This is a genomic window from Advenella sp. FME57, assembly GCF_014897675.1.
Classification (GTDB): Bacteria; Pseudomonadota; Gammaproteobacteria; order Burkholderiales; family Burkholderiaceae_B; genus Advenella.
The window spans coordinates 1-45,329 of the sequence record NZ_JABUXU010000023.1; the positions used below are offsets into that span (position 1 = coordinate 1).

General features: G+C 54.7%; 44 protein-coding genes and 1 pseudogene. 18 read left to right on the forward strand and 27 right to left on the reverse strand.

Going from position 1 to position 45,329, the window contains the following annotated elements; genetic code table 11:
- From INT32_RS19890 to INT32_RS19910, 5 genes and pseudogenes are all read right to left on the reverse strand, one after another.
- Positions 1-177 (reverse strand): annotated as a pseudogene (locus INT32_RS19890) (phosphomannomutase/phosphoglucomutase); the annotation flags it as partial.
- A gap of 447 nt (positions 178-624) precedes the next feature.
- Positions 625-1,563 (reverse strand): hydroxyacid dehydrogenase, encoded by a 939-nt coding sequence (locus INT32_RS19895; protein WP_193090434.1) that lies wholly within the window; start codon positions 1,561-1,563, stop codon positions 625-627.
- Positions 1,564-1,589: 26 nt separating this feature from the next.
- The gene (locus INT32_RS19900) at positions 1,590-2,588 is read right to left on the reverse strand and encodes a tripartite tricarboxylate transporter substrate binding protein (RefSeq protein ID WP_193090435.1); all 999 of its coding nucleotides are present in this window, start codon (positions 2,586-2,588) and stop codon (positions 1,590-1,592) included.
- A gap of 63 nt (positions 2,589-2,651) precedes the next feature.
- A complete protein-coding gene (locus INT32_RS19905; protein ID WP_193090436.1) occupies positions 2,652-3,827 on the reverse strand; it encodes a UxaA family hydrolase in 1,176 nt (391 codons plus the stop codon).
- Between the two features lie 60 nt (positions 3,828-3,887).
- Positions 3,888-4,169: a UxaA family hydrolase gene (locus INT32_RS19910; RefSeq protein WP_193090437.1), complete on the reverse strand. Its 282-nt coding sequence runs from the start codon at positions 4,167-4,169 to the stop codon at positions 3,888-3,890.
- A gap of 195 nt (positions 4,170-4,364) precedes the next feature.
- Between INT32_RS19910 and INT32_RS19915 the strand changes: the two genes are divergently transcribed.
- Positions 4,365-5,096 (forward strand): GntR family transcriptional regulator, encoded by a 732-nt coding sequence (locus INT32_RS19915; protein WP_193090438.1) that lies wholly within the window; start codon positions 4,365-4,367, stop codon positions 5,094-5,096.
- A 699-nt stretch (positions 5,097-5,795) separates the two neighbouring features.
- Here INT32_RS19915 and INT32_RS19920 read toward each other — a convergent pair.
- The 6 genes from INT32_RS19920 to INT32_RS19945 are packed head-to-tail and all read right to left on the reverse strand — an operon-like array spanning position 5,796 to position 11,564.
- Complete coding sequence (locus tag INT32_RS19920) at positions 5,796-7,289, reverse strand: class I adenylate-forming enzyme family protein (protein WP_193090439.1); 1,494 nt, start codon at positions 7,287-7,289, stop codon at positions 5,796-5,798.
- A gap of 10 nt (positions 7,290-7,299) precedes the next feature.
- Positions 7,300-8,034 carry a CoA-transferase subunit beta gene (locus INT32_RS19925; protein ID WP_193090440.1) on the reverse strand — a complete coding sequence of 245 codons (735 nt, stop codon included), beginning with the start codon at positions 8,032-8,034 and terminating at the stop codon, positions 7,300-7,302.
- Positions 8,034-8,864, reverse strand: a complete 831-nt coding sequence (locus INT32_RS19930) for a CoA transferase subunit A (RefSeq protein WP_193090441.1) — start codon at positions 8,862-8,864, stop codon at positions 8,034-8,036. The genes INT32_RS19925 and INT32_RS19930 overlap by 1 nt, the downstream gene beginning before the upstream one ends.
- Positions 8,865-8,877: 13 nt before the next feature.
- Positions 8,878-9,606, reverse strand: coding sequence for an enoyl-CoA hydratase/isomerase family protein (locus INT32_RS19935; protein ID WP_193090442.1), 729 nt, complete (start codon positions 9,604-9,606; stop codon positions 8,878-8,880).
- On the reverse strand, positions 9,603-10,766 hold the full coding sequence (locus tag INT32_RS19940) for a CaiB/BaiF CoA-transferase family protein (protein ID WP_193090443.1): 1,164 nt from the start codon (positions 10,764-10,766) through the stop codon (positions 9,603-9,605). The genes INT32_RS19935 and INT32_RS19940 overlap by 4 nt, the downstream gene beginning before the upstream one ends.
- 27 nt (positions 10,767-10,793) lie before the next feature.
- Positions 10,794-11,564 (reverse strand): IclR family transcriptional regulator, encoded by a 771-nt coding sequence (locus INT32_RS19945; protein WP_193090444.1) that lies wholly within the window; start codon positions 11,562-11,564, stop codon positions 10,794-10,796.
- A gap of 162 nt (positions 11,565-11,726) precedes the next feature.
- Between INT32_RS19945 and INT32_RS19950 the strand changes: the two genes are divergently transcribed.
- The 3 genes from INT32_RS19950 (at position 11,727) to INT32_RS19960 (ending at position 15,532) form a co-directional block, all read left to right on the forward strand.
- Entirely contained in the window at positions 11,727-12,692 is a 966-nt protein-coding gene (locus INT32_RS19950; protein WP_193090445.1) for a tripartite tricarboxylate transporter substrate binding protein, read from the forward strand.
- A 4-nt stretch (positions 12,693-12,696) separates the two neighbouring features.
- Positions 12,697-14,328 carry an FAD/NAD(P)-binding protein gene (locus tag INT32_RS19955; protein ID WP_193090446.1) on the forward strand — a complete coding sequence of 544 codons (1,632 nt, stop codon included), beginning with the start codon at positions 12,697-12,699 and terminating at the stop codon, positions 14,326-14,328.
- 208 nt (positions 14,329-14,536) lie between these two features.
- Complete coding sequence (locus INT32_RS19960) at positions 14,537-15,532, forward strand: tripartite tricarboxylate transporter substrate binding protein (RefSeq protein ID WP_226817308.1); 996 nt, start codon at positions 14,537-14,539, stop codon at positions 15,530-15,532.
- Positions 15,533-15,643: 111 nt separating this feature from the next.
- Here INT32_RS19960 and INT32_RS19965 read toward each other — a convergent pair whose 3' ends face one another.
- The 5 genes from INT32_RS19965 to INT32_RS19985 all read right to left on the reverse strand — a co-directional run bounded on the left by INT32_RS19965 (position 15,644) and on the right by INT32_RS19985 (position 20,788).
- Positions 15,644-16,615: a tripartite tricarboxylate transporter substrate binding protein gene (locus tag INT32_RS19965; RefSeq protein WP_193090447.1), complete on the reverse strand. Its 972-nt coding sequence runs from the start codon at positions 16,613-16,615 to the stop codon at positions 15,644-15,646.
- 65 nt (positions 16,616-16,680) lie between these two features.
- A complete protein-coding gene (locus INT32_RS19970) occupies positions 16,681-17,697 on the reverse strand; it encodes a cyclase family protein (protein WP_193090448.1) in 1,017 nt (338 codons plus the stop codon).
- 12 nt (positions 17,698-17,709) lie between these two features.
- Complete coding sequence (locus tag INT32_RS19975) at positions 17,710-18,906, reverse strand: CaiB/BaiF CoA-transferase family protein (protein WP_193090449.1); 1,197 nt, start codon at positions 18,904-18,906, stop codon at positions 17,710-17,712.
- Between the two features lie 15 nt (positions 18,907-18,921).
- Entirely contained in the window at positions 18,922-19,929 is a 1,008-nt protein-coding gene (locus INT32_RS19980) for a tripartite tricarboxylate transporter substrate binding protein (RefSeq protein WP_193090450.1), read from the reverse strand.
- A gap of 22 nt (positions 19,930-19,951) precedes the next feature.
- Positions 19,952-20,788, reverse strand: coding sequence for a CoA ester lyase (locus INT32_RS19985; RefSeq protein WP_193090451.1), 837 nt, complete (start codon positions 20,786-20,788; stop codon positions 19,952-19,954).
- Positions 20,789-20,990: 202 nt separating this feature from the next.
- Between INT32_RS19985 and INT32_RS19990 the strand changes: the two genes are divergently transcribed.
- The 4 genes from INT32_RS19990 to INT32_RS20005 all read left to right on the forward strand — a co-directional run bounded on the left by INT32_RS19990 (position 20,991) and on the right by INT32_RS20005 (position 23,318).
- Entirely contained in the window at positions 20,991-21,188 is a 198-nt protein-coding gene (locus INT32_RS19990; RefSeq protein ID WP_193090452.1) for a heavy-metal-associated domain-containing protein, read from the forward strand.
- A 134-nt stretch (positions 21,189-21,322) separates the two neighbouring features.
- Positions 21,323-21,739 carry a DUF411 domain-containing protein gene (locus INT32_RS19995; RefSeq protein ID WP_193090453.1) on the forward strand — a complete coding sequence of 139 codons (417 nt, stop codon included), beginning with the start codon at positions 21,323-21,325 and terminating at the stop codon, positions 21,737-21,739.
- Positions 21,740-21,826: 87 nt separating this feature from the next.
- Positions 21,827-22,231, forward strand: a complete 405-nt coding sequence (locus INT32_RS20000) for a DUF305 domain-containing protein (protein WP_226817309.1) — start codon at positions 21,827-21,829, stop codon at positions 22,229-22,231.
- Between the two features lie 199 nt (positions 22,232-22,430).
- Positions 22,431-23,318: a LysR family transcriptional regulator gene (locus INT32_RS20005; protein WP_193090454.1), complete on the forward strand. Its 888-nt coding sequence runs from the start codon at positions 22,431-22,433 to the stop codon at positions 23,316-23,318.
- A gap of 66 nt (positions 23,319-23,384) precedes the next feature.
- Here INT32_RS20005 and INT32_RS20010 read toward each other — a convergent pair whose 3' ends face one another.
- The 7 genes from INT32_RS20010 to INT32_RS20040 form a co-directional block, all read right to left on the reverse strand.
- A complete protein-coding gene (locus INT32_RS20010; RefSeq protein ID WP_193090455.1) occupies positions 23,385-24,110 on the reverse strand; it encodes an amino acid ABC transporter ATP-binding protein in 726 nt (241 codons plus the stop codon).
- A gap of 21 nt (positions 24,111-24,131) precedes the next feature.
- The gene (locus tag INT32_RS20015) at positions 24,132-24,827 is read right to left on the reverse strand and encodes an amino acid ABC transporter permease (protein WP_193090456.1); all 696 of its coding nucleotides are present in this window, start codon (positions 24,825-24,827) and stop codon (positions 24,132-24,134) included.
- Between the two features lie 12 nt (positions 24,828-24,839).
- On the reverse strand, positions 24,840-25,535 hold the full coding sequence (locus tag INT32_RS20020) for an amino acid ABC transporter permease (RefSeq protein WP_193090457.1): 696 nt from the start codon (positions 25,533-25,535) through the stop codon (positions 24,840-24,842).
- A 99-nt stretch (positions 25,536-25,634) separates the two neighbouring features.
- On the reverse strand, positions 25,635-26,516 hold the full coding sequence (locus INT32_RS20025; protein ID WP_193090458.1) for an ABC transporter substrate-binding protein: 882 nt from the start codon (positions 26,514-26,516) through the stop codon (positions 25,635-25,637).
- A gap of 19 nt (positions 26,517-26,535) precedes the next feature.
- Positions 26,536-28,122 carry a rhodanese-like domain-containing protein gene (locus INT32_RS20030; protein ID WP_193090459.1) on the reverse strand — a complete coding sequence of 529 codons (1,587 nt, stop codon included), beginning with the start codon at positions 28,120-28,122 and terminating at the stop codon, positions 26,536-26,538.
- A gap of 68 nt (positions 28,123-28,190) precedes the next feature.
- Entirely contained in the window at positions 28,191-29,351 is a 1,161-nt protein-coding gene (gene metC, locus INT32_RS20035) for a cystathionine beta-lyase (protein WP_193090460.1), read from the reverse strand.
- Complete coding sequence (locus INT32_RS20040; protein WP_193090461.1) at positions 29,351-29,941, reverse strand: cysteine dioxygenase family protein; 591 nt, start codon at positions 29,939-29,941, stop codon at positions 29,351-29,353. Before INT32_RS20040 ends, metC begins: the two co-directional genes overlap by 1 nt.
- A gap of 142 nt (positions 29,942-30,083) precedes the next feature.
- On the opposite strand from INT32_RS20040, the gene INT32_RS20045 reads away from it, so the two are divergent.
- The 3 genes from INT32_RS20045 (at position 30,084) to INT32_RS20055 (ending at position 32,977) form a co-directional block, all read left to right on the forward strand.
- Positions 30,084-30,944, forward strand: a complete 861-nt coding sequence (locus tag INT32_RS20045) for a LysR substrate-binding domain-containing protein (RefSeq protein ID WP_193090462.1) — start codon at positions 30,084-30,086, stop codon at positions 30,942-30,944.
- A gap of 114 nt (positions 30,945-31,058) precedes the next feature.
- The gene (locus INT32_RS20050) at positions 31,059-32,444 is read left to right on the forward strand and encodes an MATE family efflux transporter (RefSeq protein WP_193090463.1); all 1,386 of its coding nucleotides are present in this window, start codon (positions 31,059-31,061) and stop codon (positions 32,442-32,444) included.
- A gap of 83 nt (positions 32,445-32,527) precedes the next feature.
- Entirely contained in the window at positions 32,528-32,977 is a 450-nt protein-coding gene (locus INT32_RS20055; protein WP_193090464.1) for a PaaI family thioesterase, read from the forward strand.
- An 18-nt stretch (positions 32,978-32,995) separates the two neighbouring features.
- Here INT32_RS20055 and INT32_RS20060 read toward each other — a convergent pair whose 3' ends face one another.
- From INT32_RS20060 to INT32_RS20070, 3 genes are all read right to left on the reverse strand, one after another.
- Positions 32,996-33,391 carry a VOC family protein gene (locus INT32_RS20060; protein WP_193090465.1) on the reverse strand — a complete coding sequence of 132 codons (396 nt, stop codon included), beginning with the start codon at positions 33,389-33,391 and terminating at the stop codon, positions 32,996-32,998.
- 116 nt (positions 33,392-33,507) lie between these two features.
- Positions 33,508-34,251: an AraC family transcriptional regulator gene (locus tag INT32_RS20065; protein ID WP_193090466.1), complete on the reverse strand. Its 744-nt coding sequence runs from the start codon at positions 34,249-34,251 to the stop codon at positions 33,508-33,510.
- Between the two features lie 49 nt (positions 34,252-34,300).
- The gene (locus INT32_RS20070) at positions 34,301-35,827 is read right to left on the reverse strand and encodes a CoA-acylating methylmalonate-semialdehyde dehydrogenase (RefSeq protein WP_193090467.1); all 1,527 of its coding nucleotides are present in this window, start codon (positions 35,825-35,827) and stop codon (positions 34,301-34,303) included.
- A gap of 103 nt (positions 35,828-35,930) precedes the next feature.
- Between INT32_RS20070 and INT32_RS20075 the strand changes: the two genes are divergently transcribed.
- The 3 genes from INT32_RS20075 to INT32_RS20085 all read left to right on the forward strand — a co-directional run bounded on the left by INT32_RS20075 (position 35,931) and on the right by INT32_RS20085 (position 38,247).
- Complete coding sequence (locus INT32_RS20075; RefSeq protein WP_193090468.1) at positions 35,931-36,863, forward strand: LysR family transcriptional regulator; 933 nt, start codon at positions 35,931-35,933, stop codon at positions 36,861-36,863.
- 104 nt (positions 36,864-36,967) lie between these two features.
- Positions 36,968-37,918 (forward strand): DnaJ C-terminal domain-containing protein, encoded by a 951-nt coding sequence (locus tag INT32_RS20080; protein ID WP_193090469.1) that lies wholly within the window; start codon positions 36,968-36,970, stop codon positions 37,916-37,918.
- The gene (locus INT32_RS20085) at positions 37,915-38,247 is read left to right on the forward strand and encodes a chaperone modulator CbpM (RefSeq protein WP_193090470.1); all 333 of its coding nucleotides are present in this window, start codon (positions 37,915-37,917) and stop codon (positions 38,245-38,247) included. The genes INT32_RS20080 and INT32_RS20085 overlap by 4 nt, the downstream gene beginning before the upstream one ends.
- A 60-nt stretch (positions 38,248-38,307) precedes the next feature.
- Here INT32_RS20085 and INT32_RS20090 read toward each other — a convergent pair whose 3' ends face one another.
- A complete protein-coding gene (locus tag INT32_RS20090) occupies positions 38,308-39,240 on the reverse strand; it encodes a LysR family transcriptional regulator (RefSeq protein WP_193090477.1) in 933 nt (310 codons plus the stop codon).
- 165 nt (positions 39,241-39,405) lie between these two features.
- Between INT32_RS20090 and INT32_RS20095 the strand changes: the two genes are divergently transcribed.
- The 4 genes from INT32_RS20095 to INT32_RS20110 form a co-directional block, all read left to right on the forward strand.
- Positions 39,406-41,697, forward strand: a complete 2,292-nt coding sequence (locus INT32_RS20095; RefSeq protein ID WP_193090471.1) for an NADP-dependent malic enzyme — start codon at positions 39,406-39,408, stop codon at positions 41,695-41,697.
- 64 nt (positions 41,698-41,761) lie between these two features.
- On the forward strand, positions 41,762-42,136 hold the full coding sequence (locus INT32_RS20100; protein WP_193090472.1) for a tripartite tricarboxylate transporter substrate binding protein: 375 nt from the start codon (positions 41,762-41,764) through the stop codon (positions 42,134-42,136).
- 316 nt (positions 42,137-42,452) lie between these two features.
- Complete coding sequence (locus INT32_RS20105) at positions 42,453-42,881, forward strand: VOC family protein (protein WP_193090473.1); 429 nt, start codon at positions 42,453-42,455, stop codon at positions 42,879-42,881.
- 142 nt (positions 42,882-43,023) lie between these two features.
- Positions 43,024-45,329, forward strand: a 2,306-nt coding sequence (locus tag INT32_RS20110) for a toll/interleukin-1 receptor domain-containing protein (protein WP_193090474.1), incomplete at its 3' end; no start/stop codon positions are given.

A 45,329-nucleotide genomic window follows, 5' to 3' on the forward strand; every position in this document is an offset into this window, starting at 1 on the left:
ATCCGGGCTGGACAGGCGACCGTCGAAGCCGACCACGATCCGATCCGTGCCGCAGGCGCGGGCACGCCGGGCCAGCGCGCGACCCAGCAGGTAGGCAAACGAAGCATTGAGCTGTTCAGGCACAACACCACGAATGTCATAAGCCTTGAATACGGATTGGGGAAGCGCTGGGGTCATGGATTGTCCTTGTAAAGGCTGTTGCAGCCGTCGCTTCATGCAAGCGGCGGGCAACAGCCACGAATTTCGGTAAAATGTGGGTTGTATTATACGTTTCTTGCAAGATGGATCGTTGATATTGTGTCCGTCGGTCCCATGTTATGGATCACGTGAGAACGGAGCAGAAGTATGCAAGTAACGGTGGCATTGCGGTATGTCATGCGCGCAGAATAAGGGCGACCAAAGAGCCGACCTTATTCGTTATAGACAAAAGCTGTCGGATATTTGCCAACAAGTACCAAGTTGCGTGCTCATGCTATCGGGGAACGGTGGCGCGCAGTGCTTTGGCTATCCTGGTACTGGCCAGGAAAGAGTGCTCCTGTGAAACTCGTCCGAAGGAGCATGGGGTTAACACTTTGATCAAACAGGCTCAGCGATGGGTCTGATGAACCCAAGGCGTTGGACACATCAAGTAAGTCCGTTCAAATACCCCATTACCTTCTCCGCAATCACCCCCGATACCCGCTCGTTGGCTTCTTGCGTCAGGCCGGCAATATGCGGCGTCAATATCAGGTTGGGCATATCAGGCAGGCGGTTTTCCGCCTTCACCGGTTCGTCCTCAAAGACATCCAGCGCTGCGCCGCGCAGTTTACCGGTCTGCAGGGCGGCTACCAACGCCTGTTCATCTACAATCCCGCCGCGCGAGGTATTGATCAGAATGGCTTGCGCTTTCATTTTCGCAATGCGGCTGGCATTGATCAGATGGCGGGTATCCTTTGTCAAAGGGGTGTGCAGGCTTACAACATCGCTGTGTTGCAGCAGTTCGTCCAATGACATTTGCATTGCACCAGTTTCCGCCCAGATGGGGCTGTCTGAGCTGATCATGGGATCGTATGCTGCAATCTTCATGCCCAGTGCGCTTGCCAGCCTGGCAGTGAGCCTGCCTATGCCGCCGAATCCCACCAGGCCCAGTGTACGGCCTGCTACCTCCAGGCCATTACTGAGCTGCGGGCGTGGCCATTTCCCTTCTAGAACCTGGGTGCTGGCCAGGTAAGCGCCCCGTAGCAACACGAATGTAGTCGCAATCACGTATTCGGCAACCGCCTGAGCGTTGGCGCCGACGGCTGGGTAAACGATAATGCCTTTGTTTTCGCACAGGTCCATATCGATATTGTCCAGGCCGACGCCCAGCCGGCCCACGACCCGCAGGTTGGGGGCGTGCGCCAGCAATTGGGCATTAACCTGTGTGCGATTGCGCACGATCAGGGCATTGGCATTGGCCAGGCCCTGAAACAGTGCTTCCTGGTTATCGACAAGTTCCGGTCGATAGTCCACTTGCGCAATCTGGCGCAGGCGATCTACTGCCGGTTCATCCATAAATTCAGAGATGACAATGGTGTTGGTCATGTTAAATGTCAGATTCCAGGTATGATTCAGTTGACTTTGATGTTGGCGTCTTTGATGGTTTTGGCCAGTTTCTCGATCTGGTCATGTAGATAGGTTTTGAACTGGTCTGGTCCCATCGGGTCGGGAACGAATCCGAGCTTGATCAGTTGCTCACCCATGGCCTTTTCTCCAACGGCGGCGGTGACCTTGTCGCTGATCTCCTTGACCAGGGCCGGATCGGTGCCTTTGGGCGCCATCAGGCCAGTGAAGTTGTCGACCATCAGCTTGGGCAAACCGGCTTCTGCCGTTGTGGGCACATCCGGCACGGCGACTGCACGTTTTTCAGATGTAATGGCCAGCGCCCGCAACTTGCCTTGTTGTACATAGGCCAGCGATTCCGGATAATTGGAGAAGACCACATCAATCTGTCCACCGATCAGATCCACCATGGACGGCGCACCTCCCTTATATGGGATATGCGTCATTTTGGTTTTGGTCAGTTCCTGGAATAGGGCAGCAGCAATATGAGGTGGTGTACCGGTGCCGCTGCTGCCCACGTTCAGCGTTTTCTTCTTGGCGGCGTCGATCAGGTCCTGCAGGGATTTGATGGGGCTGTTCTGTGGCACGACAACCATGATGGCCGAAGAGGCGATTTTGGCGACCGGAACAAAGTCTTTTTCTATGTCGTAGCCGGCCTTTTGTCCGAACAGCGTTTTATTGACTGCATGGGTCATGGTAATGGCCAGCCAGGTGTTGCCATCCGGTTTGGCACGGGCTGCTTCCGCGGGTCCCAGGTTGCCGTTGGCGCCGGCCTTGTTGTTGACCACGATATTCCACCCGGTTTTATCGCCTACGCCCTTGGCAACCATGCGTGCGGCCACGTCGGTTAGCCCGCCGGGGGCGAATGGAACTATATAGGTAATATATTGCTCGGGCTTGAACTCAGCCTGCGCCGCCGGGGCCACAATCGTGGTGCCTGCACAGAACAATGACAACAGTCCGAATTTGAGTATGCTGCGTTTTGTTGCGGTGTGACGATGTTTCATGGGGTGTCTCCTCCACGATTGTGAGTGGCGGCCGGCCTGGTTTTTTATACCGGCCGCCAGGGTTCAGGCGCTCTCGAACAGTCGGGTCAGGACAAATTCGCGATGGCCCAGTGCTTCGGCAGATGTCCAGCGACCGTTGGCGGTGGCCAGCATGCATTCAAGCAGTTTGTCTCCTGCCTGGTCCAGATTGATTTCACGCTGCAGCAGGCCGGACGTATCCACATCGACGTGTTCCGACATGGTTCTGACAGTACGAGGATTGGCGCAGATCTTGATAACCGGCAGGATCGGATTGCCGATCACATTGCCCTGGCCGGTGGGGAAAAAGTGCACGGCATAGCCAGAGGCAGCGCAAAGCGTGACCATTTCGGCAGCGGCCGAAGACGAATCCATGAACCAAAGTCCTTTGCCTGTGGGCACTTCTGCCTTGTCGAGCACGCCGTCCACCATGCATTTTTTGCCGATCTTCTGGATATTGCCCAGCGCTTTTTCTTCAATCGTCGTCAGGCCACCGGCAATATTGCCTTTGGTGGGCTGCGATTCGGACAGATCAGACGTTTTCCAGCGATTGATCATGTCCTGATAGCGATTGAACATGAACATGAAGTCTTCGCGCACTTTGTCGTTGGCGCAGCGGGCCGCCACAATCTGTTCACCACCGGTCAGCTCAGAGGTTTCGCCAAACACAAGTGTATTGCCCGTGGCATACAGTTTATCAAAGGCATCGCCCACGGTTGGGTTGGCGCCGCAGCCCGATGTGGTATCGGATTCGCCACATTTGGTCGAGACCCACAGATCGGAAATGGGGCATTCAACACGCTCAATCGCCGTTGCGTAATGCACGAATTCCTTGGCTTTTTTAGACGCGCGCATAATGGTGTCGTGATCGCCGTGCAGTTCGATGGAAAAGCCCGCTACCGGTTTGCCGGTTTGGGCGATGGCGTCGACTACTTTTTTGGTCCAGCCTTCTTCAATACCGATCACGACTACGGCGGCGACGTTGGGATTGCATCCCGTGCCGATCAGCGTGCGAAAGTGCAGGTCAAGGTCGGCGCCAAATTGCAGGCGTCCGTAAGGGTGGGGAATGCCGATAGTGCCCTTGATGTTGTTGGCAACAGCTTCAACTGCTGCATTTGAAATATCGTCTACAGGCAGAATCACAACGTGATTGCGTATGCCTACGCGCCCGTTGTCTCTTCTGTAGCCGCGGAATGTGGTGTTTGAATCAATAATGGCCATGAGGAAAATCCTTGCTCTGAATGTCTGTCGATAGCGGTTGTGGCAGTGTGTTCGCAGTGCTTACCAGCGCTTGGTTTTGATGTTGTGCACATGGGCGTGGTCGCCGGCGCTGATGGGCGCAACCACTTTGCCGATATCGACACTGTATTTGAAGACGGTGTCGCCATCTTTCATGTTCACCAGGGCGACCTTGTGGCCAATGGGAATGTCCTGGGTGGCTTTGACAGTAATGATTTTGTCTTCTTCCATATTCCAACAGCTTAGCTCCATTCCGGCCGTAATTCCTTCGACGACGGCAACGGCAACGGTGTCCTTTGAATCATGCAGTACGGCATGGATCATCGTTTTCTCCTTTGATTGACAATTTGGATGTGTTTCATTTCATAGCAGATTGAATGCATGATAGTTGCAATATTCATCCAAGTCAACTAGATCATCTATATGAATTGTGTGAAAAACCATCATAAGCGATTTCCGCTGGCGCCAGGGGCGCAAGCCATGGCATCATTGCTGCAAGTCATTTAAAATCTGCCACCTATGAACAACAAAGATTTCTTTTTACCGGGTACGCCCCTTTATTTTGCAGTCAAGCAGTCGCTGCTGGCAGCGCTCGCAAGTGGCGAGTGGGTTCGCGGCCAGGCCATCCCGCCAGAGAATCAGCTGGCCGAAAAATTCGGTGTGTCTATTGGTACGTTGCGCAAGGCGGTCGATGAACTGGTCAGCGAACATATTCTGATTCGCCATCAGGGACGCGGCACGTTCGTTGCCACGCACGAGAGCGATCAGCATTTTTTCAAATTTTTCCGGATCCAGCGCCGAGATGGTTTCAAGGCGTATCCAACGACGCGCTTGCTGAAATTTCGTCGCAGGAAAGCGACGCGCGAGGCCAGCGAGCGCTTGCAATTGCCCAAAGATGCCAACGTGTTCCATTTTTTTAATCTGCTGAGTCTGAACAATGATCTGGTCATGGTTGACGAAATCCAGGTGCCGGAAATTCTTTTTGCTACATTGAATGAGCAGAGCCTGCACGAGCGTTCAAGTACGCTCTATAACTTTTATCAGAACAATTTTGGCATCAATATTGTCGATACCCGCGAAAAGCTGAGTGTTTGCCAGGCCGACAGTGCGGTGGCGGGCTGGCTGGCTGTGGCCGAAGCTACACCGTTGCTCTTGATTGACCGCACCGCCTATACCTATCAGGATCGTCCCGTGGAGTGGCGCCAGACGCGCGTCAATACTGCCAAATACGAGTACATCGCCAAAGACTGACCGGACACCGGGTTGTTGTTGCTCTTGTTGCGTAGTGGGCGAAGGCAGTAGTCAGACCTCCAATCTCGTGGATCGTGTTGTCCCCAGTGAAAGACTGAATCATAAGCGTGTGCTTCACTCGGGGTCAGGCAATGCATTCAGTGCGAACACAAGTGAAATTTCCTCAAGGGGTATCAGATTGTCGTGGCCGTTTGTTCAACCAGAAAATAAAAATAACGCTGCGACTTGAATGACGCGTGCATGGGCTCTATGTTCGACACCATGCCAGTAAACAGTGCAAAGTGCGCTGTGATCGTAAGTACTCATGTCAAAACATAACGTACGGTGTATATATCGGGCTTTCATCGTTTTTTTTTACAAAAAATACAAAATAGGTGTTTCAAGACGGTGGCAATAGACAATGTTTTATATAGAATACCCCCCGTACGAATGATATTCACCTATCCATCGTACTTTTGCGCCCTGGCTCACAAGAGCCAGGGTATTTTTTGTCCTGAAGCGCACACAAGTTCAGACGGTAAGTACGTGCCAGCTAATTGAGCGCAGGTGCTGGTAAGTGATAAGTAATAAACCATAAGCGCTTGCTGAATAAGCGCATTTGTTCTGGTCTGGTCTTGTTTGCAACGCGAGAAGCACAACCATTGATGTCTTCGGATGTCCGATAAACAGGCTTGGTTGCACGCGAGTGCGCGCATGAACTTACGATGAGCTGACTGTCGCCTGCGTTCGTTGTACCAGCTGTTTTGCAAGCGCCTTGCGGTCCACTTTTCCGACAGCATTTTCCGGAAGGGCATCAAGTACAAAAATAGCGGCAGGCTGATAGATTCTGGCCAGGTGTGTTTTGAGCAGGGCATGCACCTCGTCGATGTTGATGTCGCTGTTTCTTGCGGTAATGAAGGCCACAGGCACTTCGCCCAGGTCTTCATCGGGCTGGCCGATCACGCAGCAATTGGCGACGTCTGTATGCATGGCAATCACATGCTCTATCTGTGATGGTGAAATATTTTCTCCGCCACGAATAATGACATCCTTGATGCGGCCTGTGATGTACAAAAAGCCGTCTTTGTCAGCGTAGCCGATATCGCCGGTGCGTAGCGGCCCGACCTGCGGGTCCAGCTGGCCTGGTGCAGACACGCCTACATAACCCAGCATCAGGCTATCGCCATCTATACAGATCTCGCCATTGGTATGGGCTGCAGTAATGCGTTCACCATTTGTTGAAAGCAGGAAGATATCCTGGCCGCTTAGCGGCTTGCCGATAGAGCCGACTTTCCGTTGTGTCGGCGGGTTCATGGTAGAGGTGCACGTCGCCTCGGACAGGCCATAGGAAATCACCAGCGGCTGCCCGAGATAACTTTCGATTTTCTTGTGTAATTCAGTTGTGATAGGGGCAGAGCCGCAGCGGGCCAGTCGCAAGTTTCGGACAGCCTCAGCTGGCAAGGGGTGTGCCAGCATGCGTGAATACATGGTGGGCACGCCGGTAATGATGGTCGGGCCCACAGTTGCCATCAGTTGCGGCATGGCTTGGGCAGAAAAACGCGGTGCAAAATAAATGCAGGCGCCAACAGCCAGTGGGCTAAATAGCTGATTGTTCAGTCCATTGGTGTGATAAATGGGCATGACATGCAGCAGTGTGTCATCTGCCGACAGTTCGGTCATTGCGATTATGCCGCGGGCGTTGTTCAGCACGCCACGATGGCTTTCCAATACGCCTTTGGGTTTGCCGGTACTGCCCGATGTAAACAGCATGAGCGCGGGGCTCAATGGCGACACGCTGGTTGGCCAGTATGGGCGCGCATCGGCCAGGGTCAATGGGTTTATGACGCGAATATCATCTGTACCTGCATCGCGCACCGGATCGTCCGAGAGCAGCCAGGTGAGCCCGCCGCTTTGCAGGCGCAGCGTCCGTTCTGTCGGGCTCAATCCGGGCTCCAGCGGGCAGGGACAGGCGCCCGCAACCATCACCGCCAGCAGCGTTATCACGGCGTCCAGTCCGCGTTCCATATTGATGGCAACGCGCATTTGTTCGCCCATGCCCACGGCCCGCAGGCGTGCGGCCAGTTGCGATACCAATGTGTACAGTTGACCGTAGCGGATTTGTGTACTGGCGTCTTGTAAGGCAATGCGGTTTTCAATCGAGGCAGTGCGCCAGATTGATTGCCAGTCATTCAGAATGGTTGAGGTTGGCCCCATCAGTGGTCTCCTAGCGCAGCGTGACCGCGGCGTCTTTTTCGAATTGCCCGTTTGGGTCGAGCGACTGCAATGCCGCGATTTCCGCCTCTGTTGGTGCTGCGGTGGGTTTGGCATCGGTGTGGTCAAAAGTAAATCCGGTTCGACTCACCACTTCGTCAATGGATGATTCCGGATGGAATGACTGTAGCGCCAGTCGCTGGTTTTTTTTTATGAAGACGGCGATGGGGGTAACCACGCCATGAAAGCCGCCCCAAGACGTACGAAAATCCAGTTTTTCCACAAAGGTGCGCGTCGAGTGCTCGGTGCGCCAGGTGCAGGCACGCCTGGCTGTGGGCAACATGACGGCGCCGCCACCACCGCCGGGTAAGCGAACCTTGGGCGAATGCCAGTCGCCAATGACCGAGTTGTTGGCGTTGCCTTCGCCATCGATCTGGGCTGCGCCAAGATATGTCAGATCCATTTTGCCGCGGGTGCACAGGTCATAGAAATCTTCATTGGCAAAGATGGAGGCCGATTGCTGTGCCAGCACCGGATCGGAACTGGATAAGGGGATCATCGAAGGCGTCGGGTCCACGCCGCCAGCGACGTTTATGTAAATGAAATCCCACTCATAGGCTTTTTTTGCCATCAGGCAGGCCAGCATGGGCATGGTGGAATTGACGCCGCTGAACGTGATTTCGTTGGGGCGGATAAAGCGGGCCAGATTGGTAACGATGTAGGAGAAAGGCGACCAGTTGTTTTGCATTATGCGTGTTCCTGTAATTCGGGTGCGGCATCCATGTGCTGGTTGAAGGCGGCCTGGTCCGGATCCAGATAGGCCTGCACTGCCGGATAATCTATTTCGTAATCAGGCCAGCATGAACCAGGCCAGGCGCCGTTTGGAACAATGCTGAAAGCTTCGACCATGAAATATGGAATGAGCGTGGTTTCCGGATTGTCTGTAAAGACGGTGTCCTCCACCATTTTCTCGGCAACGACCAGCACGCTTTTGGCCGAACGCGACATGATGCGGTCCCAGTGATAGGTGCCCAGCACGCGCACGTTTCCCTTGCGGTCCACTTCATTGGCGTGTATCACGGCATAATCCGGCTGTATTGCCGGAATCACCCACACCTCTTTTTCGGAACCATAGGGATCGGCAATTTTCACCCAGTTGTTCAGTTGGACCAGCTCGCTGCCTTCGATGCCACCGCAGGGTTGAAACGGAATGCCGAAGGCGGAGGCGCGCAAACCCGCCGTCAGCGTTGCGCAGGCGTGCTCTTCGAGTACCAGCCGTTGCTGCTCGACGGCCTTGCGATAATACTGGGCCAGACCGAAGTTGCCCTCCATGGCCACAATGCCGGCGCGCGCTTTGGTGGCAGTTCCGGTGCGGCACAAAATATCAATGTCATAGCCGGGAGACTGTTTGATAATCTCCAGGTCCTGCTTGTTTTGCCGAATAAGTTCACGCACAAACGAAAAGGGGCCGCGATGCAGAAAGCTGCCACCCAGCGCCAGCGAGGCGCCATTGGGAACGCGACTGACCAAGTCCTGCAGCGATACGCATTTATCAGCCTGATTAAATCCTGATGTCATGATGGTCTCCAGATTATTGATTGGGTTTCAGGTAGGACCGGATCCGGTCCTTAAGGCCGGGCGCCGCCGCAGAGCGCACCAGGGCGGCCAGGTTCTGGTCCGATTCCGCATTGGCGTACAGGACCTGGTACATATTACGGCGGGTGATATCGGACAAAATGGCGTTGTTGGCCTGAGCCTGTTCAATCACGTCGGGCCACTCGGGCTGGTCCTGCAATGCTTGCATGAAGCCGATGTTCAGGGCTTCGCTGGCATCGAAGGTGCGTGTGCTAGACAGGATATCCAGCGCATTCTGGGTGCCGACTATATTCTGGAAGCGGCGCGTACCCAGAATAAGGCCGAACTTGATGCCGGGAAAGCGAAATGTGGTGCCGCTAGCGGCGACGCGACGTTTGCATGACGCGATAATATCGGCGCCGGCGCCAAAATTGCGTCCGTGGCATAAGGCCAGTGTCATGGCAGGCGAGGTAGCCAGCAGATCCAGCATGATTTCGATCTGCACGATTCGTTGCAGCAGATCGCCCTCGCTTGCCGTTTCCAGATCGGTAAAATCGAACCCGGCGCAGAAGTTCTTGCCATTACCCCTGAATATCAAAAGTGAAATATTCTTCTGATGGGCCTGTTGTATGCCATCTGTGAGTGCCTGTACCAGGGCAGGCGACAGGGCGTTCATTTTCTCGGGCCGGTTCAGGGTGAAAGTCCACGACTGTTCGCCGCGTTCAATAATCAATGGCTCGCTCACGCGTTTTCTCCCTGCGTTGCAATGTTCGACAAAATTTCATCATTATGTTCACCCAGCGCCGGTGGACCGACGGCGATCCGGCTTGTATGTCCGTCAAAGCGGATTGGCGAGGCAAAGGTTCTGGCGTTCAGCCCATTGGGCAGGGGAATATTTTGCACCCAGTCCATATGCGTCACCTGTTCATCTGCAAGCACATCCGAGTATTGATTGATTGGCGCGCAGGGCACGCCGGCCGCGCGGAACTGTTCAAGCCAGTATCGCGCATCTTCAGATGCGAAAATGGATTCCATGATTTCCAGTAGCGCCTGCTGGTGTTGCGCGCGTAGCGATGTGCTGGTAAATCTTTCATCCTCAAACAGTTCGGGGCGTCCGACCACCTGGCATACTGATTTCCACAGGGAGTTGTTGCCGGCGGCCATGCCGAAGTATCCCTGCTTGCAGCGAAAGACCTGATAGGGGGCGTTGCGCGGATGTGCCGAGCCCAGCTTGCGCGGATTGTCGCCGCTGCCGAAGTACTCGGATGTCTGTAACGCTGCGATGCCCAGTGTTGCGCCCAGCATGGAAATATCAATATGGGTGCCTTCCCCGTTGCGTTCGGCCATTCGCAGGGCAGACACGATGGAAAAGGCAGCGTACAGCCCGGCAGAAAAATCACACACCGGCACACCGCACTTGACTGGTGGCCCATCGGCTTCGCCGGTCACGCTCATCAGGCCGCTCATGGCCTGTACGGTCAGGTCGAACCCGCCTTCCTGGCTGCGCGGACCACTCTGGCCGTAGGCGGAAATGGAACAGTACACGATTTGCGGATTCAACTGCCTGATATCGGCATAGCCCAGGCCGAGCCGGTCCATCACGCCCGGACGATTGTTTTCCAGTACGATATCGGCTGAGCGCATGAGCTGTCGGGCGGCCTGCACGTCGGCGGGGTTCTTCAGGTTAAGCGTGACCGATTTTTTGTTCCGGTTCAGCGAAGCGAAATTCTCGCTGTATCCATCGCTGATGGGAGGCCAGCTTCTAAGCGTGTCTCCCCCATCCGGATGTTCGATCTTGATCACGTCCGCGCCCATATCGGCCAGCAGCATACTGCAGAACGGGCCCGCAGCAACGTTGCAGATCTCGATGACTTTTACGCCTTGCAGCGTGGTTTCTTGCTTCATGTTTAGTTGCTCACAGAATGGTTTGAATTAGTTTGATTCGCCAAAATAACCACGCCGGTATCCCGACTCCCGGGAAATGTCGCGGGCGGCATCCAGCACCAGCGGCGACCAGCGCTTCATGTTTTCAATGGTCAGTCTTTCCAGGGGCCCCGAGATGCCCAGGGCGGCAACGACCTTGTTGTGTCCGTCAAAGATTGGCGCGGCGATCCCGCCGACATTGCCGCGCCACTCGCCCCTGTTGATGGCGTAACCAATGCGTGCGATGTTGGCCAGCTCGTCTTTGAGCGCCGCCAGCGAGGTGATGGTGTTTTCGGTATGTCGGATCAGATCGGCTGAATGACGGTTGAGATATTCATCATTCTGGAAGGCCAGCATAGTTTTGCCGGTCGCCACCGCATAGGCGGGCGCGCGACCGCCAATAATGGAATAGGCGCGCACCGGATTGGGACTGTCGATTTTGTCGATGTAAATGACATCGAGCTGGTCCAGTACGGAAAGGTGTACGGTTTCCTGCGTTTGTAGCGCGACGCGGCGCATCAGTGGCGTCGCGATCTTGCGCACGTCAAGGCGGGCGAGCCGTTGCGCCGCCAGTTCGAAAACCTTCAAGGTGGGCTTGTAGCCGCCCGAATGACTGCTTTTTTCCACGTAGCCAGCTGCGATCAGTGTCTGCAGGGTACGGTGGGTGTTGCTTTTGGTCAGGCCTGATGCCTCCGCAAGGTCATCAATCGTATTGGGCTGATCTTCCTGAGCGCAAATGATTTCAAACAGCCGCAGACCCTTCAGCAAGGTTTTGTCCATATAAATCTCAAATATTGATACTAAAAATCCTATATTTTAAAATTCTAAACATAGAACCATTAATTCGTTGACCGCATTTTTATTATATGCGATTCTATTTTTTATACAAGAAATAGAATTCAAATTCTAAATGTTGGGATTTAATAAAAAAGGAGCGAGACAATGAAATGGTTTTTGAAGACAAGCGGGGCGCTGTGCCTGATCTTCTCCAGTACGCTGGCACTTGCGGCAGACTGGCCGACCAAGCCGATCACGCTGGTGGTGCCGTATCCACCGGGGGGGGCAACAGACTTTTCGGCCAGGATATATGCGCAATATCTGCCCAAGCTTTTGGGCACCACGGTGGTGGTGGAAAATCGTGCCGGCGCGGGCGGAGAAATTGGCGCCGAAGCCGTATCCCGGGCAGCGCCCGATGGCTATACCATGCTTTTTGGCGCTATCGGCAGTCATGCAATCAATTCGGTATTGCCGTCCAAGCCCAAAACCTATAAATTTCCCGATGCCTTCGAAGGCGTTTCGTTTGGCACGGCCGTCCCACTGGTGGTTGCTGTGCGCAACGGCTTGGAAGTCAATACGCTGGAAGAACTGGTGAACAAGATAAAGCAAACGCCGGGCAAGATAACGTATGGTTCTGCCGGAGTGGGATCATCCCAGCATATGGCAGCTGAAAAATTTCAACTGGCAACAGGCACCAAGCTATTGCATGTGCCATACAAAGGTAGCGGTCCTGCAGTGACAGACTTGCTGGGTGGACAGATTGACATGGTGATCGATACCCTGACCACGCTCTATCCGCAGATCAATAGCGGCAAAATCAAATTCCTTGCAGTCACGACCGCCGATCGCGTGCCGACTATCCCGGATGTGCCAACATTGAAAGAACTCAACGTCAAGGATTATGTGCTGACAACCAACTACGGATTGCTGGCGCCGGCCGGCACACCGAAAGACATTGTGCAGAAAATGTCCGAGGCAATGCAGGCCGTGGCTGCCCAAAAAGAAGTGCAGGACAAGTTGATTGCTTCGGGAGCCAAAGCCTATGCCACCACGCCGCAGCAAACAGAGCAACTGCTGCTGGACGAAGTAACGAAGTGGTCCGACGTTGCCACCCGCGCCAAAGTTGAATGACATCATGGACGCAATTTGCCGGTTAGGCATCGTCGGCGGTGGATCGGTCGGTATTTCATTTTTGGCGCAGCTGGTTGCACATCTTGAAGCCAGTGCGAACAGTGCAAACAATGTACCCGGTTGTCACATTACGCTGTTTGAACCATCCGAAAAAATCGGGCATGGCACCGCCTACCAGCATGATTTGAATACCAATCTGCTCAATGTGCCGGCGGGCAATATGTCGCTGTACGACAAGCACCGTTCTCACTTTGTGCAATGGCTGGCGGCGCAGCCCGAAGCGTTTTTGCAATCGTATGCCATAAGCGATATTGATCCTGCCGCGTTTTATCCGCGTCCGCTGTTTGGTCGATATGTTCATGAGCAGTTCGATCGCATTGTTGCACAGGCTGCAGCGCTCGGCATACAGGTGCGGGTGGTGCGGGATGCTGTAGTGGCTGTTTCCCGCCATGCAGCCGGGCAAGGGCAGGGGAACGAGCATAAGCAGAAGGCGCAGTCGCAGATTCAACTGATAGACAGTGCCGGCACAAGCTATGTTGTTGATCAACTGGTCCTGTGTAACGGTAATCTTGCATCCGACACGTTCGATGCGCTGGTGCCGTGCGCAGGGTTCATGAATAGCCCTTATCCGGTCAGTGCCTTGTCACAAGCGATTGCCGCCGACGCCACCGTAGCCGTTCTGGGGACTAATCTGAGTGCCATTGACGCTGTTGTTGCACTGAAGGCGCACGGGCATGGCGGGCAGATTCATTGCTTTTCCCGGCAGGGCGTGTTGCCTGCAGTGCGAAGTGTTCATCCGACCCATGTGCCAAACCGGCTATCCCGGGCAGACGTACATGCGATGGCGCTTGCAAAAGGGGGACGACTGGACCTGGACGATGTGGTCGGGATGTTGCGTGAGCAGATTCTGGCGATTGACCCTGGTTTTGACATTCGTGATATTGCCGGCGGCGGCGCAGATGCGGCGATTCAACTGAGTCGTGAGCTGGACGCCGCGTGTAGCGGGCCGCGTGCATGGCAGGCGGTGCTGGCGGCAGCCAATGAAGTGATAGATTTGCTGTGGTTTTATCTGGATCAGCCAGCCAGACGGCAGTTTCAGTCGTGCTGGCGCTCGCAGTGGATGTCGCGTCGGGCCATGTTCCCGGTGCAGAACGCCCTTCAATTGCAAAGCCTGATCGAGGCAGGGCAGTTGCATATCCATGGTGGCTTTCAGGCTTGTGAACCGCTTGCGAATGGGCAAGGCTTTGTGTTGCATTGTCGTGCTGCTGCAGGCGCACTGCAGCAGCAGGCGTGTGGCGTCGTGATCAATGCAACGGGATTTTCCCAGGACGTACGCCAGTCCTCGGATCCGCTTATTACGCAATTGATGCAATCCGGCCTGGCGCGCGCGAGCGACTATGGCGGCTTTGAGCTGGACTTTGACACGGGATGCCTGGTTACCGCGAATGGCACTATTGCAAACGACATTACTGTACTGGGTAGCCTGGCTTGCGGCACCTATTTCTGGACGGTTTCCATGGATGTGAATGCCCGGCTGGCCAATGAGCAAGCAGCACGCCTTGCGCACAAGCTATGCCGGCCGGTTGTGGCACAGACAGGCGTGCCGACAAGTGCAGACGTTGCTACACAAGTGTAATAAGTAATAAACCGCCTGCAGGTAGCAGGAAGTAAAAAGCAGCCAACGAAAAATCAGTAAACAGAATCAGTACATGAATATCAGTAAATGAATATCAGTAAATGAATATCAATGAGAAAAATCAGCAGCAATAAGAATAGAGCTAAAAGCTATTTTATTAAATTGCTGTTTGACTGTATAAACCATATTCCAATTGAGAGAAACTGCCATGACACTATTGAGAAAAATGACTGTGCAGTGGCTTAATGCCATTTGTGCCATTTGCGCATTGAGCGGCACGTCGGTGGCCGTTGCTGCCACCGCTGACCAGGATTACCCCAATAAACCGATTCGATTGATTGTGTCCTACCCTGCCGGCGGCAGTGTCGACGTTGCGGCTCGCATTCTCCAGGAACCGCTGACCCAGGGCCTGGGGCAAAGTGTGGTGATTGAAAACAAGGGCGGCGCTGGGGGCACTATCGGTACTGCACAGGTAGCCAAAGCGGCGCCGGATGGCTATACGCTGCTGTTGACACTATCGTCACACACGATCAATCCTGCCATCTATGCGCAATTGCCCTTTGATACAGAGAAGGACCTGGATCCTGTGTCCATGGTTGCATCAGCGCCTCAGGTGCTGGTGGCACATCCTTCGTTCAAACCCTCAACGGTTCCGGAACTCATTGAGTACGCCAAAGCCGCAGACAAGCCGGTGATCTACGGTTCAGCGGGCGTCGGTTCGCCCAGTCATATTGCAGGTGAATTATTCAAGAAGCTGGGACAGGTTCAGTTGACCCATGCGCCGTATCGCGGCGGCGGTCCGGCAACAGTGGACGTGCTGGGCGGGCAGATTCCGTTGCTATGGGTGTCGCTGCCTGCAGTGACTCAATATATCCGCAGTGGAAAACTCAAGGCGCTTGCCGTATCCACGAACGAGCGCACGCCAGTGGTCCCGGATGTGCCATCGATGGCTGAAACCATTGACGGCTTCAATGTGGACTCCTGGTATGCCATGTTCGCGCCGGCTGGCACGCCGCGACCGATCATCGACAAAATCCAGAAAGTACTGGCCGACGCTGCTGGCAATAAAACCATACAGCAGGCTTTCCTTGCTCAGGGTGCGGTTGCTGTGGGAGGAACACCGGAAGCACTCGAAGCGGTGGTGAAAAAGGAAATCCCCGCCTGGAAAACGTTGGCCAAAGAGGCGAATATTAAAATTAATTGAGTGGAATATCGCGGCACGCATTGCCGCTACGTAAAAGCGAGACTGCCGGGATTATCCCGGCAGTTTTTTGTTTCTCATGGCAGCATGGCGGTGTCGGCCGCGTAGCGAAATCTAATCGAGCCTGATATTGTTCTTTTTGGCTACGGCGTCCCAGCGTGTCAATTCGTTTGCAATAAACGATTTGAATGCCTCGGGTGAGCTGCCTTCAACCTGCATCCCCAGATTGTTCAATTGCTTGATGGTTGCAGGGTCTTTGAGGGCGGTGCCGATGGCCTGGGACAGTTTGCTGATGATCGGCTCGGGCGTGCCGGCCGGTGCGAAAATGCCATTCCACTCGCTCACATCCATTTTTACGCCTTGTTCTGTCATGGTCGCCACCTCAGGCAGATCGCGGCTTCGTTTGGCGGCCGTGGTGGCCAGCGCTTTCAGTTTCTTGCCACGGATGTACGATATGGCCGAGGCTGCGTTGGCAAAATAGGTATCCACTACGCCACCCATGACATCGACCAGGGCAGGCGCGCCGCCCTTGTAGGGCACATGCACGATGTCAATGCCGGTTTCCTGCTTGAGCAATTCACCCACAATGTGGACCGGGCTGCCAATACCGTACGAGGCAAACGTCAATTTTCCGGGGGACGCCTTGGCGGCATCGACATAGGATTTGACGCTGTCATAGGGAGAGTTCGCCGGCACGACCATCAGATAGGGAGAGCTCACGACCTTGGAGACGGCAATAAAATCCTTCAACGGATCATAGGGCAGTTTGCGCAACACCGGGTTGATAGAAAATGACGACGCATCATACAGCAGGGTGTAGCCATCGGCGGGCGCGCGTGCAACCTGCGTGGCGCCGATAGAACCACTGGCACCTGCCTTGTTCTCTATCACAATGGGTCGCTTCAGGGTGTCGCCCAGCGCTTTGGCAATAATGCGTGCGGCATTGTCGGCGCCGCCGCCGGCAGAGTAGGGCACGATCAGGCGGATGGCCTTGCTCGGATAATCGGCAGACCAGGCTGTGCCGCTGGCCAGCACGCCGCAGCCCAGGGTAAAAGAGATAAGGGTTTTGTTCAATGACATATGCATGATGTCCTCCGTGATAATTATGATTATGTAGCTGTGTTGTTGTCATAGTGTGGTCAGACCCGTCACTAAACCGTTGCCACGGGGTTGACCGGTGCCCCGACCATGCCGCGCAGATAGATGGGCGGCGCGGTCAGGAAGAAGGCATGGCGCTCGTGCTCTCGCAGCCATTTGGCCAGGAGCGACAGATGCCATAGCTCCCCCAATGGCATGCCCAGTTTTACCAGGCAGTGCTCATGTAGCGGCAACAGTGGCCCCTGACTCTTCTTCAGCGTGTAGTTGCGTTTTTCCACTGCATGGTTATCAGCGGCAAGTGCAGACACTTGTGATTGCGTAATCCACTCAAGCAACTTCGGATCGTTGCCGTCCAACGCGCAGCAACTGGTTTTCAGAATCTCATGGTCGGCCTCGGCACCTAGGTTCAGCGCAATGTCGGCAAGGCCGGTGTGAAAGCATACGATGTCGCCTTTGTGCAGCACAATTCGGTCGGCCTTCATGACCGCTTCGATATCGGCAAAGCTGACCAGTCGCGCTTGGTCGCCAAAGTGATGGCGCAAATCGATCAGTACGCCGCGTCCCTGAATCCCGTGTTGCGCCATGGGGTCAATGGATAGCGCTGCGGCGCCATTGAATTTGTCGGTGACAGCGTGTTGATGGCCAACAACGCGAAAGCCGTTGTAGCCAACCGGCGCTGCTGTGCCTGACCCCAGTGCATCAAAACACGAACAGACATGTCCGAGTGCATCCCATTGCGTTGAATACTGCGGCGACATCGTCACCATATCGTCGCTCACCACATCGGTGGCGCCGGGCGTATCGTTACCCAATGGGAAGTTGAAAATGGGAACGCCGTTCTTCATTGACGGACGTATCACAGGGCCAGCGCGACGTGGATTAAGAACCGGCTGCCTGGGAACATCCAGCGGCAGGCTCAAGGCAAAGCTGATCCCTTGTTGTATTTCACGGGCCGCGCGCACACGCGCCTGGGCGTCAATCCAGTTCAATCGGCCCAGTTGGTCGTCGGGGCCGAAGTCTCCCCAGTTTGCTCCTGCCGGGCGCTGTTTCCAGTGGGCGGTTGTGGTCATGGGGGCTCCCTGTTAACGCACGATGCCGCGCTGTCTGAATTGGTTGATTTGCTGCTCGGAATAGCCATATTCGGCGAGCAGCTCGCTCGTGTGCTCCCCGAAATCGGGCGCCGCCCGTTCGGTGGCGCAGGCCGCGTGATCCATTTTAATCAGACCGGTAATACTCTTGTACTTGCCGATCTTGCTGTGTGAAAATTCGCGGACCAGGCCTTCGGCCTGAACTTGTGGGTGTTCGAACATATCGTGCACCGGCCGGACCATGGCACAGGGCACATGGGTGCCAAAATGCGCCTCCCACTCTTGCGCGCTGCGTTGCTGCAAGGCGTCACGGATGATGGGCACGATAATGCTGGCGTTCTCGGCGCGTTTACGGACCGTGTCGTATCGTTCGTCGGTGGCCAGCGCCTGCAGCCCCAGCAATGTACACAGTGCTTCCCAGAAGTGCGGTGTATTGGCCGACAAGTAAATAAACCCGTCCTTTGTGGGGTGAATGCCGGTGATGCCGCCCGAGCGCATATCTCGTTCAATGCTTTTGGGCTCGCCTTCTGCCCAGACCAGGCGCGTGGACTGCATGGTCAGCGCGCTGGCCAGCAGCGAGACTTCCATATACGAGCCCTGGCCGGTGCGTTCCCGCTTGAACAGCGCCGCATTGACGCTATTGGCGATCATCGCGCTAGCGTAGAAATCAACAACAGAGCCATACACAATTTCCGGCTCGGCTTTGCCCATGCCCTGTGAATCGCAAATGCCGGACATAGCTTGCAGCACCTGGTCATATCCGGCGTTGTTGGCCATGGGGCCGCTCGAGCCATAACCGGTCATGGCGCAGTAGACCAGCTTTGGATTCAGTTGTGATAAGGTCGGAAAATCGATCTTCAGACGCGGCGGCACGGTGGGGCGAAAATTATGCACCAGCACATCGGCCTCAAGCAGCAGTTTCAGGAATATTTCATAGCCTTCGGCGCTCTTCAAATCCAGGCTGATCCCGCGCTTGCCCCGGTTTACGCCGATAAATGCCCGGCTCTCTGCCTGTAGCGTTGAAGGATACTTGCGCAAGTTATCCCCCTCGGGGGGCTCGATTTTGATCACCTGCGCGCCCAGGTCGGATAGCAGCGTGCAACCGTAAGGCCCGGCGATATAGGCGCTAAGATCCAGCACCTGGATGCCGGCCAGGGGCAATGCATTGTTTCCTGAAGTTGTTGATGTCATGAGGCTGATCCGTGTTTATTTCTGTACGTGAATATCGCTGTCTCTGGCGACTTTTTTCCAAAGGGCGATGTTGTCGCCAATTTCCTTGTCAAAATCAGTGGGCGTCATATAGGCGGCTTCGGCGCCTTCCTTAATAAAGAATTTTTTCAGCTCCTCGTCGGACGTGACCTGTTTAAGCGCGTCATTCAGTTTTGCGACGATAGCATCGGGCGTGCCTTTGGGCGCCAGAACGCCCCACCAGATCTTGAAGTTGTAGTTGGGTACGTCGGCAGCGATGGTGGGCAGCTCAGGCGCCACCGGGCTTTTCTGACTACTGGTCACACCCAGGGCGGTGGCTTTGCCGGTACCTACTGCCGGCAACAGCGACGGGCCGCTGGCGATCAATACATCCACCTGGTCACCAATCAGCGCATTTGTTGCCGGCCCCATCCCTTTGAATGGAACATGCGTCATCTGTATTTTGGCCAGCGAGTTCATCATTTCGGTCGCAAACTGGTTGCTGCTGCCCGGGCCAGATGATGAATAATTGAGTTTGCCGGGATTGGCTTTGGCATAGTCAAGCAGGTCGCTCACCTTGGTGAATCCGAGCGTTTTGCGCACGGCCAGAATAAACGGGCCCTCGGCCATCAGGCCCACGCCGCGCAGATCACCAATGGGATCGAAGGGCAGCGATGGCTGTATCGCGGCATTGGTTGTAAAGCTGGAGGATACGGCTGCCAGCGTGTAGCCGTCCGGCTTGGCACGAGCCACCTGCATGGTGCCGATAGAGCCGCCGGCGCCGCCTTTGTTTTCAATCACAACTGTCGTTTTGAGCAGCGTGCCCAGTTTCATGCCCACGGCACGCGCGAACGTGTCATTGGAACCACCGGGTGGATAAGGCACGACAAGCGTGATGGGCCGATCGCCCGGAAAAGTGGCAGGGTCGGCGGCGACGGCGACCGCCGGCAGCGCCATCACAGCGGCCAGCAATGCGGTGCCGGCTGTTCTCAGAACAAGCGTATGGTTCAACGGATTTTTTCTCACTTTTGTCTCCTGGGATTGTCGATTACTCGCCGATCTGGCGCAGAATCATTTTTGCTTTGTTGATAAATGGAACATCGATCATCTGGCCGTCAAGGACATACGCGCCATGGCTGGAGTGGCCTGCCGACTCGACAATTTTTCGCGCCCAGTCAATTTCTTCCCGGCTTGGCGTAAATACTTCATTTGCAATAGCAACCTGGGACGGATGAATACAAGTTTTGCCCAGAAATCCGACAGACTTGGCCAACAGCGCTTCCTGCCGATAGCCTTCACTATTGCCAATATTGGCATATGCGCTGTCATAGGCGTACACGCCTGCACTGCCTGCGGCCAGGCGCAAGCTCACCATGACATGATGTACCGTAGCCGATTCGTAGCGATGGATGCCCAGCGGTTCAAACAAATCACCAAGGCCCAGCTGCAGGCCGGCGATGCGCTTGTCTGTCGCAGCAATGTCTGCCGCATTGACCAGGGCCAGGGCGGTTTCAATGTTGACCAGGATCGCCGGCGGTTTGTCCAGGGCGCAGGTGGCTTTGTCGAAAGCCACGAAAAAATCCTTCATTTGCTCGGACGACTCGATTTTTGGGATATTGATCATGTCCACTGTATCAACCATGCACGCCAGCAAATCTTCGTCAAACCAGGCGGTGCCCATATCGTTGATGCGCACGATGATGGTCTTTTTCTGTGTTTCTGGTTGCAGTGTTTGCAGAAAATCGTTCAACTGCTGCCGGGCCTGGTCCTTGTGCGGCTCCAGTACGGCGTCTTCCAGATCAAAGCAAATACTATCGGCCTGGCTGTTGAGGGCTTTTTCGAATAATTCCGGTCGTGATGCTGGCACGAATAATTTGCTTTTCATCTTCTCCTCCTTTTATATGCGCAGATAATAAGGGATGAAAGATAGAAAAAACGTCTGTATTTTTATCTTAAAAAGATATAAATTATGTCTTTTGAGCTGGCAGAATCCGGCCCAAAGCCATGACGGCTGTAATAGTGCTTGACCTTCCCACTGTGGCAATGTCTATGCTTTGATAACAACTAATCAAATGGGAATTAATCGTATGCAATTTCAAATCGACAATATGACTTGCGGCGGATGCGTGCGCCGGGTAACGGCGGCAGTCCAGTCCGTTGATTCGGCGGCCACGGTCACCGCCAATGTGGGCGAACACCGCGTAGACATCCAGTCGACCAGTACCCAGCAAGCGTTCCTCGCCGCGCTGGAAAGTGCCGGCTATCCTGCCAAACCGGTGGTATAGGCGGATGCCGGCTATCCGAGGGATCTGAATGATAAAGCGCGCGATGTACGCGCGTTTTATCGATTTTTATTGAAAAGGGAACTTATTGAGGCCATGGGCAGACAAACACTCATTCACTTTTGCAGGGTTTTTAAATGAAAACGTTCATATTTTCAGTGGCGCTTTTGACCGCAGCCTCGGGCGCTTACGCCTCGGAAAAATCGGTCACTGTGTATCACGATCCCAATTGTGGCTGTTGTACTGGCTGGGCGCAACACATGCGCGATTCCGGCTATACAGTGAACGCGATCAAGACCGCAGATATGTCTGCAATCAAGCAAAAACTCAAGGTGCCCGCTGCACTAGAATCCTGCCATACTGCAGTGATCGACGATACCGGGCAGATCGTTGAAGGGCATGTACCGGCAACGGTGGTCGACAAATTGGTTGCCAACCGGTCCATCCCTGGTGTAGCTGCGCCCGGCATGCCCGCCAACTCGCCTGGCATGGGACCCATGGACGGTAATCTGGTCACCGTGGATTTTTCCGGACAAGCGTTTTCCCGAGACTAGCATCTGAAAGAGGGCATTTTCACATGCGCCGCTTTGCAATGCCGTCTATACGTTGAACATTTTTTTAACCGTTCCGAAGGAATGATCATGCACCAACACCCATTGTCCTGTTTTTCCCGAACGTTCGCTCTTCGCGGCCTGCTTGTCGCAACCCTTGCAATTAGCGGTTTTGCCGTGCCGATGGCTGCCCAGGCTCAGTCTGGCGGACATGGGCATATGAATACCGGCGAAGCGCCCAAGGATATGCACGCCTCGATGATGAACATGCAGCAGCAAATGGGTTCAGTAAAGGCCTCGGGAGATACCGATTATGATTTCGCCGTGATGATGCGGATTCATCATCAGGGCGCGGTGGACATGGCGCAGATGGAACTGGACAAAGGCAAGGATCCGCAATTGCAGGCCATGGCCAAAGAGATCATTGCCGCCCAGAAAAAAGAAATCGCCCAGTTTGATCAGTGGATTGCTCAATACGAGAAGCAAAAGAAATAAGGCCATCAGCTTCTGTCAGCCTTTTGCTGTATTGGCAGGGCATGCGTCGGCAGCGTATGGTGCCTGGAGTATGATCTATAGATTGTCGGCGCGTGCCTTGCATTGTGTGCTTAAATAATTAAAACAGTAGCCGGCAGGCTGACAGCAGCGTGCCGGTATCAACCGCCCTAACCGCAGAACAATGATGCGCGGAACAATGATGAATACAAACTTTATCCGCACCTTTCTCCTGGTTCATCAGCTTGGCTCCATGGCCCAGGCAGCTCGAAAATTGAATGTGACGCACGGGACGGTGGCGCAGCAAATTGCGTCGCTGGAAAAAGAGATCGCTGTGACACTGGTGGCGCGAGCGGGAAAAACCGTGCATGTGACCGAGGCGGGCCTGCGTTTGCTCGACAGGCTGATGCTGATCATCAATGAAATAGACGCATTGCCCGGCCTGGCCAATTCAAACGAAATACGCGGTGAGCTCAGAATTGGTGCAGGCAATAGCGTGCTCAACAGTATCCTGCCCGATATCCTTAGCCTGCTGGTGCGACGCTATCCCGACGTCAACGTGGTTGTGCAGCCCGGTGTGTCGCCGGACTTTTACCGTGACATTGAAAGCGGTAACCTGGACGCTGCCATCGCGATTGAGCCCCCTTATACCTTGCCCAAAACCCAGGAATGGCTTTTGCTTCGCGAAGAGCCATTTGTGTTGCTTGCGTCTGAAGTGCATTGCGGTAAAAAACCGACACAGTTACTGCGCTCAGAGCCTTTCATTCGCTATGACCATAACAGCTGGAGCGGCAAGTTGATTGAACAGTATTTGCGCGCCGTAACGATCGTGCCGGCCGAGCGCTTTGAGTTGAACGCAATTGAATCCATCGCGCTGATGGTCAATCAGAATCTGGGCGTTGCCATTATTCCGGATTCGGCCAATCTGTATAAACGGGACCTTAAAATTATCAAATTACCCTTGCCTGAAGTCAGTGCACCACGCCGCTTCGGGCTGGTCTGGTCGCGCAGATCGGCGCGCATCAGGCTGGTGCAGGCTTTTCGCGAAGCGGCGCTGACGGCGTATCAATCCTTGAATCGCCAGGGGTGACGATCTGCGTTCCAGCAAGAAATAAAATGGACTTTATCGGCGGCTCCATTACGATTCAAAAATCGCTCAATGCAAAATATCCGCCAGGAACTTGCGGGCGCGCTCGTGGGTGGCCTGGGTGAAGAAGGCGCTTGAGGTAGCGTCCTCCAGAAGCTGCCCCTGGTCCATAAACCAGACGCGATCGGCCACCTCCCGGGCAAAATTCATCTCATGGGTTACGCAGACCATTGTCATGCCGTCGGCAGCCAGTTTTTTCATCACGTTCAATACTTCGCCTACCATTTCGGGATCGAGTGCGCTGGTCGGTTCGTCAAACAAAATAACCGGTGGCTGTTGTGCAAGTGCCCGGGCGATGGCCACCCGCTGTTGTTGCCCGCCCGAAAGATTGGCCGGCATTTCATCTTTCTTGGCATAAAGACCCACTTTGTCCAGCAATGCTTCGGCGATCTCGTAGGCCTGTTGTCTTGACTGGCCCGCGACTTTGATCGGGGATAAGGCCACGTTGTCCTTTACCGACAGATGCGGGAAAAGATTGAAATGTTGAAAGACAAAACCGATCTTGGCGCGCAACTGATTAATATTGACGCTTTTGTCGTTGATGCATTGGCCCTCGATGCTGATCGAGCCGCTTGCAATGTCTTCAAGCTTGTTGATCGTGCGGATCATGGTCGATTTGCCGGACCCGGATGGTCCGCAAACCACCACTACTTCACCGGCGTTGATTTGCCCATTGATATCGCGTAAGGCATGGTAATTTTTGTACCACTTGTTGACGTTTTCAAACTTGATCATGATTGTCTCCGTAAGTATGGGTCAGGTGGCCGCACCCAGGCGCTTGGCATTCAGATGGGCTTCCAGCACTTTTGCCAGTCTGGAAAGCAGAGCGCATATGAGAAAATAAAACAGCGCCAGCACAAGATAGGTACGCAGCGTCCCGGTCAATTCAATACTGTTTATTTGTTGCGCCGAAAAAGCGGCTTCATTGACGCCGATGATGTAAACGATAGAAGTGGCCTTGATCGTTGAGACAAATTGATTCAAAAGAGATGGAATCATACTGGTCAAGGCCTGCGGCATCTGGATGGTAAACAGGGTCTGAAAATAACCAAGCCCCATGGCTCGCGCCGCCTCTACCTGGCCAGCAGGAAGCGCCTGTAGTCCGCCCCGGATGATTTCGGCCAGGAACGCCGATTCATAAATGACAATGGCCGATACGGCAGTCCAGAACGGAGGAATTTCCGTCTCCATGATGGTGGGTAGCAAAAAATAGGCCCAGAAAATGATCATGATAAGTGGAATGGAACGAAACACGTAGACCCATATCGTGGAGAGGGCACGAATGATCTTTATTTCGCAGGTCCTGCCGGTGCCGATCAGCAACGCGATCGGAAATGCGGCAGCCAGACTGAGCGCCGCCAGAATGAGCGTTCCGGCAAAGCCACCAATAGGGCCACCCGGCCAGGAGCCCACCAGAAACATCATGCCGTAGGTATCGATAAAATCATACATATAAACGTGCTCCTATCTTCTGAAATTTGCCGGGTAGAGACGGGCGACCTGCGCGCCGAGCAGGGCAATCAGCAAGGAAATGGCCAGGTAGAGGACTGTCGAGATCAGGAAGATCTGGAAAGTCTGGAAGGTAATGTTCTCAATGCGCTTGACTTGATACGTCAGTTCAGTCACGCCTATGACCATGGCCAGGCTTGTGTCCTTAAACAAAATCAGGGAGCGGTTTATGATGGGTGGTACGGCGATACGAACCGCCTGTGGAAGCACGACGCACTGCAGCGCCTGTACCGAACTCAAACCAACCGCCCTGGCTGCTTCAAGTTGCGTACCTGCGATGGCTTTGATTCCGGAACGGATGTCTTCGTAATAATAGGCGCTTACATTCAGGGACAAGGCAATCAGCGCAAAGGAAAACTCCGAATTTCCCTGGTTGATCCATATTTTCAGTGCTTTGGGCAAAACCTCGGGCATGCCGAAATACCAAACCATGATTTGCACGACAGTAGGCACATTCCTGTGATATTCCACGTACAGACTGATGATGGCCCGCACGATGCGCGACGGGATCAGGTTGGCTGCGGTCAGCAGCAAGGCGACACAAAAGCCGCAGACCAGCGCCCCGAAGAAAAGACGCAACGTCACTGACAGGCCCCTTAACAATAAGTGCACGGTTTCAGGATCGGAGAGCAAGGAAAGCGAAAAATTCATGGTAAGCCTGGGAATGGTCGTCCCAGGGTCCTCCTGGTGGGTGAATTGCCTGCGTGGACACCGCCACGCACCGGTCGTGCGACTATCACTGGATTAATGCTATTGCTTGGTGCTGGTATCCAATTGGGCAACGGGCACCACTTTAAACGAGCGAGTCAGCTTGTAGATGGAGTCATTGCCGAGCCATTTATTGAATATGGTGTCCAGCTCGCCAGATTTTTCCATGGCTGTCAGGGCGTTATCCACTGCGGCTTTAAGTTCGGGCTCTCCCTTATTCATGATAATGCCGATATGCTCTGTGGCCGTAGGTTCATCTAGCAGAACGGCAGGGGTGTCTGTTTTCTGTGAGTCATTTGCAAACCGGAGCAACACCAGTTCTCCGGCGCTCATTGCCTGCACTTTGTCATTCTGCAAGCCCAGATAACATTGAGAGATATTCTGATAAGTGAGAATGTCTGCCGCAGGTAAGGCTTTGTGCGCAATGGCTGCCGAGCTCGATCCCGATGAAGCGCAGACTTTTTTTCCTGCCAGATCAGCCAGCGTTTTGATGCCGGATTCTTTTTTGACCAGTACCTTGATATTTCCCTGTAGATACTGCAAGCTGAAATCGACTTCTTCGGCACGTTTGGGCAGCCAGGCTACCGATCCGGCCACAATGTCTACGCGTCCCATTTTTACTTCAGGGATACGGGCCTCGGTGGACAACGGTTTATGCTGCAGTTTGACGCCCAGCTCTTTGGCAAGCGCCTGGCACATATCGACGTCGTACCCAACATACTTGCGTTGCTTGGGATCCTGATAGCCGTAGGGTGAACTGGCATTTTGCGTTCCGCAAATCAAGGTACCACGGCTTTTGATATCGGCAAGGCGGTTGGCAAAGGCGCCGGTGCTCCACGTTGCGGCCAGCAGGGCAATCAGCAGCCACGCGCGCTGGCTGCCGGAAGTGGGGTTGTTCAGGGTGCTGCGGTGTTGTCTCTTCATCGTTCGCTCCGGTAGTGTTTTAGTCAAATGAGAACGTCTGGCGTTCCAGGTCGTCGATCTGCGATATGAGATTGGTTTCCCATTCGAGATATTTTCTTGCTGCTTCCTTGTTGCCCTGATGGCGGTCGTGAACAAAGAATAAAAAATCAATACATTGTTCATCCGACAGGACGGTCTCGTCCGTGCTCACGGCAAGGTCACTGTGTCTGATTTGCTCAGTGTCCATGCAGGCAGAGTAAATTTCGGTGTGTCCTGCGCGCTCAAGATCGTCCGCGAGGATTTGCAGCTTTTCAGGGTGCTCGCCAATCAGCAGGATCGCTGTCTCTTTATCCTTGGGAGCAACCGCCGCCATTGTCGGGCGAATTGCCCATGTTGCGTCCTGCAGCCTTAGTTTTCGAAACTGCATGCTGGGGCGTGTATCGATGATCTTTGTCTGCGGATGGGTCTTGATAAATGATGTGATCTGATCGCCGGCTAGAACGGTTGTGTTGCACAGGGCCGGACGGTGCATCGCAGCTGAACCAGAAACCTGCAGATTCTCCGGATTCTTCAGGAGATAGACTTCCCAGCCCAGTTGCCTGAGCCAGCTTGCAATAACCGGTGCGCGTACGCCGTCAAAATCCAATAGCACCAGCCGTGATTTTCTTACGCCCACATATTCGTCGGTCGCCTGGACAAGTTGGCCGCCCGGGGCGTGCTGGACGCAGGCAGGAAGATTGCCTTGGGCAAACTCTTCGGGGGTTCTCACGTCGCACAGGAACGTTGTGCGATCCGTTTGGATCAGCCATTGTTCAACCTGCGCAGCATCGACCGTTTGGACGTTGTAGCGAGTGGCCATCGCTGCTGAGCGCTTTTGCAATATCGGAAGGTCTTTGTCCTGTATGGAACGAGGGTATATTCTGTCCGACTGATGCTCCAGCGGAAGGTCGGCCAGGTACCAGCCTTGCGTGCCGTTCTCCAGTGCGTATACTTTGTTGGGAATGCCTAAATTGATCAGGGTCTGCGCGCCCACGATGCTGCGTGTGCGGCCGGCGCAATTGATGACAATTGTGGTTTCGGGGTCCGGTGCAAGTGCACCTGCACGCAGGGCCAGTTCACCGTTTGGACAGCATACCGATCCCGGGATATTCATTTTTTTGTATTCAGGCACGGGACGGCCATCGAGCACAACGATTTTATTGCGATCGTCCGTGAGCAACGCCTGCAATTGCAGTGCAGATATTCTTGGCGTGTCATAAACGTGTTCTGCCAGTTCGCCAAATGTCTTGCTTGGCAGGTTTACGCCGGAGAATGTCGCGTATCCTTCGGCTTGCCATCCCTGTACGCCGTCTTGCAGGATGCCGATGTCGGTATAACCCAGCGCGCTTGCGGCAAGATGCGCGCGTTTTACAACCTCGTCGTCATGCTTATTGCCATACATCACAATTCGGGTATTTTTTCTGGGAACCAACCTTTCGATTTCCAGTTCCAGTGTGCTATAGGGAACAGATACCGCAAAAAAAAGATGATTCTCGCCATATTGGCCATGCTCACGTATGTCCAGGACCGCGATTTCATCGGCGTCATGGATTTGTTTTTTCAGCGCGTGGGCGTTGATATATTTCATTGTCAGTTCTCGTGCCTTGCTCGAAGAGGGTTTATGAGTATTGGAGGTGCGACGGACCACGCGCCAGCTTATGTGATGCGATCGAACATGACGTCAAGATCGCGCATGAGGTCTGCGGGATCCTCCAGACCGATGTGCAGGCGCAGGAGGTAGCCATGGTGTTTGCTGTTGCGCAGCCTGGTGCGAGCCGGGTCGACAGGAAGGACCAGGCTTTCATAGCCTCCCCAGGATGAGCCGATGCCAAAAAGTTGCAGCTCGTCGATTGCCTGTTCGATCTTTTCTGATGCCAGTTCGGGATCAAATTCAATGGTCAATAACCCATTGGAGCCTGTGGCATCTCGCTGCCACAGTTCATGATTTGCGTCCCCTTGCAGTGCGGGGTGAAACACACTGCGTACAGCTTGATGCGTGCTCAGCCATTGGGCAAGGTGCAGGGCGCTGCTGGCATGCCGTTGCAATCGCAGCTCCAGCGTGCGAAGCCCACGCAGCACCAGGAAGGCATCTTCGGCTGATACGGTCTGTCCAAGATTGATGCTGGCCTGCTCTATTTGGGCAAAGCAGGCCTTGCTGGCTGTGACAGAACCCATCATCACATCTGAATGACCGCCCAGGTACTTGGTTGCTGCCACGACTGAAATATCGCAACCTAAATTGAGCGGCTGGTAGTTAATGCCGGAACCCCATGTGTTGTCTGCACAAAGCAGGATATCGCGTTGTTTACACACCTGTGACAACGCCGGTAAATCGAGCATGTCATAAAGCAGCGAACCTGGAGATTCAACATAGACCATTTTTGTCGCGGAACGCAATTGACGGTCCCAGTAAGGATCAGTCGGCGAAAAGTCACTGCATGTGACGCCAAACTTGGCCAGTTGCGTCTCGCACAGCAGTCGCATTGGCTCATAAACGCCGTCTGAAATCAACAAATGATCTCCCGATTTCAGGCATGCAAACAGGGTAGTGGCAATAGCAGCCAGGCCTGTTGGAAAAAGCTTGCTGCGATACCCGCCCTCAATTGCGGTGATTGCATCTTCCAGCGCATAAACCGTTTCGTTGCCGCGGGCGCCGTATGACAGTACCCTATCGGTGTCGCGCTGAGCACGAGCGGCGCGCCATTGGCCCAGGCTGTCGAAAAGATAGGTGCTGCCTTTGACAATAGGCGTATTGGCCCATCCAGATTCTGGACGCCCCAGCGAGGCCAGTTGGGTTGCTCTGGAGACAGCTGACATCAGCCTGGGCTCCGCTGGGTTTTGACGCCCACGTCCATGATCTTGCAGGTGTTATTTGTGGTGTCGAAGGCCATGCGCTCGGTCAGGGTCTCCAGCGCTCGCCCATACATATGAAGGTGGCGGATATTGTCGTCTTCTATACGCACGGCATGAATATCATCGGGCATCAGGGCGATTCCATGACCGGGCTCCACGGCCTGCATGCCCGTTTGCACAACGGTTGCATGGCCCGGCACGCTGCCATCGTCGGTGCGTTCATATAGATAGTTGCTTTCCACGCCCTCTACCGCAGCAATACAGGCCCAGGTGGTGTGATTATGTGGAACAATTTTTTTCCCAGGCTTCATGACGTTCAGATAAAGCGCATAACTGTTATCGGGCTCCGAATGAATGAGATAGCGCGCTTGCAGATCGTCGCCGGTGGGGGCCGGGTAGGTATCCTGTCCCCACCACTCTTTACGTGCCGCAATTTCAATCAGGGCGTCGCGTATTTTGGCGAGTTTTTCCCGGTCCAGTTGATCCTGGCCGAAGTCTTTGGCGATGTTGATAAATTGCCGGACGGCAACCTGCTTATCTTGCTTTGCATTCATTTATTTCTCCTGTGATTTTGTCAAAGTATAGATAGTTCAGCCTGTATTTACTAATTAGAATTTTTTGAAATCATATAAGCAGTGCTAATATGATCTCTATGAGCGGTATTCTTTCAAGGGCTTGTTTTTAAGGGTATTCCCTATGAATAATCTGGATCTTGGCTTGCTAAGAACACTGGTAACTGTCGAAAAAACTAATACATTCTCGGGTGCAGCGCAGGTACTGTTCAAAACCCAGTCGGCCATCAGTCAGCAGATGCAAAAGCTGGAACAGCAAATGGGTTATCCCTTGTTCCAGAAAAAAGGAAGGCGGCTGGTGATGACCATGCAGGGCAAGCAATTGGCCGAATACGGCAGGCGTTTGTTGGCGATCAACGACGAGGTGCTGCGTACCGTTGGCCAGCAGCAAATGGAAGGGCAAATTCGCCTGGGCGCTACGCTGGATGTCGCTGACACTATTTTGCCTCTCATGCTGACCTATATTGCCCGGCAAGCGCCCAGGGTAAAACTGGAGATTCAGGTCGATCGAAGTCCGTCGCTCATGGTTTCACTGGAGGCTGGTGATATCGATCTGACGATTTCAACCCGCGATGATCCGGCTCTGAATGGATTTGTGTTGCGCACTTCGCCGACGGCATGGGTATGTGCTGCAGATTTTCCGTACAACCGCCGGGCACCGTTGCCGCTGATCCTGGCCGATGAACCCAGTATCTTTCGTCGTTTGGCGCTTAGCGCACTGGAAGGCACACAGATAAAGTGGCATATTAATTATCTGGCACCGTCGCTGGTGGGCATCAAGGCAGCGGTACGTGCCGGGCTGGGGGTGACAGTCAGAAGCGTTGAGTTTCTGGGTCCGGATATGCGTGTGCTTGGCGAGGCCGAAGGCTTGCCTCCATTGCCATTCGTGACTTATCGCTTGCTCACGCGCAAAGACACCATCAGTCCGCTGACACTTCATATTTATGAAATGCTGCGCGCTCAGTTCGAGTATGTCGACGGCTAGGATTCAGGGCCGGGCTACAGCTTGCTGTCTTGCTGCGTTGACGACTTAAAAAAAAATAATTTGAGATATCATGTACTGGTTCGAATTTTTTGCGCTGTTAGCATTTGGTGAGTTGTGAAAGCTGGTACGACTGTCAAAGAGATTGCTTTTCTTGCCTGGCCGCTGGTCCTGATGCAACTGGCTTCGATCGCCCTGACCACCACCGACTTGATTATGATGGGTATGCTTGGTCCGACAGAGATCGCGGCCGGGGGCATCGCCATTACGCTTTTCGGACTGCTCAGAACCTCCAGCGTAGGGTTGGTCACACCAGCGGCCAATCTGTTTGCGCAGACCTGGGCCAGGGGTGGCCTAAGTGTCAGAGCCCGGCTGGCTTCCCAGGTGCGCCTGTGCCTGCTACTGGCAACTGTCTGCGGCGCGTTGATGGTCGCGTTCATGCTTGTCGCCTTTCCATTCTTGCGCTATCTGGGACAGGACCCGCAATTGTTGTCAATGGGTTACTCGCTGCTGATCTTTCTGGCGCCCAGCCTTATTCCGCTGTTGTGGCTGCAGGTATTGCGCAATGCGGCGGTGGCGCTTAAACGCCCAGGCCCTTTGTTGCTAATTACGTTGCTTGCTGTTCTGGTCAATATTGGCCTGAATCTGCTGTTTGTGTTTGGTGTCGGTGCCTGGACGGGGCTCGGGTTGCCAGGTGTGGGCCTGGCAACCCTGTTTACCCAAACGTTGATGGCTGTGGGGTTTTACGCACTGGTCCGTCGCGACAGGCTGCTGGCGCCGGTGCTGCGGCTGCCTACGCCCGGCACCGTCTCGTTGCGCTCGACCACATCCAGGCTGTTTATTCGTGACGCCTTCAGGCTGGGTTTGCCCACCGGTGCGGCGTATGCCAGCGAAGCAGGGTTTGTCTCGGTGCTGACGCTGGTCGCAGGCACGCTCGGCGCAGCCAGTCTGGCTGCCCATACCCTTGCATTCCAGTATGTGAATATTGCATTTATGGTTTCCATCGGCTTGTCCCACGCAGTGTCCATTCATATGAGTCATGCCTTGCCAAAGCGCGATACATCACGCTTGCGATTGCTGGCCAAGGCGATTATTCGGATGGGCTTTGTGGCGATGGGCGTTGTAGCCATTATTTATGTGACCATACCCCAAACCCTGATTGGGCTGTTTCTACAAGAGAATACGGAAAATGTCGGCAGTGTTCTGCAAATTGCCGTTCCCCTTCTGGCTTTGGCTGCGCTGCTGCAATTTGCCGATTGCCAGCAAAATCTGGCGGTGGGCGCCATGCGCGGCATTCTCAAGGCTCGTGATACATTTGTGCTGACCATGGTGGGATATTGGTTGATCGGTGTGCCTGTCGTACTGGTCTTTACCTATGTCTTTCATATGGGCGTTAATGGTATCTGGCTGGGGTTTTTCATCGGGCTGAGTGCCACTGCGCTGTTGCTCTGGCTGCGGTTTTATTATTATGTACGTCAGATGGAGCACCAGGCTCGGCGGTAAAGCGCAGCGCTAAGGCAGGTGTTGCAGCCATAGGCACGTGATGCCAGTGCCTGAAGCGCTACTTAACATTGGGAAATGAGATCATGAACCACGCGGTCAGTAACGAAGATGTGTTGAAAAGGGTACGGGGCATTCTGGCCCGGCAGCCGTTTAGCGCCCTATTGAAAACCGAGGCCACGCAAGCGTCAGCAGATGGCACGTGTGAGTTTCGTATTTGCATTGACGGCAATCTCATGCAGCACCTGGGCACGGTCCATGGCGGCGTGCTCGGCTATGCCGCCGATACCGCGCTTACCTTTGCTGCTGGCATTGCCTACGGCATTCCAGTGATTACATCTGAATTCAAGATCAATTTTTTGCGACCTGTCGTCGGAGAGGTACTCGTGGCCAAAGGGCACGTAGTCTATAAGGGGCGCACCCAGGCCGTCACGCGCTGCGATTTGCTTGTTGTGAAGGACGGCGAGGAAAAACTGTGCGCCACAGCTCAGGGCACGATTGTCGTACTGCCTGAGTCAACCGGTTCCGGCGCATGACTTCGTTCGCAACGCCGATTAGGCAGCTTGCCCGCCGCTATCGCGCTGTTCGACAACGTCTACGCAGACACCGGCCGGGTCCGACAACATGAAATGCCGCTGACCCCAGGGTTCATCCTTTATGGGCAGAAATATGTCGCAGTCCTGGCTTTGTGTCAGCCGGCGATATTCCTGTTCGGCATTGTCAACTTCAATGCTCAAGACAATACCAGCTCCCTGGTAGGCTGCGTGCAATTGCGGTGGCTGGTTGGCGCTGTTCGGGGCCATGAAAGCCAGTTCGGCTCCGCTCGTTTCATGCACAAGATGAACATACCAATCTTCCTGGAAGACGACGCTGAAAGCAAAATGGCGCGTGTAAAAATCGGCACAAGCCTGCAGTTTTTCGGTAATCACAATTGAATAGACTTTTTTCATCATGGGCTCCTGGATCGCAGGCCTGATCATAGTCCGGTCTGGTATCGCCTGTATTGTATATTTCGGCCATGATTGGCCAGGCGCGCCAGCCCTGTTTTGTCCGGAATGTTGTTTTGTTAGCGGTATTTTTTTTGGAATGCCACGGGTGTAATACCCGTGATGCGCTTGAACTCGCGAATGTAATGCGACTGATCGGCATAGGCATCAAGGCGCTGGGTGGTCAGCGCCTGGTGAAAGCGCAGGATCTTCAGAAAATCGTGAGCCGAGAACCCGGTTTTTTCAGAAAAGAGTCGCTGTAAATGTCTGCGGCTGTAGCCGGATACCCTTACCAGATCGTCCACACTCGTCAAGCGGTCCGCTTGCGCCAGCAATTGTGGCATCCAGGCCGCATCGTTGGCGATGCCTTGCATGGTGAGTTGGCGCACGAAATGTTGCAGCAGCTGTTGCTGGCCCGCCTCTGAGCATGCGCCCAACTGACGGGTGAAGGCGGCGGCGTCGACGCCACCCAGCGAAGAAAAGGTTTGCGATTGCGCGATGATATGCTGCGATCCGCGCCAGACACCGGGGTAAAGCCGAATGCCGCAATAATGAAACTGCCGCCCCAGATTCAGATCAAGTGCCCGTATGCCGGGTGACATGACCAGAACGGCTTGGTCTGCCTGCTCGGACAGATCAAAGACAAGGTCGATGCATGCGTCCGGTACCACCAGGTAGTGGCAATCGCTGGGTAATGCATAGGTCGTACGCAATTGCCAGAGGCAATATATCTGGTCGCCGAATGCGGGATCAGGATGGTGTTCCTGATAGAAAACACCATCCTGCAGAAAACGAGGGATACCGGGTTGGACGGGCGTGTGCATAGACGCCAGTTTACCGGCCCCCTATACAAAGTGAAATGACAAAGTGAAATTATTTTGCCGTTGGCATTGCAAATTCCGCGCCTTTATCAATGCTTTGCGGCCAGCGCTGCATGATGGATTTTTGGCGTGTATAAAAGCGTACGCCTTCCTCACCGTAAGCATGCATATCGCCGAACAGGCTTTTTTTCCAGCCGCCGAAACCGTGCCATGCCATTGGCACCGGAATAGGCACGTTGATGCCGACCATGCCAACCAGAATACGACGTGAAAATTCTCTGGCCGTATGCCCGTCGCTGGTAAAGCACGATACGCCATTGCCGAATTCGTGGTCATTGATCAGATTGATCGCTTCGCCCAGGTCTTTGACACGGATGCATGCAAGCACGGGGCCAAAGATCTCTTCCCTGTAGATTCGCATGTCAGCCGTAACATTGTCAAACAGTGTGCCGCCGGTGAAAAAGCCTTCCTCATTGCCGGCGACCTTATGGCCGCGTCCATCAACCACCAGAGTAGCGCCTTCCTGTACGCCGATTTCAATGTACGATTCGATTTTTTCCAGCGACTGACGGGTAACGATGGGCCCCATTTCGGCTTTCGGATTCATGCCATCTGCAATAACAAGTTGTTTGGCCCTTTCGGCAACCCGCTCGACAATCGTATCGGCAATGTCGCCAACCAGCACGGCCACCGAAATCGCCATGCAGCGCTCGCCAGCAGAGCCGTACGCGGCGCCGATCAGAGCGTCGACGGTGCGGTCGATGTCGGCATCGGGCATGACGACCATATGGTTTTTGGCGCCGCCCAGCGCCTGGACCCGCTTGCCAAAGTGAGCGGCGCGCTCGCTGATGTAGTGTGCAATCGGCGTGGAGCCGACAAAACTGACAGCAGAGACGTCGGGATGCTCCAGAATGGCATCCACGGCAGGTTTGCCGCCCTGAATCACGTTGAAGACCCCGTCGGGCAGGCCGGCTTCCTTGAACAGGCGCGCCATGAACAGGGACGCACTGGGGTCACGCTCGCTGGGTTTAAGCACAAAGGTGTTGCCTGCTGCAATTGCTACCGGGAACATCCAGCACGGCACCATGCAGGGAAAGTTAAATGGCGTAATGCCGGCAACGACACCCAGGGGCTGGCGCATGGTCCAGTTGTCGATACCCGTGGACACCTGATCAGTGAAGTCGCCTTTGAGCAGTTGAGGAATGCCGCAAGCAAATTCGATTACATCGATACCGCGGGCAACTTCGCCCTGGGCATCGCTGAAGACTTTGCCGTGTTCGGCCGTAATAATGGCTGCTAGCGTATCGGCGTGTTCATGCATTAAACCGAGAAACCGATTCATAATGCGCGCCCGGCGAATGGGGGGGATATTGGCCCACTGTGTTGCTGCAGCCTTGGCCGCGCTGACCGCAAGGTTTACCTCGTTGGCGCCCGAGAGCACAACGTGGCGTGCTGTCTGACCGGTGGCAGGATTGAACACGGCCTGTTTTTCTGTGGATTGGGGCGTAACGGTGCTGCCATTGATATAGTTGACGACATCGGTGCTGTCTGTAAAAGCGGCTGTGGCTGGGGAATTCATACTCGGCTCCTTGATGATGATGGCACCAGTATAGACACGGCAAAGCGACGCGATCAATAGGCCAGTTGTGGATTAATTGTTCAAAATAATGGACAATGAGGGTATGAAAAATTTGAAAAACGAACCCTTGTGGTCTCATATCTACTGGCTTGGCATGCTGGAGGTCGCCGGCAGCTATACTGCTGCTGCCCAACGGCTGGGGGTTAGCAAGGCGGCCATGAGCCAGCGTATACAGGAACTGGAAAGTGCCCTGGGTATTGCGCTGGTTCAGCGCACGACGCGCAGCGTGAGGCTGACCGAAGCCGGGCGCGAACTGGTTGCCGAAACCAGACCGGCATTCAGCAGCATCGAAACCGGATGCGCCCGCATCCGCGAACTGGCCGATACACCCCAGGGCATTATTCGCCTGACTGCACCGGTGGCGCTGGCCCGCCAGCAGATTATTCCTCGCCTTCCCGCCTTCATGCGCCAGTACCCGCAAATCCGCATCGACATTGAACTGTCCGATCATATCAGCCCACTGGCGCAGGAAGGTTTTGACCTTGCCGTTCGCCATTCTTCCACTGTGCCGGAAACCTATGTCGCCTGGAAGCTTTGCACCACCAGAACACTGTTGCTTGCCAGCCGGGAATATCTGAAAACGCACCCCCGGCCGGTGCGGCCGCAGGATCTGGCCGATCACAACTGTCTTACCTATTTGCGCTCCGGGGGGCAGCCGGCCTGGCATTTCGAGAGCCGCAGATCATCGTCGCGGCGGGTGAGCGTGCAGGTCAACGGCTCATTTGCAGCCAACAACAGTGAGACACTTAGGGAAATGGTGCTGGCGCACCAGGGTATCGCGCTGGTGCCCGATTTTTCGGTAGCAAGAGAGCTGGATCGGGGCACGCTTGTTGAACTGCTGCCGCAATGGCAGTCGGTCAGTGTCTTTGGTGACCATATCTATGCGCTGCGTCCGTATAGCCCGCATGTGCCAGGCATTATCCGGCTACTGGTGGATTACCTGAAGGCATCGTTTCGGGAACAATCTTTTCTGTAGACTCATTCTCTTGAGCGTTGCCATTGCGATGAGTGGCCGATCAGCAAATACTTGTTAAAATCAACGCATCAAACCCGTAATGACATTGAAACCGGCAGGTGCAAATGAAATACGTTGATTATTACAAGACCCTTGGTATAGAGCGCAATGCGACCGAGGCACAGATCAAGAAGGCCTATCGCAGCCTGGCTCACAAATATCATCCCGATATATCCAAGGAGCCCGACGCCGAGACTAAATTCAAGGAAGTGGCCGAGGCCTACACCACGCTGAAGGACCCGGAGAAACGCGCAGCCTATGACAATCTTGGTCAGCATCGGCAGGGCGACGATTTTGTGCCACCGCATCAATGGCAACAGCATTTTCATGAATCCTCCGAAGACTTTTCAGATGTGGACCTGTCCGATCTGCTAAAGGCGTTTGCCGAGGCGCAGCGCGAAGGGGCGGCCAATTATGCCAATCGTGCGCGCCATGGAGAAACTTTTGAATTCACCATGCCGGTTACACTGGAGCAAATTTATAACGGCGCCGAAACCGAGATTTCCGTTGCAGTCCCCGATTATGACAGCCAGGGCCTGTTACATCGCGTGCCGAAAACCTTTCGCATCCGCATTCCCAAGGGCGCGGCCGATGGCCAGCGCTTGCGCCTGGCCGGCAAGGGCGGGCAGGGCATGAATGGCGGCCAGCCCGGAGACCTGTTCGTGATCATGAAGTTGCAGCCACATAGGTATTTTCAGGTAAACGGCAATGATCTGGCGCTTGAAGTGCCGTTGGCCCCATGGGAGGCGGTGCTGGGGGCGAGCGTGGAAATTCCCACGCTGGGCGGTCCGGTGTCGCTGACCATTCCGCCCGGTACGGTGGCTGGCCGTAAAATGCGCCTTTCCAAAAGAGGTCTTCCGGGCAGTGGCAACGTACAAGGCGATATGTATGCGGTCATCACAATTGAAGTCCCCACATCGGTGAGCGAACGTGAGAAGGCGCTATACACCGAACTGGCTGCCGCGTCCTCGGGGTTTGAACCGCGCAGGCAGCGTTTTGCAGGAGGCCAATCATGAGTGTGCAGATTACTGAAACCATCTGGCTGAACCAGGACGAAGTGTGTTCGCTGCAGCATGTGGCGGCCGTTTCAGGCTTGAGTGAAGCCGATGTAATGGAGCTGGTAGAGACCGGCGTACTTTCGCCCGTGAGCGGTCAAACGGACTCGGGCATGTTTTATTCCGAATGTATTGTGGTGGCGCGCAAGGCGCGACGGCTGCGCGACGACTTTGACCTGAATGCCGATGGTGTAGCGCTGGTGCTCAATTTGCTGCGTCGGGTGGATGCGCTGGAATCCGAATTGCTGGCATTGCAGCCGGCTGCCAGGCGCGGCAGCCAGCCAAAGTAACCACATCTGCAATTTGAACAGGCCGCGGCGATGGCCGGGCCGCGTTGTGTTCAGCAGTGTTTAGTATTGATACCGCTCCTGGGAATAGGCGGAGCGGTGTTTTACGCAATAGTCCTTGAGTGACTGGATAAATCTCGTATCCACATCACGTTTGTGCCTGTCCTTCAGGCTGAACAGGGCGATGGGTGACAGCGTCCACTGCAGCGACCAGGGAACCACGGCCACGCCGGCAATGCGCACCAGTTCTTCGGCAATATCATTGGGCACGATCGAGACCACATGATCACGCGCAGCGATGATTTCACCGGTCAGTTTTGCCGACAGGCTTTCTATGAGTGGCTGCGGGGGCACCACGCCGGCGCTCAGAAACATATCGGCCACCTGCTCGCGCAAGGGCGCAGGGGCGGGTTCAAGAATCCAGTCCAGCTCTGCCAGATGTCGCCAGTCGGCCCGGCGCTGGCCAAGTCGGGCCGCCAGTTCGCGGTTGGTAATAAGGCGCGGTGACTGGTAATAAAGTACTTCCTGCTGCAGTCCGGTCATATCCAGGGATGCCGAAGCCCGTCCTATCACAAAATCCAGCGCGTGCTCCCTTAGCATCGTCATCAGGCTGCGGCTGGTGCCATCATGTATGGTAACGGTCATCCGTTGGCGCTCGGGCAGGGTGCGCTCAAGCGCCGCAGACAGCATTTGCCCGGGAATGAAGGGAATGGCGCCCACATGCAGGTGGGCAATGCGGCCGGCATTGACCGCCGTCATTTCACGGGAGAGTGCGCTGACGTCGTGCAACATGCTGCGGGCACGCGTAAGCAGTACCTTGCCGGCGGCTGTCGGCGTCATGCCGCGTCCGGTACGCTCAAACAGGGGCACGCCAAACATATCTTCCAGTTCAGCCAATGCGTGGGTGACGGCAGGCTGGCTGGTGCCCATTTGCTGGGCAACGCGGGTTAGCGCCCCCAGTTCGCCGATGTGAAGCAGCAAGGTGAGGTGGCGCATTTTCAGGCGACCCGCGAGTCTGTGTTCAAGCGTATCCGCAGTCGGTGTGTTCAATTTTTAAGCAGATATAAGGTAATTGATATATCAGTATCATAATTGAAAATAATTTACTTATAAAGAAAGTCTAAACTGGCTGCAAAATCAATTCTTCAGGAGGCTACCGCCATGAGTACCATCGATCGTCAATCCGCGCTGGATTATCACGAATTTCCCGTGCCAGGCAAAATTTCCATTACCGCTTCTAAACCGCTGGTAACCCAGCGGGATCTAGGGCTCGCGTATACGCCCGGTGTAGCGGCTGCCTGTGAAGAAATCGTGACTGACCCGCTCAATGCATTCCGCTATACCGCACGTGGCAACCTGGTCGGCGTCATCAGTAACGGCACCGCCGTGCTTGGCCTGGGAAATATCGGCGCACTGGCCTCCAAGCCGGTAATGGAAGGCAAGGCCGTTCTGTTCAAGAAGTTTGCCGGACTGGATGTTTTCGATATTGAGATCAATGAAACCGATCCGGACAAGCTGGTAGAGATTATTGCTGGGCTTGAGGCCACCTTTGGCGGGATCAACCTGGAAGATATCAAGGCACCGGAATGTTTCGAGGTGGAGCGCAAACTGCGTGAGCGCATGAGTATTCCCGTGTTTCATGACGATCAGCATGGCACCGCGATTACCGTTGCGGCTGCCTTTATCAATGGCCTGACGGTGGTCGGCAAGGACATTGCAAGTGTAAGGGTGGTGTCGTCTGGAGCAGGCGCGGCAGCGCTGGCATGCCTGGATCTGATGGTGGATCTGGGCCTGCCGCTGGAAAATGTATTCGTGACGGACATCGACGGGGTAGTCTATGAGGGACGCAATACGCCCATGGGCCCTGAAATGCAGCGCTTTGCGCAGAAAACCGAGCACCGCACGCTGGCCGATGTGATCGATGGCGCCGATGTATTTCTGGGCTTGTCCGCCGGTGGCGTACTCAAGCCCGAGATGGTCAAAGCCATGGCGGCACGCCCGCTGATCCTGGCCCTGGCCAATCCGAACCCGGAAATCATGCCGGAAGTCGCATTGGCTGTGCGTGACGACGTGGTCATGGCCACCGGCCGCTCCGATTTTCCCAATCAGGTCAATAACGTACTGTGCTTCCCTTATATTTTCCGCGGGGCACTGGATGTGGGCGCCACGACAATCACACGTGAAATGGAAAAAGCCGCGGTCTATGCGATTGCCGGGCTGGCCAAAGAAGAAATCAGCGATGTGGTCGCAACCGCCTATGGTGGCTATGATCTGTCGTTTGGACCAGAGTATCTGATCCCCAAGCCTTTCGATCCTCGCCTGATTGTCCGGGTGGCACCTGCTGTGGCCAAGGCGGCCATGGAAAGCGGCGTGGCAACACGTCCGCTGCATGATCTGGAGGCCTATGCCGAAAGACTGCAGCAGTTTGTGTATCACTCAGGCGCTTTCATGAAGCCGCTGTTTGCGTCGGCCAAGCAGATTGTCCGCGACGGAGGCAAGGCGCGCATTGTCTTTACCGAAGGGGAAGACGAGCGCGTATTGCGTGCGGTACAGGTCGTGGTTGATGAAAAGCTGGCGCGCCCGATCCTGGTAGGTCGTCCTTCTGTGTTGCTGGCTCGTATTGAAAAATATGGGCTGCGTCTGAAACTGGGTGAGGACGTGGAAGTGACCAATCCGGAATTTGACTCACGCTTTCATCAGTATTGGACCAATTATTGGGAAGTTATGTGCCGCCGCGGTATCACAAAGGAAATGGCGCGCGTGGAAATGCGTCGTCGTCTGACTCTGATCGGCGCCATGATGGTTCATGTCGGCGATGCCGATGGCATGATCTGCGGCACGGTGGGAGCCTATCACGAGCATTTGCGATTCGTTGATCAGATGATCGGTAAGAAACCCGGCGCAACGTCGTATGCGGCCATGAATATTCTGCTGCTCGATCAGCGCATGGTGGCGCTGGTCGATACCCACATCAATGATGATCCTACCGCCGAACAGATTGCCGAGTACACCCTGGCTGCGGCGCGGGTACTCGCGCAGATGGACGTTGTGCCCAAGGTGGCATTGCTGTCACGCTCCAATTTCGGCTCAGGCAGTTCGGCCTCTGGAGACAAGATGCGGCGTGCGCTGGAGCTGGTGCGGGCACAGGATCCGGAACTGGAAGTTGACGGTGAAATGCATGGCGACTGCGCTTTGAATGAAGTGCTGCGCGAGCGCATTCTGCCTTCATCGACATTGAAGGGATCAGCCAACCTGCTGGTCTGCCCCAATGTCGACTCAGGCAATATTGCCTATAACCTGTTGAAAACCGTGGCCGGAGGCAACGTGGCGGTCGGGCCGTTCCTGCTGGGTGTGAATGCACCTGTGCATATCCTGACCTCAAGCTCTACTGTCCGGCGCATCGTCAATATGGCTGCGCTGACGGTTATTGATGCGAATCGCGTCGAGAGCTGATCGCCCTGGCCGTCTCCTGCAATATTTCATCTGTGTATCGCCCAGATTGGGCGATACAGCGGTCATGTTTGACGCTGCGCCTGCGATCAAGCCCCGCGTTCAGGGTGGCCGTCTTAACGTATTCGGCGTGGCCAATAAAAGCGGATCTCAGGCATTTTCCGGCGTAAAGCCGCTGGCGGAACTGGGCGTGCCTGGTTTTGATGCAACGGCCTGGATCGCGCTGCTTGCGCCTGCCGGTACGCCGGACGATATAGTGCGGGTGTTGAACGAAGCCATGCAAAAAATCCTGCAGGATCCACAATTGAAAAGCAAACTGGCGGCCATAGGCAATGAAGTATTCATCGCTTCGCCGCAGGACAGTCAGGCATTTATTGAAAAAGAAATTAAATTCTGGGACGAGGCCGCAGAGGCATCCGGCGTGAAACCCAGTAAACTATAAAGCACCAACGGTCGTATGGCGTTGACGCTGCCGGATTTGGCTAGGTAATGCGCTGGTCATACTGTGCTGGTAAGTTGGCTGTTATTGTTGCCAGCGACGGGCATGCAACAGTAAACTGATACGGCGGCTACGATCATGGCGTGCCTGTACACATGTACATATGTACACATATACGCAGGCGCCATGCTGCATATACACGATTGAGGTAACGGGCAATACGGGCCAAACAACGTACGCGCTTGCTGGTTTTGCGTGTTCAATCACAAATGTAAATGCCGATTGCTCTTGTCGTTCTGACTGGATCAGGAGATTCATCATGTTGGAAAAAAGTGCAATTATTCCCTGTCTGCGGTACAAGGATGCGCCCGCAGCGATTCGTTTTCTGTGCGAGGCATTCGGATTTACCCAGCACGCGATCTACGCGGACGAAAAAGACCCGAATATCATTCATCATGCCCAACTGGTTATTGGCAACAATATGATCATGTTGGGCAGTGACCGGGAGTCGCCAGCTAAGGACCTGTACCAATGGCTGACACCCGACGAGGCCCGCGGTATCACCATGTGCATTTGCATGCATGTTGATGACCCCGATGCCCACGCTGATCATGCGGCCAAGTGCGGTGCCATTATTATCCAGCCGCCTTACGATAACTCGGGCTACCCGGGGCGTTCCTATGATGCCAAAGACATGGAAGGAAATATCTGGAATTTCACCAGTTATGATCCGTGGCAGCCGTCGTGAACATGCTGCGATAACACAAGCGCCATAAAGAACTCACAATCCGATACATCATTTTGCCGTAAACCGGGTGGCCGGCTATTGTCTATGGCGCCGATCTACAGTAAAACCATGGCTTGGGAGCCTGTCAGCATAAATAGATAATATGACCGAAGAAACGGTAGACAACCGGCTGACCTATGCGGCGTTTATCAGTTACAGCCACGCTGATAACAGACAGGAGGGGCGCAAATGGGCAGACTGGCTGCATCATGAACTGGAAACCTATGAGGTGCCTGCCGATCTGGTGGGCAGACCCAATCGTGCCGGCAAGCCCATTGTGGCACAAATCTACCCCGTCTTTCAGGATGAAAAGGAACTGTCGGCCAGCGCCAGTTTGTCCTCTGCGCTGACCGCAGCACTTGACGCTTCATCCTATCTTGTCTACCTGAGCTCGCCGCAATCGGCCCGATCTGTCTATGTAAGCGAGGAACTACGCCGCTTCAAACAGACCGGTAAGGGCGATCGGATTATTGCGCTGATTCTTGCCGGCGAACCGGAATCCGGCGCCGAGTCTTCCGCGCAACAGTGTTTTCCCGAGGTGCTGCGTTATCGCGTGGACGAGTCGGGCAATATCGATCACAACGTGAGCCAGGAACCCATCGCTGCAGATGTCCGTCTGCCCGGTACGCAGGAACAGGGCTTTACGACACCGGAGGCGTATCGACAATCTTTGCAGGGCGATCGTACACTTTCCCGAAAGGAAGTGGAGCGTCGCGTTCAGGCCTACAAGGATCGGCTTGATCTGGCCAAACTCAAGATTATTGCAGGTGTGCTTGATGTGCCGCTGGGCGACCTGACGCAGCGTGATCAGGCTTATCAGCTGGCCAAAGCCAGGCAGCGTACGAGGATCGTCAAGCGGATTGCAGTCGTGATCGGGATGCTGGCTGTCATGGCGATGGGCCTGGGCGTGTACGCGTGGACAGAGCGCAATGCCGCGCAAACCATGCTGTCGCGCTCGCTATTTTTGTCTGGCTTGAACAAGATCGATCAGAGGGAGGTGGGAGAAGGCGCGGCCTATATGGCGGCGGCCGCTCGCTACGGCAATGAACGGACCGCGTTATACGTGCAATCGATGCTGATGCGCCAGAACGGCATGACGCCGATGCCCAGGCTGGGTTCAACGCCCGTGTTCAGCCCCGATGGTCATTGGATTGCGGCGCTCAATGCGACATCTAACGCACAGCGGGGCCTGCAGATATGGGATGCGTACACGCATAAGGTGCATGCCATATTGACCGATGCCAATGCCAATGCATTTTCGAAGTTGGCGTTTGACGGCCAGAACGCGCTGTATTTTACGACGGCCGACAACAAGATAGCAAAGTGGCAGGATGGCAAGCCGCAAGTGACGGTCTATGAAGCACCCGACGATTTGCGTATCGTCTCTTTTGCGCCGGGTGCGGATGGCAGATGGCTTGTCATACAGGGCTGGCATGTGGCCGGCGGTAAAATGCAGTACATCAAGTCACTCCTCTTCAATGTGCAAGACGGGAAAACAATCATTGACCAGGTGCCGGTGCGACAACGCGAGGGCGGTAATACCCAACGCTACCTGTTCGCTGCGCGGGGCAACGCCATTGCATTTCACGAAACCGAGGACAATGACAACCGTGTGCGTGTGTATCCCATGGATGCTGACGGAAAACTGCAGCAGGCAAGGGACTATGTGGTGCCGGGCGGGATTATCTGGTTAAGGTTCAGTCCAGAGGCACGCCATTTGTTTGTTCGTGCGACTAACGGCTTGTATCACATTGACTTGCGGCGCAGCGATAGCCGGATCGCCAAAGTTCCAGTCCAGCTGATTGCCGACGATATTTACTTCAACGAAGATGGCAGGTCTTTTGTCGTGGTCTGGCAGAGTGACTATACTGTGTACGATATGGACAGCAATACGCCGGTGACCTCCGGTAACGCCGGTGTCAGCCTTTCAGCCATGCTGCGTGATGACGTGATCAATGCGTCTCCCGATCTCACACAACGGGTGGAAAACCAGGAAGGGATGTTTTTTCTGGTAACTGATCTGGCGCCGCCATTATTGCGCTTGCAATTGAGTTTGGGATCGGATTTGCACTCATTTCGCGCCATGCCAGATGGTAAAGGCATTGCGCTTCTGAAAAAAAATAGCCATAAATTGCAGTACGCAGCGCTGGCTGGCAACGGCAAACTCACAGACTTCATCCGCAGCCCGGAGCAAATTGACCGATTCGGCGTTGCCAGCGAACAGGACTATCTCTACACCATTTCCGTTCCCGAACAGGGTATGAGTACATTGCGGTTTTATCGTGCGACAACAGGTAAACCGCTGGGCAAGCCCTTATCGGTCAGAGGCGTGATATCGTTCAGCCATGATGGTCGCACGGTGTCCTCCAGAATCGACGACCACAAAATGGCAATCTGGGAAACAGAGAC

Excerpts from the sequence above, each read along its gene's own strand:
- INT32_RS20105 (WP_193090473.1), top strand. The coding sequence starts at position 42,453 with ATGTTGGAAAAAAGTGCAATTATTCCCTGTCTGCGGTACAAGGATGCG.
- INT32_RS19960 (WP_226817308.1), top strand. The coding sequence starts at position 14,537 with ATGACACTATTGAGAAAAATGACTGTGCAGTGGCTTAATGCCATTTGT.
- INT32_RS20065 (WP_193090466.1), bottom strand. The coding sequence starts at position 34,251 with ATGCACACGCCCGTCCAACCCGGTATCCCTCGTTTTCTGCAGGATGGT.
- INT32_RS19955 (WP_193090446.1), top strand. The coding sequence starts at position 12,697 with ATGGACGCAATTTGCCGGTTAGGCATCGTCGGCGGTGGATCGGTCGGT.
- INT32_RS20005 (WP_193090454.1), top strand. The coding sequence starts at position 22,431 with ATGAATACAAACTTTATCCGCACCTTTCTCCTGGTTCATCAGCTTGGC.
- INT32_RS20000 (WP_226817309.1), top strand. The coding sequence starts at position 21,827 with ATGCACCAACACCCATTGTCCTGTTTTTCCCGAACGTTCGCTCTTCGC.
- INT32_RS19970 (WP_193090448.1), bottom strand. The coding sequence starts at position 17,697 with ATGACCACAACCGCCCACTGGAAACAGCGCCCGGCAGGAGCAAACTGG.
- INT32_RS19990 (WP_193090452.1), top strand. The coding sequence starts at position 20,991 with ATGCAATTTCAAATCGACAATATGACTTGCGGCGGATGCGTGCGCCGG.
- INT32_RS20095 (WP_193090471.1), top strand. The coding sequence starts at position 39,406 with ATGAGTACCATCGATCGTCAATCCGCGCTGGATTATCACGAATTTCCC.
- INT32_RS19975 (WP_193090449.1), bottom strand. The coding sequence starts at position 18,906 with ATGACATCAACAACTTCAGGAAACAATGCATTGCCCCTGGCCGGCATC.
- INT32_RS20055 (WP_193090464.1), top strand. The coding sequence starts at position 32,528 with ATGAACCACGCGGTCAGTAACGAAGATGTGTTGAAAAGGGTACGGGGC.
- INT32_RS19965 (WP_193090447.1), bottom strand. The coding sequence starts at position 16,615 with ATGCATATGTCATTGAACAAAACCCTTATCTCTTTTACCCTGGGCTGC.
- INT32_RS20040 (WP_193090461.1), bottom strand. The coding sequence starts at position 29,941 with ATGAATGCAAAGCAAGATAAGCAGGTTGCCGTCCGGCAATTTATCAAC.
- INT32_RS20100 (WP_193090472.1), top strand. The coding sequence starts at position 41,762 with ATGTTTGACGCTGCGCCTGCGATCAAGCCCCGCGTTCAGGGTGGCCGT.
- INT32_RS19950 (WP_193090445.1), top strand. The coding sequence starts at position 11,727 with ATGAAATGGTTTTTGAAGACAAGCGGGGCGCTGTGCCTGATCTTCTCC.
- INT32_RS19925 (WP_193090440.1), bottom strand. The coding sequence starts at position 8,034 with ATGCAAAACAACTGGTCGCCTTTCTCCTACATCGTTACCAATCTGGCC.
- INT32_RS20075 (WP_193090468.1), top strand. The coding sequence starts at position 35,931 with ATGAAAAATTTGAAAAACGAACCCTTGTGGTCTCATATCTACTGGCTT.
- INT32_RS20060 (WP_193090465.1), bottom strand. The coding sequence starts at position 33,391 with ATGAAAAAAGTCTATTCAATTGTGATTACCGAAAAACTGCAGGCTTGT.
- INT32_RS20070 (WP_193090467.1), bottom strand. The coding sequence starts at position 35,827 with ATGAATTCCCCAGCCACAGCCGCTTTTACAGACAGCACCGATGTCGTC.
- INT32_RS19915 (WP_193090438.1), top strand. The coding sequence starts at position 4,365 with ATGAACAACAAAGATTTCTTTTTACCGGGTACGCCCCTTTATTTTGCA.
- INT32_RS20020 (WP_193090457.1), bottom strand. The coding sequence starts at position 25,535 with ATGAATTTTTCGCTTTCCTTGCTCTCCGATCCTGAAACCGTGCACTTA.
- INT32_RS19940 (WP_193090443.1), bottom strand. The coding sequence starts at position 10,766 with ATGAAGCAAGAAACCACGCTGCAAGGCGTAAAAGTCATCGAGATCTGC.
- INT32_RS19930 (WP_193090441.1), bottom strand. The coding sequence starts at position 8,864 with ATGACATCAGGATTTAATCAGGCTGATAAATGCGTATCGCTGCAGGAC.
- INT32_RS20085 (WP_193090470.1), top strand. The coding sequence starts at position 37,915 with ATGAGTGTGCAGATTACTGAAACCATCTGGCTGAACCAGGACGAAGTG.
- INT32_RS19995 (WP_193090453.1), top strand. The coding sequence starts at position 21,323 with ATGAAAACGTTCATATTTTCAGTGGCGCTTTTGACCGCAGCCTCGGGC.
- INT32_RS19910 (WP_193090437.1), bottom strand. The coding sequence starts at position 4,169 with ATGATCCATGCCGTACTGCATGATTCAAAGGACACCGTTGCCGTTGCC.
- metC (WP_193090460.1), bottom strand. The coding sequence starts at position 29,351 with ATGTCAGCTGTCTCCAGAGCAACCCAACTGGCCTCGCTGGGGCGTCCA.
- INT32_RS20030 (WP_193090459.1), bottom strand. The coding sequence starts at position 28,122 with ATGAAATATATCAACGCCCACGCGCTGAAAAAACAAATCCATGACGCC.
- INT32_RS20090 (WP_193090477.1), bottom strand. The coding sequence starts at position 39,240 with ATGCGCCACCTCACCTTGCTGCTTCACATCGGCGAACTGGGGGCGCTA.
- INT32_RS20025 (WP_193090458.1), bottom strand. The coding sequence starts at position 26,516 with ATGAAGAGACAACACCGCAGCACCCTGAACAACCCCACTTCCGGCAGC.
- INT32_RS19905 (WP_193090436.1), bottom strand. The coding sequence starts at position 3,827 with ATGGCCATTATTGATTCAAACACCACATTCCGCGGCTACAGAAGAGAC.
- INT32_RS20015 (WP_193090456.1), bottom strand. The coding sequence starts at position 24,827 with ATGTATGATTTTATCGATACCTACGGCATGATGTTTCTGGTGGGCTCC.
- INT32_RS19985 (WP_193090451.1), bottom strand. The coding sequence starts at position 20,788 with ATGAAAAGCAAATTATTCGTGCCAGCATCACGACCGGAATTATTCGAA.
- INT32_RS20045 (WP_193090462.1), top strand. The coding sequence starts at position 30,084 with ATGAATAATCTGGATCTTGGCTTGCTAAGAACACTGGTAACTGTCGAA.
- INT32_RS19895 (WP_193090434.1), bottom strand. The coding sequence starts at position 1,563 with ATGACCAACACCATTGTCATCTCTGAATTTATGGATGAACCGGCAGTA.
- INT32_RS19920 (WP_193090439.1), bottom strand. The coding sequence starts at position 7,289 with ATGGGGCCAACCTCAACCATTCTGAATGACTGGCAATCAATCTGGCGC.
- INT32_RS20010 (WP_193090455.1), bottom strand. The coding sequence starts at position 24,110 with ATGATCAAGTTTGAAAACGTCAACAAGTGGTACAAAAATTACCATGCC.
- INT32_RS19945 (WP_193090444.1), bottom strand. The coding sequence starts at position 11,564 with ATGGACAAAACCTTGCTGAAGGGTCTGCGGCTGTTTGAAATCATTTGC.
- INT32_RS19900 (WP_193090435.1), bottom strand. The coding sequence starts at position 2,588 with ATGAAACATCGTCACACCGCAACAAAACGCAGCATACTCAAATTCGGA.
- INT32_RS20080 (WP_193090469.1), top strand. The coding sequence starts at position 36,968 with ATGAAATACGTTGATTATTACAAGACCCTTGGTATAGAGCGCAATGCG.